General features: G+C 55.1%; 47 protein-coding genes. 17 read left to right on the top strand and 30 right to left on the bottom strand.

Translation table 11 applies throughout. From position 1 onward, the window contains the following. Window positions 1-65 precede the first annotated feature (65 nt). Complete coding sequence (locus tag ACFSDX_RS18585) at window positions 66-1,379, top strand: Ig-like domain-containing protein (RefSeq protein WP_382316282.1); 1,314 nt, start codon at window positions 66-68, stop codon at window positions 1,377-1,379. A gap of 130 nt (window positions 1,380-1,509) precedes the next feature. Here the strand turns inward: ACFSDX_RS18585 and ACFSDX_RS18580 are convergent, their stop codons facing one another. Further along, a complete protein-coding gene (locus tag ACFSDX_RS18580; protein WP_382316280.1) occupies window positions 1,510-1,848 on the bottom strand; it encodes a hypothetical protein in 339 nt (112 codons plus the stop codon). Continuing rightward, window positions 1,845-2,429: an RNA polymerase sigma factor gene (locus tag ACFSDX_RS18575; protein WP_382316278.1), complete on the bottom strand. Its 585-nt coding sequence runs from the start codon at window positions 2,427-2,429 to the stop codon at window positions 1,845-1,847. The genes ACFSDX_RS18580 and ACFSDX_RS18575 overlap by 4 nt, the downstream gene beginning before the upstream one ends. Window positions 2,430-2,526: 97 nt before the next feature. Between ACFSDX_RS18575 and ACFSDX_RS18570 the strand changes: the two genes are divergently transcribed. Beyond that, on the top strand, window positions 2,527-2,883 hold the full coding sequence (locus ACFSDX_RS18570; protein WP_382316276.1) for a DUF6249 domain-containing protein: 357 nt from the start codon (window positions 2,527-2,529) through the stop codon (window positions 2,881-2,883). A gap of 51 nt (window positions 2,884-2,934) precedes the next feature. Beyond that, window positions 2,935-3,891: an alpha/beta hydrolase family protein gene (locus ACFSDX_RS18565; RefSeq protein ID WP_382316275.1), complete on the top strand. Its 957-nt coding sequence runs from the start codon at window positions 2,935-2,937 to the stop codon at window positions 3,889-3,891. Window positions 3,892-3,996: 105 nt separating this feature from the next. Here ACFSDX_RS18565 and ACFSDX_RS18560 read toward each other — a convergent pair whose 3' ends face one another. The 7 genes from ACFSDX_RS18560 to ACFSDX_RS18530 form a co-directional block, all read right to left on the bottom strand. Then, entirely contained in the window at window positions 3,997-4,578 is a 582-nt protein-coding gene (locus tag ACFSDX_RS18560; RefSeq protein WP_382316273.1) for a recombinase family protein, read from the bottom strand. An 8-nt stretch (window positions 4,579-4,586) separates the two neighbouring features. Then, complete coding sequence (locus ACFSDX_RS18555; RefSeq protein WP_382316272.1) at window positions 4,587-5,189, bottom strand: DUF4468 domain-containing protein; 603 nt, start codon at window positions 5,187-5,189, stop codon at window positions 4,587-4,589. Between the two features lie 166 nt (window positions 5,190-5,355). Further along, window positions 5,356-5,694 (bottom strand): response regulator transcription factor, encoded by a 339-nt coding sequence (locus tag ACFSDX_RS18550; protein ID WP_382316270.1) that lies wholly within the window; start codon window positions 5,692-5,694, stop codon window positions 5,356-5,358. A 79-nt stretch (window positions 5,695-5,773) separates the two neighbouring features. Next, window positions 5,774-5,998, bottom strand: coding sequence for a response regulator transcription factor (locus ACFSDX_RS18545; protein ID WP_382316268.1), 225 nt, complete (start codon window positions 5,996-5,998; stop codon window positions 5,774-5,776). After that, window positions 5,995-10,263, bottom strand: a complete 4,269-nt coding sequence (locus ACFSDX_RS18540) for a PAS domain-containing protein (protein WP_382316266.1) — start codon at window positions 10,261-10,263, stop codon at window positions 5,995-5,997. Before ACFSDX_RS18540 ends, ACFSDX_RS18545 begins: the two co-directional genes overlap by 4 nt. Window positions 10,264-10,726: 463 nt before the next feature. Then, window positions 10,727-11,164 (bottom strand): hypothetical protein, encoded by a 438-nt coding sequence (locus ACFSDX_RS18535; RefSeq protein ID WP_382316264.1) that lies wholly within the window; start codon window positions 11,162-11,164, stop codon window positions 10,727-10,729. A 193-nt stretch (window positions 11,165-11,357) separates the two neighbouring features. Further along, window positions 11,358-12,041: a recombinase family protein gene (locus ACFSDX_RS18530; protein ID WP_382316262.1), complete on the bottom strand. Its 684-nt coding sequence runs from the start codon at window positions 12,039-12,041 to the stop codon at window positions 11,358-11,360. Window positions 12,042-12,158: 117 nt separating this feature from the next. Here ACFSDX_RS18530 and ACFSDX_RS18525 point away from each other — a divergent pair, with 117 nt between their 5' ends. Then, a complete protein-coding gene (locus ACFSDX_RS18525) occupies window positions 12,159-12,836 on the top strand; it encodes a recombinase family protein (RefSeq protein ID WP_382316260.1) in 678 nt (225 codons plus the stop codon). An 89-nt stretch (window positions 12,837-12,925) separates the two neighbouring features. On the opposite strand, the gene ACFSDX_RS18520 is transcribed toward ACFSDX_RS18525, so the two are convergent. Together ACFSDX_RS18520 and ACFSDX_RS18515 are read right to left on the bottom strand one after the other, a co-directional pair. Next, window positions 12,926-15,007, bottom strand: coding sequence for a DEAD/DEAH box helicase (locus ACFSDX_RS18520; protein ID WP_382316258.1), 2,082 nt, complete (start codon window positions 15,005-15,007; stop codon window positions 12,926-12,928). A gap of 538 nt (window positions 15,008-15,545) precedes the next feature. Next, window positions 15,546-16,799, bottom strand: coding sequence for a PD-(D/E)XK nuclease family protein (locus ACFSDX_RS18515; protein ID WP_382316256.1), 1,254 nt, complete (start codon window positions 16,797-16,799; stop codon window positions 15,546-15,548). A 106-nt stretch (window positions 16,800-16,905) separates the two neighbouring features. Here ACFSDX_RS18515 and ACFSDX_RS18510 point away from each other — a divergent pair, with 106 nt between their 5' ends. The 3 genes from ACFSDX_RS18510 (at window position 16,906) to ACFSDX_RS18500 (ending at window position 18,947) form a co-directional block, all read left to right on the top strand. Further along, window positions 16,906-17,205 carry a hypothetical protein gene (locus tag ACFSDX_RS18510; protein WP_382316254.1) on the top strand — a complete coding sequence of 100 codons (300 nt, stop codon included), beginning with the start codon at window positions 16,906-16,908 and terminating at the stop codon, window positions 17,203-17,205. Window positions 17,206-17,268: 63 nt separating this feature from the next. Continuing rightward, the gene (locus ACFSDX_RS18505) at window positions 17,269-18,066 is read left to right on the top strand and encodes a HipA family kinase (RefSeq protein WP_382316252.1); all 798 of its coding nucleotides are present in this window, start codon (window positions 17,269-17,271) and stop codon (window positions 18,064-18,066) included. Next, window positions 18,063-18,947, top strand: coding sequence for a DUF3037 domain-containing protein (locus ACFSDX_RS18500; protein ID WP_382316250.1), 885 nt, complete (start codon window positions 18,063-18,065; stop codon window positions 18,945-18,947). Before ACFSDX_RS18505 ends, ACFSDX_RS18500 begins: the two co-directional genes overlap by 4 nt. A 145-nt stretch (window positions 18,948-19,092) precedes the next feature. On the opposite strand, the gene ACFSDX_RS18495 is transcribed toward ACFSDX_RS18500, so the two are convergent. From ACFSDX_RS18495 to ACFSDX_RS18480, 4 genes are read right to left on the bottom strand one after another with little or no spacing between them, the layout of a single operon-like run. Next, the gene (locus ACFSDX_RS18495) at window positions 19,093-20,343 is read right to left on the bottom strand and encodes a DNA cytosine methyltransferase (RefSeq protein WP_382316248.1); all 1,251 of its coding nucleotides are present in this window, start codon (window positions 20,341-20,343) and stop codon (window positions 19,093-19,095) included. Between the two features lie 11 nt (window positions 20,344-20,354). Beyond that, on the bottom strand, window positions 20,355-21,467 hold the full coding sequence (locus tag ACFSDX_RS18490; protein ID WP_382316246.1) for a RecB family exonuclease: 1,113 nt from the start codon (window positions 21,465-21,467) through the stop codon (window positions 20,355-20,357). A gap of 5 nt (window positions 21,468-21,472) precedes the next feature. Continuing rightward, window positions 21,473-27,817, bottom strand: a complete 6,345-nt coding sequence (locus ACFSDX_RS18485) for a DEAD/DEAH box helicase (protein ID WP_382316243.1) — start codon at window positions 27,815-27,817, stop codon at window positions 21,473-21,475. A 17-nt stretch (window positions 27,818-27,834) separates the two neighbouring features. Continuing rightward, on the bottom strand, window positions 27,835-30,888 hold the full coding sequence (locus ACFSDX_RS18480) for a hypothetical protein (RefSeq protein ID WP_382316241.1): 3,054 nt from the start codon (window positions 30,886-30,888) through the stop codon (window positions 27,835-27,837). Window positions 30,889-32,124: 1,236 nt separating this feature from the next. On the opposite strand from ACFSDX_RS18480, the gene ACFSDX_RS18475 reads away from it, so the two are divergent. After that, window positions 32,125-32,577, top strand: coding sequence for a hypothetical protein (locus tag ACFSDX_RS18475; protein ID WP_382316240.1), 453 nt, complete (start codon window positions 32,125-32,127; stop codon window positions 32,575-32,577). Next, window positions 32,571-33,812, top strand: a complete 1,242-nt coding sequence (locus ACFSDX_RS18470; protein WP_382316238.1) for a hypothetical protein — start codon at window positions 32,571-32,573, stop codon at window positions 33,810-33,812. Before ACFSDX_RS18475 ends, ACFSDX_RS18470 begins: the two co-directional genes overlap by 7 nt. 423 nt (window positions 33,813-34,235) lie before the next feature. Here the strand turns inward: ACFSDX_RS18470 and ACFSDX_RS18465 are convergent, their stop codons facing one another. From ACFSDX_RS18465 to ACFSDX_RS18455, 3 genes are read right to left on the bottom strand one after another with little or no spacing between them, the layout of a single operon-like run. Then, a complete protein-coding gene (locus ACFSDX_RS18465; protein WP_382316236.1) occupies window positions 34,236-34,622 on the bottom strand; it encodes a hypothetical protein in 387 nt (128 codons plus the stop codon). Between the two features lie 60 nt (window positions 34,623-34,682). Beyond that, the gene (locus tag ACFSDX_RS18460; protein ID WP_382316234.1) at window positions 34,683-35,090 is read right to left on the bottom strand and encodes a hypothetical protein; all 408 of its coding nucleotides are present in this window, start codon (window positions 35,088-35,090) and stop codon (window positions 34,683-34,685) included. Window positions 35,091-35,100: 10 nt separating this feature from the next. After that, window positions 35,101-35,556 (bottom strand): hypothetical protein, encoded by a 456-nt coding sequence (locus ACFSDX_RS18455; protein WP_382316232.1) that lies wholly within the window; start codon window positions 35,554-35,556, stop codon window positions 35,101-35,103. 93 nt (window positions 35,557-35,649) lie between these two features. On the opposite strand from ACFSDX_RS18455, the gene ACFSDX_RS18450 reads away from it, so the two are divergent. Continuing rightward, the gene (locus ACFSDX_RS18450) at window positions 35,650-35,904 is read left to right on the top strand and encodes a helix-turn-helix transcriptional regulator (RefSeq protein ID WP_382316230.1); all 255 of its coding nucleotides are present in this window, start codon (window positions 35,650-35,652) and stop codon (window positions 35,902-35,904) included. Between the two features lie 953 nt (window positions 35,905-36,857). Here the strand turns inward: ACFSDX_RS18450 and ACFSDX_RS18445 are convergent. The 3 genes from ACFSDX_RS18445 to ACFSDX_RS18435 form a co-directional block, all read right to left on the bottom strand. Continuing rightward, complete coding sequence (locus tag ACFSDX_RS18445; protein ID WP_382316228.1) at window positions 36,858-37,139, bottom strand: hypothetical protein; 282 nt, start codon at window positions 37,137-37,139, stop codon at window positions 36,858-36,860. Window positions 37,140-37,291: 152 nt separating this feature from the next. After that, entirely contained in the window at window positions 37,292-37,858 is a 567-nt protein-coding gene (locus tag ACFSDX_RS18440) for a hypothetical protein (RefSeq protein ID WP_382316226.1), read from the bottom strand. A gap of 337 nt (window positions 37,859-38,195) precedes the next feature. Then, window positions 38,196-38,810 (bottom strand): hypothetical protein, encoded by a 615-nt coding sequence (locus ACFSDX_RS18435; protein WP_382316224.1) that lies wholly within the window; start codon window positions 38,808-38,810, stop codon window positions 38,196-38,198. Between the two features lie 372 nt (window positions 38,811-39,182). Here ACFSDX_RS18435 and ACFSDX_RS18430 point away from each other — a divergent pair, with 372 nt between their 5' ends. After that, entirely contained in the window at window positions 39,183-39,689 is a 507-nt protein-coding gene (locus tag ACFSDX_RS18430) for a hypothetical protein (RefSeq protein ID WP_382316222.1), read from the top strand. A gap of 221 nt (window positions 39,690-39,910) precedes the next feature. After that, complete coding sequence (locus tag ACFSDX_RS18425) at window positions 39,911-40,432, top strand: SMI1/KNR4 family protein (protein ID WP_382316221.1); 522 nt, start codon at window positions 39,911-39,913, stop codon at window positions 40,430-40,432. Between the two features lie 299 nt (window positions 40,433-40,731). On the opposite strand, the gene ACFSDX_RS18420 is transcribed toward ACFSDX_RS18425, so the two are convergent. Beyond that, complete coding sequence (locus tag ACFSDX_RS18420) at window positions 40,732-41,124, bottom strand: Imm7 family immunity protein (protein ID WP_382316219.1); 393 nt, start codon at window positions 41,122-41,124, stop codon at window positions 40,732-40,734. Window positions 41,125-41,335: 211 nt separating this feature from the next. Between ACFSDX_RS18420 and ACFSDX_RS18415 the strand changes: the two genes are divergently transcribed. Both ACFSDX_RS18415 and ACFSDX_RS18410 read left to right on the top strand, forming a co-directional pair. Further along, window positions 41,336-41,944, top strand: coding sequence for a hypothetical protein (locus ACFSDX_RS18415; RefSeq protein WP_382316217.1), 609 nt, complete (start codon window positions 41,336-41,338; stop codon window positions 41,942-41,944). Window positions 41,945-42,346: 402 nt separating this feature from the next. Further along, the gene (locus tag ACFSDX_RS18410; RefSeq protein ID WP_382316215.1) at window positions 42,347-44,572 is read left to right on the top strand and encodes a sensor histidine kinase; all 2,226 of its coding nucleotides are present in this window, start codon (window positions 42,347-42,349) and stop codon (window positions 44,570-44,572) included. Window positions 44,573-44,894: 322 nt separating this feature from the next. Here ACFSDX_RS18410 and ACFSDX_RS18405 read toward each other — a convergent pair whose 3' ends face one another. The 3 genes from ACFSDX_RS18405 to ACFSDX_RS18395 all read right to left on the bottom strand — a co-directional run bounded on the left by ACFSDX_RS18405 (window position 44,895) and on the right by ACFSDX_RS18395 (window position 47,911). After that, window positions 44,895-46,070, bottom strand: coding sequence for a PAS domain-containing sensor histidine kinase (locus tag ACFSDX_RS18405; RefSeq protein ID WP_382316214.1), 1,176 nt, complete (start codon window positions 46,068-46,070; stop codon window positions 44,895-44,897). A gap of 372 nt (window positions 46,071-46,442) precedes the next feature. Next, on the bottom strand, window positions 46,443-46,829 hold the full coding sequence (locus tag ACFSDX_RS18400) for a response regulator (RefSeq protein ID WP_382316212.1): 387 nt from the start codon (window positions 46,827-46,829) through the stop codon (window positions 46,443-46,445). An 8-nt stretch (window positions 46,830-46,837) separates the two neighbouring features. Continuing rightward, window positions 46,838-47,911, bottom strand: coding sequence for a sensor histidine kinase (locus tag ACFSDX_RS18395; RefSeq protein WP_382316210.1), 1,074 nt, complete (start codon window positions 47,909-47,911; stop codon window positions 46,838-46,840). A gap of 455 nt (window positions 47,912-48,366) precedes the next feature. Between ACFSDX_RS18395 and ACFSDX_RS18390 the strand changes: the two genes are divergently transcribed. Next, window positions 48,367-48,882, top strand: coding sequence for a GNAT family N-acetyltransferase (locus ACFSDX_RS18390; RefSeq protein ID WP_382316208.1), 516 nt, complete (start codon window positions 48,367-48,369; stop codon window positions 48,880-48,882). A 547-nt stretch (window positions 48,883-49,429) separates the two neighbouring features. After that, a complete protein-coding gene (locus ACFSDX_RS18385; RefSeq protein WP_382316207.1) occupies window positions 49,430-50,140 on the top strand; it encodes a GAF domain-containing protein in 711 nt (236 codons plus the stop codon). A gap of 129 nt (window positions 50,141-50,269) precedes the next feature. Here ACFSDX_RS18385 and ACFSDX_RS18380 read toward each other — a convergent pair whose 3' ends face one another. The 5 genes from ACFSDX_RS18380 to ACFSDX_RS18360 all read right to left on the bottom strand — a co-directional run bounded on the left by ACFSDX_RS18380 (window position 50,270) and on the right by ACFSDX_RS18360 (window position 56,266). Next, window positions 50,270-50,998: a GAF domain-containing protein gene (locus ACFSDX_RS18380; RefSeq protein ID WP_382316205.1), complete on the bottom strand. Its 729-nt coding sequence runs from the start codon at window positions 50,996-50,998 to the stop codon at window positions 50,270-50,272. A gap of 382 nt (window positions 50,999-51,380) precedes the next feature. Then, window positions 51,381-51,788 carry a response regulator gene (locus ACFSDX_RS18375; protein WP_382316203.1) on the bottom strand — a complete coding sequence of 136 codons (408 nt, stop codon included), beginning with the start codon at window positions 51,786-51,788 and terminating at the stop codon, window positions 51,381-51,383. Between the two features lie 13 nt (window positions 51,789-51,801). Continuing rightward, complete coding sequence (locus ACFSDX_RS18370) at window positions 51,802-54,702, bottom strand: PAS domain-containing sensor histidine kinase (RefSeq protein WP_382316201.1); 2,901 nt, start codon at window positions 54,700-54,702, stop codon at window positions 51,802-51,804. A 492-nt stretch (window positions 54,703-55,194) separates the two neighbouring features. Then, on the bottom strand, window positions 55,195-55,518 hold the full coding sequence (locus ACFSDX_RS18365; RefSeq protein WP_382316199.1) for an SHOCT domain-containing protein: 324 nt from the start codon (window positions 55,516-55,518) through the stop codon (window positions 55,195-55,197). 328 nt (window positions 55,519-55,846) lie between these two features. Then, complete coding sequence (locus ACFSDX_RS18360) at window positions 55,847-56,266, bottom strand: hypothetical protein (RefSeq protein WP_382316197.1); 420 nt, start codon at window positions 56,264-56,266, stop codon at window positions 55,847-55,849. Window positions 56,267-56,529: 263 nt separating this feature from the next. Here ACFSDX_RS18360 and ACFSDX_RS18355 point away from each other — a divergent pair, with 263 nt between their 5' ends. Beyond that, window positions 56,530-57,198 carry an AAA family ATPase gene (locus tag ACFSDX_RS18355; protein WP_382316196.1) on the top strand — a complete coding sequence of 223 codons (669 nt, stop codon included), beginning with the start codon at window positions 56,530-56,532 and terminating at the stop codon, window positions 57,196-57,198. Window positions 57,199-57,671 lie beyond the last annotated feature (473 nt).

Here is a 57,671-nt window from a genome sequence, read left to right as displayed (position 1 = left end):
CTACGCTAGCGGTAGCCTTAGTAGCTAACCGCGTTCCTCGTAGCTTTTCTGCCTTGTACTTTCTTATGTTACGCCTACTGTGTCTGTTCATCAGCTTTTTAAGTTTTACAGCAGCCGTTGCCCAACAACCCAAGCAACGAGTCTTCTCCTCCGACATTGACCGGTTTTGGCTCGCGTATGATAGTGTGCGCACCAGCTCCGACAGCCTGCGCCAGGTGGCGCTCTTCACGCGGCTCTATCTCGCCCCTGGTACTCCCGGCTTGCGTGCGTTGCAGCAAGTCGAGGGCTATACGGCCGCCGAATGGGTCGGCTCGATTCGCCGCCATCCTAAATTCTGGAACTCGATTCGCCCCTCCACCCAGCTCGCCAAGACGGGGGCGCAGCACTTAGCCCCTTACCTCGCCAAATTTCAGCAGCTCTACCCCGCGCTGCGACCCGCCAGTATCTACTTCACGATTGGGGCCCTGCGCTCGGGCGGAACGACTAAGGATAGTTTGGTGCTTATTGGCGCCGAGTTAGAAACGGGCAATCCTCAGACCGATATTTCAGAATTTACGGGCAAGGACCACGCCTTTTTGGCGAGCGTGTTTGCCCGCACGCCTGTTAACAATATGATCCCGCTCAATGTGCACGAGTACGTGCACACGCAAGAGCATGGGCCGGGCAACACCGTGCTGGGGCAAGCGCTCTATGAAGGTACCTGCGATTTAGTGGTGGAACTGGTAACCGGCCAAAAAGTACAGCTGCCCTACATGAGCTACGGGCCGGCCCACGAAGCCGAGTTGAAAGAGCGCTTCAAACTGGAGTTGTTCACGCCCAACATTTCCAATTGGTTTTACAATCAGCTCGACAAACCCGGCCACATCCCCGACCTAGGCTACTACATGGGCTATGCGATAGGCAAGCGGTACTACCAACAGGCACGCGATAAGCAGCAGGCCCTGAAAGAACTCATTGAGCTAGACTACACCAATGACCAAACGGTCGAAGCGTTCCTAACCAAAACCCACTACTACCCGCAGCCGCTGGATAAAGCGCAGGTTCTGGCGGCCTATGAGCAGCGCCGCCCCGTCGTCACACGCTTCTGGCCGGCGCCGGATGCGCAGGGCTTGCTTGATGCTTCGGTGCGCGAAATTCGGATAGAGTTTGCTAGTCCAATGGATCCCAGCGGCCATAGCACGGACTATGGTCCCGGCGGAAAAGCTACGTTCCCGGTCGTTAAACAGCCGGGCTTTGGCACTGATACACGTTTCTACACCTACCAAGTAGCGCTTCAGCCAGGGCACACGTACTCCTTTGTGCTCAATGGCGGTGGCTTCCAAGATGAAAATGGCTATCCCCTAAAGCAGTACGAGGTGAAGTTTCGCACGCGGGAGTAGGTAAGCCAAGGGGATACGCACTGGTTTAGGTCATCCAACGGCCACCTACTAATTTTTTACCTACTAGCAGCAACGACTCCAGCATCTGAAATGTATTTTTAGGCTTGTCACATTTCTTAAACGAGCCTCTTTAAGGCGTGACAAGCTTGCTTTGGTGCTGGCGATAGTGCTCGAACAGCCAGAGCACGCCACCCAAGCCCAGCACGGCGGCGGCGAGCGACGGCGCCAGGATGCCTGTAGTAACTAGGGGTCGCACGTACAGGACCAGCCCTAAGAGGCTCCCCAACACGAGCAGAATCGCCTTGCCCAGCCAGGCCCCTGCCTGGTAAGGCGCGACTGGGGGAGCGGCATAACGGGCCACCACCTGGCGCGTGAGCGCGGCGGAAAAAGCCGCGGAGGGCTGCTGCAGTCCCTGCGCCTGGAGCAACGCTTTGACCGGGTCGGGGGCGGAAGGCAGACGCTGGCTCATAGCAGGTGCTGATGTTCGGTGGGGAGGAGCTGCAGGAGGGCCTCTTCCAGCTGCTGGCGGCTGCGAAGTAACTGCATTTTGACGGCCGAAGTTTTCTTGCCCAGGATGGTGCACAGTTCGGCAATACTTTGCTCGCCCAGGTAATGTAGGGTGAGCACCAAGGCGTCGTCGGCCGGTAAGCGGGCCAACGCCAGGGCCAGGTATTTCTGCTGGTCGGCCTGCCGCACCGCGGCCCAGCCGTCGCCGCTCGTGGTTAGGGGCTCGGGGGTCGCCGGCGTGAGCGGTAGCTCCCGGTGCCGCCCCTGCGCGCGTTTCTTGGTCAGGGCCGTGTTGTAGACAATGCGGTAGAGCCAGGTCGAAAACTTGGCCGCGCGTTGAAACTGCCGAAGGGCCGCAAACGCCTTGAGAAACGCGTCTTGCACGACTTCTTCGGCATCCTCCGGGTTGCCCACCACGCGCACGGCCACGGTATAGGCCAGGGCTTGGTAGCGCTGCACGAGCTGCGCTAGGGCTTGGGGCTGGCCCTGACCAGCTTGCCGCAGCAGCCGGTCGTCCGCGGAAGGGGGCTGAAAGAAATCCATGTACGGGCTTAGACTACCAAAGGCCGCGTGTGGTCACACCGTGTGACCACACGCGGCCTTTGGTAGTCTAAGGGGCAAACTACTGCACTCGTCACTTATGGATCATTCGCTCGAAGCCATCGCCCCTATTACCATCCCCATTACCATCAGCCTCGCTTTGGCTGGGTTCGGGATTGCTTACTACTACTTCACGACCCGCTCGCGTGAACGGCTGGCCCTTATCGAGAAGGGCTTGGACCCCACGGCGTTTGCCCAGTCGAGCAGCTATCTACCCCTGCTACTACTGCTCGGCGTGCTCAGCATGGGCATCGCGGCCGGCATTACGGCCGGGGCCGTGCTGACCCAGCTCCTGGGCGAGCAAAACTACGTGTACCCGGCCACCATCTTCTTCGGCGCGGGCCTGAGCCTGGTCGTCGCCTATTACTTGCTGCGAGCCGCCGCCACCGCCCGCTAGGCTACCCCTCAGCGCCCAGCCTTCCCGACCGCCTTTTTTCACCTGTTACCTATGCACCAGCTGCTGTTACTCGCCTCGCTCTTTGATGCAGCTAGCCGCCGATGGCTGGTCTGGCTCGGGCTACTGGCCAGCTTCGCCCCGGCGCCTGGGCGGGCCCAGCCTTCCCACTATCGCACCACCCCTATAACCTTTGTGAGTGCGGGCACTACGCTGGCCGGCACGCTCGTGCTACCCACCCGTCCCGCGGTGGCGGCCGTGGTCCTGGTCCACGGGTCCGGGCAGGAACCGCGGCAACTTGGCCTAGCGGGACAGCTAGCCGCGCGGAGCATCGCCGTGCTCACCTACGACAAGCGTGGCGTGGGCGCTTCGGGCGGGGAGTACGTGGGGCCCGAGGTGGGCACTAACAACGTGGCGGCCGCCAATCTGCGTTTGCTTGCTACCGATGCCAGCGCCGCCCTGACGACCCTGGTGGCGTGGCTACCTACCCACCACGGCCCAGTGGGCCTGCTGGGCGGGAGTCAGGCAGGCTGGGTGATGCCGCTGGCCGCCCAGCAAAACCCAGCCGTGCGCTTTCTAGTGCTCTTCAGCGGGCCCGTGGTGACAGTACGCGAGCAACTGCGCTTCCAGTTTTACACGGCCGGCGACGCCCACTTTTGGCAAACGCACACCGAAGCCGATGCCCGAGAGCACCTGCGCCACGACCCCGACCGCTATAAGTTTACTGACACCGATGCGCGTGCCCTGCTGGCTACGCTGACCATCCCGGGGTTGTGGTTGTTCGGCGGCCAAGATATCCAAGCCCCCGTACGCGAATCTATGGCCAACCTCGATACGCTGCGCGCCCAGGGCAAAGCCTACCAGTACCAGTTATTTCCAGCGCTGGGCCATAACACGGCCTTTGCAGGTTCAGCGGAGCCGCTGGAGGCGGCCGTCCGTTGGCTGCACGCACTTGCGCGCGGTAATAATCGAGTAGCACGCAGCAGTCGGGTGAGCGTACCACGAGAATAGGTCGCGCCACCCGGCAAGAAAAGCTTCTTTATTGCGCTGCGAATGGGCATCATGCCTATTTTTAGTGGCAGATACAGCGGCAGCAAAGTTTGAAAAAGGCCCTTTTTAGGCCTCTAAAAGGTATTTAGCTACGGTACTAGGCGACATCTTCAGCGCCCGCGCGATGGTCTGATTTGAGGCGCCACTGGCTTTGAGCCGCCGTACCTGCGCCACGGTTTCGGCGCTTTTGGTGGGCGCGCCCAGCTGCACGCCAGCTGCCTTCTTTTTGGCCAGGGCCGCCTTCGTATTCTCCGAAATCTTAATCAGGTCCTGCGCCGCGATGGTGGCCAGCATCGAGACAATCACGTCCCCGAAGGGCCCGAGTGAATCGAGGTAGGGCTCGCTGTAGGACTTGTAATTCACCCCATGGTCTTTGAGCTCCTTCAGGTAGCGCAGCGTGGCCAGCGCACCTTCCCGGCTGAAGCGGTCCAGGCGCCAGAACACGATCAGATCGAACTTCTGCTGGTAGGCCTCCAGCAACAGACGCTTGAAGTCACTACGATCAGCTTTGCCCCCCGACTCCTGGTCGGTGTATACCTGATAGATCGTCCCGTGCTGTTCGGCAAAGGCACGCAACTGGTGGAGCTGGTTTTCGGTGTCCTGGCCTTTGTCCTTGGTCGACACCCGGGCATAAATCGCGACGCGCATACGGTTGTTCACCAAGCGATAGGGGGGGCAGTCACTGTTTTGCGCAGACTCTGCAACAGCCGCTGCACGCTCTCATCCAGCCCGGCTTTGAGTAGACCCACTTGCTCGGTCGTCAGATAAGTACTGATGGCGGGGAAGCCCTGGCTCAGCGCCTCATGCCGCCGGCTCTCGGCTTGCGTCGCCTGGGCCGCTTGTATCCAGCGATTCAGGTCATGCAAGACGTAAGCCGGATGGTCAGAGGTAGAGAAATCGCGGACTGCCCCCAAATTCGAGATTTCTACCCGGTAGCGTCCCTCGCGCGTTTCAACGCGAAAGCGCAGCCAGAGTTTATCACTCGCCCCGGGCTTGCCATTGGGGCGACGCGTATGCACCCGCGAATACCCGCTTCCGATCACCACATGCCGCCGGGCATCCTCCAGCTGCAGGACTTGGTGCACGTCTTCAAACGTAAGCGCGACCCATTCGCGTACCCGGCCGTACAATTCGTCCGCCGATACGCCCGGGACGGGCACCACCTCTTGGTAGCGTAAGGTATCGGGCAAGGCAGCTTGCGCCGAGCTCTTGAAGGGAATAAGCAGGACGACTAATAGCAGAAAGAGCAAAGACTTCATGGTGGCAAAGTAAGGCCTAATTCTTACGCACAAAGCCCCTGATAAGCCCTCCAATAAACGGTGTCGAAATACGCCCCCAAAAACCTGCATTTCTGGCTTACTAGGGCACGTTGGTAAACCCTCCAAAAAACGGTCTATTTTTGGAGGGGAGTAGCCGCCAGCGAACTCAGCTCAGCCAGCCCTGGCTCATAGCCTCTCTCACTAGGGCCGCCGTGTTCTTGGTGCCGGTCTTTTCCAGCAGGTGCTGCCGGTGCGTTTCTACCGTGCGCGGGCTGGTGAAGAGCTGGTCGGCAATCTGGGCGGTGGTGAGCCCGTCGGCCACCAGCCGCAGGATTTCATGCTCCCGGGCCGTGAGGCCGCTCGTGGGCTTAGCGGCCACTTCGGGCACCCCGGCCAACACCTGCTCCAGCATGGTCAACCCCAGCTCGGAACACAAAGACCGCTTGCCGGCGGCGATAGTCCGCACGGCCACTAGCATCTCGTTGGGCCCGGTATTTTTTACCACGTAACCACTGGCCCCCGCCGCCAGGACCTACCCAATAGCTAGCGCGTTATCGGCCATCGAGAGGATGAGCACCCTCACTTCAGGAAACTCTGCGCGCAAACGCTGGGTGGTAGCCAGGCCATTGAATTCCGGCAATGTGCAGGTCCAGCAGCACCACCTCGCAGGGGGTACTGGGCAATTGAGCGAGCAGCTGCGCGCCATTTTTGGCTTCCCCGACTACCTGCAGTTCGGGGGGGTGCTGGAAAAGCGTCCGCAGGCCGGCGCGCAGTAAGGTGTGGTCATCTACGAGAAATAAGCGTATCATAGGGTCAGGAAATCAGGGATTGGAATGCGAATGCGCACGTACGCTCCGCCGAACGAAGCCGTGCCGGTTTCGACTTGGCCCCGGAGCAGGGCCACCCGATCGCGGATGCTACGCAGGCCCAGGCCGGGGCTGTTGCCCGGAGCGAACCCAGGGCCGTTGTCCTCGGCCCGCAGCATCACCCAGCCTGGCATGGTTTCCAGCTCCAGGCTGGCGTTGGTAGCGCCGGTGGCGTGCTTCACAATGTTCAGGGCCAGTTCCTGGGCCATGCGGTAAAGGGCCATCTGCAGCGCTGACGCGAGCGGGGCCGCGGCCTCATCCAGCAGCACGTGGCTACGCAGGCGCAGCTGCGGCGTGCTCATCTTATTGGCAACGTCTCGCAGGGCGGCAGCCAGGCCAAACTTTTCGAGCGCCAGCGGCACCAGCTCGTGGGAAAGGGCGCGGGTCTGCTGAATAGCTTCGCTCAGCAGTTGGTAGGCCTCGTTGCGGGCGGCGGCCAGGGCCGGCAGCGTGTCCAGCACCGGGGTGTGCAGTTGGTCCAGGCGCAGCTTGGTGGCAAAAAGCATCTGGCCGATGCCATTGTGCAGGCTCTCAGCCATGCGCTTGCGCTCGGCTTCCTGAACGGCCTGCACGGCCTCGAACAAAGCCTGCTGCTGCGTCAGGTGCAGGCGCAAGTTGTCGGCTTCGAGGCGCTGCAGCTGGCTGATGTCCAGGTCCACGCCCAGCACCCGCACCGGCTGGCCCGCCTCGTCGTAGAGCACCACGACTTTGATGCGCACGGTTTTGACCTGCTCCCCCACCCGCAGGCGCAGGGTGTCCTCGAAGCAGTCAGTGCCCGTGGTCAGGCAGTGCACGAGCTGCTCGGCGTGGGGCCGGTCTTCTGCCACCACGTAATCCAGGTAGATGTTGGGGGTGATGGTTTGCCCGAGCGGCAGGTCAAACAGCTGGTACATGCCCTCGGACCACAAAAATTCTTGGGTCAGCAGGTCGTAGTCCCAGCTGCCCAGGCCGGCGACGGCTTCGGCTTGTTCCAACAGCCGCAGGTTGCGGGTGCGCTCCTGCTCGGCCTGTTTACGGGCGGTGATCACTTCCGTCGTCAGCACGACCAAGCCGGCTTGGCGCACGACAATATGGCGAAACCAGTGCTGCATGCCTTCGCCCTCGTACCAATTCTCAAAATCTGCCGGCTCCCCGGTGGTAGCGACCGCTAGCAACCGGGCTAGGATGCCGGCAGGTACCGTGTTGGGGAACATGGCCGTGAAGCGTTGCCCGGCCAGGTCGGCCCGGCCCACTATCTGCTTGTTGAACTCATTGTAAAGCAGAATTTCAAAATCCTCAGGCTGACCCGCCGCGTCGCGCAGGATGCGCAGGACGACAATAGCGGTGGGCGAGGCGTCGAATACGGTTTGCAACAAGTTGCGGCTTTCCTGCAGCTCCTGGGTGCGGGCGGCCACCTGCTGCTCCAGCTGCGTGTTGAATTCGGCCAGCTGCTGCTGGGCCTGCACCCGCTCGGTCACGTCCCAGTGCACGCCCCGCAGCTGGATGATACCCGTGGTGGGGTCGCGGGTGCCCTGGCCATATTCTTCCAGCCAGCGCACCTGCCCGTCGCGGGGGCGCACAATACGGTAAATGCTGTGGAAATCTTCGCCCGTGCGGCTGGCCTGCTCAAATATAGCTTGTTGGCGGGCGCGGTCGTCGGGGTGCACCAGGGCTAAGCCCGTGTCGCTGGTGGCATCGGCAGCCCCGGGCAGCAGCCCCAGCACTTGCTCCGACATGGCCGACAAGCGGAGGCAATTGTCGGCCGAAGTCCACTCGAAGCTCCCCAAGTGGCCGGCCTGCAGGGCCAGTTGCAAGCGCTCCTCACTCAGGCGCAGCGCTTCCTCAACCTTCTTGCGGGCCGTGATGTTGGTGGCCGTGCCAAACCACTCCACCAGCTCACCTTGTGCATTCAGCACCGGCACGGCGTGCGAAGACGTCCAGCCCACCGAGCCATCGGCCTGCACGATACGGTGTTCGAGCGCAAAGAAGTGCGGGCCCGCGATGGCCGCCTGAATGGCGGCTTCCACGGCGGGCTGGTCAGCGGGCGGGATGTAGGCCTCCAGCCAGGTGGCGGTGGGCCCGGCGGTGTCAGCCAGCACGCTGCGGCCGTCCAGGTACAGCATGTGCTGCCAGCCGGCATCCATGCGGTAGAGCACGTCGGAGCTGGCCGTGACAAAGAGCCGGAACTGCTCCTCCGACTTGCGCAGGGCTTCTTCGGCCTGCTTGCGCTCTATAACGTTGTGGAACAGAACAGCCACGCGGTGGGCCGCCGGCTCGTCGATGCGGAAGGCATACACATCGTAGAACATGCCCAGCGCGGCGGCTTCGTGCTCGAAACGCATCGGCTCGCCGGTGCGGGCCACCTGCCCGTAAGTATCGAACCAGAAAGCTTCGTGCGTGGGGGCCAGTTCGCGCATCGTGCGGCCCACTGCGTTGGTCAGGCCGGTTTGCCGCACAAAGGCCGCGTTGGCTTCCAGGACGCGGTAGTCAGTGGCGTGGCCCTGCGCGTCGAACAGCATTTCGATGGTGCAGAAGCCTTCGTCGATGGAGTCGAACAGGGTGCGGTACCGCGCTTCGCTGGCCCGCAGGGCGGCTTCGGCGCGGGCGCGTTCCATGGCCGCCCAGGTGCGCTCGGTCGCATCTTCGAGCAGGGCCACCTCGCCCGGCGTCCAGTGTCGCACGTCCGCCGACAGGGCCACTATCGCCCACTGCGGCCCAGCGCCCCCGCGGCGCAGCGTGGCAGCGACGAGGGCCCGCAGGCCGAGGGCCCCCAGGTTGTGCCGGTCCGTGTCGGAAAGGCCGGCGGTGTGGGCCAGGTCGTCGATGACCAACGTCTGGTCATGGGCGACGCGCAGGGCGTCGGGAAAATCGGACAAGCGCACCTCAGCGGGCAGGGGCGGTATCCGGTGGTTGCCCACCTGATGGGGGAAAATGCCGCGGTCCCCCGCCAGGTCATAGAGGCCGATGTAACAACGGTCGAGCTGCAACTGCTCCCCGAGCATGCCGAGCGCCTGGTCCGCCACGCTGGTGGCACTCGTTTCCGCCCGTAAGGTATCGGAAAACCGGAGCAGGAACGCTTGCTGCTGCTCCTGCTGCTTGCGGGCGGTGATGTCGGTGAAGAGCAAGGCCACCTGGCGGGCTTCGGGCGGGTCCAGCCGGAAGGCATGTACGTCAAACCAGTAGTCCAGCTGCGGCACGTGGTGCTCCAGCCGCACGGCTGCGCCCGTGCGGGCCACCGGCCCGAAGGTCTCGAACCAAAACGAGTCGATGTCGGGCCTGAGCTCGCGGATAGTTTTGCCTTGCGCGTCGGCTGGCATACCCGACTGTTGGGCAAAGACCGAGTTAAGCTCCAAGTAGCGGTAGTCTACAGGGTGCTGGCCAGAGGCGTCGAACAGCACTTCCACCACGCAAAACCCCTGGTCTATGGTGTGGAACAGGGCCTGATACTGGTTGGTGGCACGCAGAAGTAACTCATCGCGCAGTTGCAGGGCCTCTGTCTGCATCTGCTTTAGTTCCGTGATGTCGCGGGCGATGCCGAGCACGGTAGCCACCTGCCCGTCGCGCACCTCGGGCACCAGGCGCGAGTGGTAGTATACCGGGCCGTGCGGCCCGGCAAAGGGATTGGAGTGCTCCTGCGGTTGGCCCGTTTCGAACACCCGCTGCAAGGCCGCCATGTACGGGCCCGTGATGTCGTACGACGCGCCCATCTCCGCAAACGTGCGGCCCAGCAGGGCACTTACCGACTGGCCGGTTTTAGCAGCAAAAGCGGCGTTGGCATAGCGCAGGCGCAGGTCGGGCGTCCAGCGGGTGAGCACGTCAGGCGTGTTCTCGGCCAGGGTCTGGTACTGCTGCTCGCGCTGCTTCTGGGGGGTGATGTCCTGCCCGTACAGTACCCATCCCCCGGCTCGCCGGGTAGCCGATAAGCTAATCCACTGCGCCGTCTGCGCCAGAAACACCTCCCGCGCAGATGCCTCGCCCGGTTCCAGCAGCTGGCGCAGCGTGGCTCGGATGGCAGACGGCAAGCGGGCGGTAGCCAGCGGCTGGCCCAGCAGCGCGGCGGGCGCCACGCCGCACCAGTGGGCCGCCAACTGGTTGACCCGCCTGATCATATGCTGCTCATCCAGCACCAGTACGCCCCAGGGCTGCGTATCCAGCAACTCGTCGGCCGAAAAGCCGGGGTGCTGGGGTGGGGCCAGTCCTTCGGAAGTGGTGTCGGCAGGTAGTTTCATACGAGAGCGGCAGGAGGAGAAAAAACGTAATCTAGTTCCTGCGTTTCATATGCTTACGCTTATTTTCCCCAAGCAATCATCCCGCGCTTTAGTAACCTGAACCTTGGTAAAGTCCCAAACAGGCCGACGAAGTGGCGTGGCCATCCCCCTGCTAGGCTCATTTAGGCAGGGGGCCTCTGTGCTCGTACCGACCATCCAAGAGCCGCCCTATTTTGGCTACCGAGTAGCCGGCTTCTTCGCTAAGTGCGGCCATCTTATCCAGCGTGAGCACCCTCCTCAAACTGGTTTCTTGGTTAGTGGACTAGCAAGACGCATTTGATCACCGGATGGGCCGGGAGGCATTACGCCATCAGTTGGCGGATGACCGGCTCACCGCAAGCTAGTTTCAGCCTTCGTTCGGGAACCGACCATCGTCAAGTAAGTTTTACTGCTACTTACTACGCTAGACTAGGAGCGGTTTAGTCTAGCTAATAATAGGTGGAAGCAGCAACTGCTGGGCTTGCAACCAACTAACGGCTTCTAGTTCGTCGGGAAAGAAGCGGTAGGTGAGCGGTAGTTCTTGCGCTTGCGTCCGAATCGTGTCCATAGCTAAGCGGGCAAATACATCGTGGGCCTGCACCACGGCCCCATAGCGATACTCTCCTTCCACAATAGTACGTGGTAGCCAGTGCTGCACCACGTACACTTGCTCAGCCGGCAGGTAAGGCGTCATCTGGCGCTGGTCAACGAGCAGCTTGCCTAAGTGATAGCGCGCGAGGGCCCGCGTCACATGATGGAGTAAGGCCGTAAACTCGTCGAAGTGGCGCGGTCCGGAATGGTAACGCAGGCGCACATGGTCCGCATACTCCTGCACGACGCCCGCGGCATTGCCAAAGTAGAGGGAGGTGGGGAACAGGCTCATACTATAGCAAAAGTAGTGTCGCGCTTGCCAAAACAGAATCCAACCGCTCCAACCGAGAAAGGTAGCAGTTGGTGTTAGGGCCAACACGCCCAAAGACTAGCCAGCGAGTACCTGTCAGTCAACAGCAAGCTACTCGCAGTAGTAAGCGCCGGTGCTTCGTTGGATAGGAGTAAGTACGCTTAGTATAAAGAGGTCATTCGGAAGAGGGGTTATTGCCAACTACTGGGTGCCGTTCGTACAGGCGCTGGACTTGCTTTTGATTGAAGGTCCCCCCACGCGGGGCCGTAAAGCCCAGCGCATTCAACTCCCCCGCCAGCTGACGAAAGCTCACCCCCTGCGCACGGCGCGAGTTGATAAAGGCCGCCGTTTGTCGCAGGCCTGGATGCTGCTGCACCTGTGCTCGCCGCACGAGCAGGCTCTGTTCCCGGGCCGCCTCCGTGAGATTCGCAGGTGTACCCAATTGTGCTCCGCGCGCCTTCTTGGCGGCGAGCGCATCCTTAGTCCGTTTCGAGATGGTCTCGCGCTCGTGCTGGGCGAGCACGGCGAAAAGGCCCACGGTAAGGGTGTTTGCGTCGGGCATGTCGCAGCAGACAAAATCCACCCCTGCGTCGCGGAGCGTCAGGATGAAACTCGCGTTCCTACTTAGCCGGTCAAGCTTGGCAATAAGCAGCACCCCACCTGCCGCGCGGGCCGCGGCCATGGCGGCGAGCAGTTGGGGCCGCTGGTTCTTCTTGCCACTCTCCACCTCGATGTACTCACCCTGCGGTTGGACACCTTTCAGGAAGCTGACTACGGCCGCCTGCTGCGCTTCGAGGCCGAGGCCGGAGGTGCCTTGCTTCTGGGTCGAGACACGGTAGTAGGCAAAATAGGCGGGCATGACAGAACGACTTGTGATTTTAAGCGAAGATAGAGGGTATAGTCATTTGTTAAACGGACGTTTAATAAATGTTATAAGCCCCGCAATAGGGGGTACTTTTGTACCAATTCCCGTTTTATGCTGCCCGCGACCTCCTCTTACGTCCCCTACTACCGGGTAAGCACCGCTCGCCAGGGCCAGTCCGGCCTCGGGCTCGAAGCCCAGCGGGCGGCGGTGGCTGCTTTCGTTGCCGACCCGGCCCAGCTGCTGGGGGAGTTTGTAGAAATCGAGAGTGGCAAGAGGAATCAGCGGCCTCAGCTGTTAGCGGCCATTGACGCGGCCCGAGCGGCGGGGGCCACGTTGCTGATTGCGAAATTGGATAGGCTGAGCCGGAACGCGGGATTCATCTTCGCGCTACGCGACTCAGGCGTGGCATTTGTCTGTTGTGACATGCCGGACGCGAACACTCTTACCGTGGGCCTTTTCGCCGTTATCGCCCAACACGAGCGGGAGATGATTTCTAAACGGACTATCGACGCGCTCACCGCGAAGAAGGCCCGAGGGGCGGTGCTGGGCACACCGGCTAATATGACTCCGGCGGCCATCGCGAAGAGCTTGAACATTCGACAAGAGAATGCCCGTATCAATCAGCAGAACCAGCAGGCGGCACGGCTGGCGGGGCTGTTGCATGCGCAGGGGCACAAGTTGCAGCAGATTGCTCTGGAGCTAAATGAGGGGGGCTACCGTACTCGGCGAGGGAAGTTATTCTTTCCCATGTCAGTGCAGCGGCTACTGCAACGCCATGGAATTAAATGAGAGCAGAATAATTATCAGATAGTTGGTTCCTTCAATGGAGAAGCGCACAGGAAGTATACAGAATGGGATTTTGTATGTGGCGAACCATCTTATCGCCATTCAACGAAGTCTGAATTGTGCTTATAAAGCTCATAGAGCTTTTTAGCAATTGGGCTATTTTTATCCTTTAGTGTTATTACAAGTGTATCTATTGCTCTTGTCAAAGGAATAAGTGTCCACATGTATGTGTACCTATTACGGCGTTCTTCTAGAGAATCGAGAGCAAGTTCATTTGCTACTTCATCATCTTGATATTTATTATCCAAATACTTAATTAATTCATCTAATTCGATGCAAACAACCGTCCAACCTTCAAGACCACGACATGATTCATACTGAATTAATCTATGCTGGTCAATTTTAACTGGATAGTTCCTTCTTAGCTCTTTATTAGTTCCGTCCCAGAAGTCTATTTTACCGGAAAATTCATCAACTAAGTTACAGTGTCTTACTTTTATTAGCTTAGTGAAGAACTCTTTATCATCTTTATGTTTTTTAAATTTAATTTCCTCGGTTCCATCAGTAACTATCCTCGATGGCGGAACTAAAAAAAGCATTTCATATGCTTTATTTCCACTGGACAAGCAATCCTCATACAATTCATTATGCAAATCTATATCATATTTAGAAGTAATAATTACTCTTCCACCCGTAAATAATTCATTAGGCTCTAACTCCCAAGATAAACCTACTTTCTCTGCAAACTGATTTACAAAACCCACAAGATTACTCTTCTGTCTAAAGGACTTCTTTTCATTAGTTTGTTCAAAATCTTTATGAAGTCTCCACTTAGGCTTAATCCAATACGGGTTATTACTTCCTCTTACTTTTTGATCAGGTGCTTGAGCAATTACTATTCTTGAAGGTCCAAATATAGAATAAAGTATGTCTACTTCAAACGGGTTCCAATCTTGTGCTTCGTCAATTAAAATATAATCCCAGCTAATCAACTGGTGATTTTGCTGCATAAAATCCTCAACTTCAGTGTAGTTCTGCTTATTTGCTTTTATAAATTCGGAAAGCTCCTGACAGTATTTAGGATAGTGTGCAAAAAATGCAGCATCATCTAACATATTTTCTCCCGAATATATGCCAAATGCCTCAAATAAGTCTATAAAGAATTTAAATAAAGTCATTATTCCTACGCTCTCTCTTCCTATCCCGTCAGGAATATGTGCTAAGGTGAGAGTGCGTTTTATATCAGCAACAAGGGTAAAATTATAAGTTAGTATTAAACACCTATGTCCATAATTGATGCACAAGTCACAAGCAATATTTAATATTTTGACAGTTTTACCCGTGCCTGCCTTACCTTGAATAATAACAAATTTCCCACCTTTATCTGAATTATCTAGTATAGCTTCGGCATATTTTTGCTCTTTTAGTATTCGTTTTGATATTCTCTCAAAATGCTGCCGCGTTATTTTACCAACATTTTTCTTGACATTCTCAAATAAATCAAAGGCCTTTTTAAAATCATCAATACTTAGCTCATCGTTAAGAAAGCTATTGCAGTTCCAATAGGCGTTACCATTTTTAATTTTCTTGTATGGCTTGTTTTGCGAAAGTAGTAGCATTAATAACCATTGCATACTAAAATCACTTGGCAAAATATTATGTTCGCCAGGTTTTTTGATAATTATTAACTCTTTTGAATCTACATTACTAAGCCAAATAAAATTTGAAATAAAAACATTTTTTTTGACTTCATCTATGTTTTTAAAATACCTTACCAACGAATATTTCTGCTTTTCGTTCTGATAAGTAGCATCATGTAATTTTCCGTTATAGGAGACAAGAACATTATTCATTGTACCTATCTTCACCTCGGTAGCCCTGTGCTTTTTTAATTCTATCACAAAGCAAAAGCTCCAAAACGTAACACCTTCATCTACATATGAAAATTCGCCTTTAGGTCTAAATTTTAGTTTATTCCATAATCCTTTGACTTTAGCCGTAACTACGATGTCGATATCTTTGACTTCTTGACCAAAGAGTGTAACATTAGAGACAATAAGGATATCCCCCTCAGCCTTTTGAGGAATAGAATTTTCAAAAATACCTTTCAGCTTTAATCCAGCTTTATATTCGTCAGTATCCTGCTGACCTTTCAGAATAATATTTACTGGCATAAGTATTTGAAATAAACGTGGCGAATACTAGTTTGCTCAGTTAGCGCGGGTTTGATGCGCCAGCCTTTTTTTAAGCTTCAATTTCACAAAATAGTATATTATTCATCAACTACTTACGCATTGAATTATCGAAAAACTTCAAGCAAACATAAGCAAGATTCGCTACCGCTAGATACACCATCGCCGCTGCGGGCAGGTCCTCGCGCAAGGACACTCTATAAGTAGCGGCCCAAGTTGTGTAACAGTGGATGAACGGATAGTGCGTGATGTAAATTGGATACAAAATACCATCCAAGGAGCAGCACAGTCACCTAGCTGCTCCCCACTCCCAAGCGCACAGCTACCCCCTAACGAAGATGACACTGGGGACGGTGAAAATGATGCAGAGTGCATCGTAGAGCTCATTCTGCTACAACTGCGTGGGGCTGCCGATACAAGCGTAGCCAGCTACACCACCTGAAGGCACAGCACCACATGCAGCCGTGTCAGCCGAGTAGTAGCCCCGCAAAAAACCAGTACATCAAAAATGAACTTCAATCTAGCTACTTCCGCAGTAGCTGTCAAGAGCGGTGGTAAGGCTACCAATTTTTGAGACAAGTTCTTCTAATACTTTGCCTTCAGCGATTTTAGGGTATAAATCCTGGTCGGTTTCTGGACCAACCCAATCCCACCACACCCACCATGACCAGGGCCTTGCACCAGTGCCTAGTAGAGTGCCGAATGCTGTTGGAGCTTCTGGGCTCCAAGACTCTTCTGCTGTGGTATCATCTTGGTACCAGTTTGCTTTGTCAAAGCGAATGCCGTAAAACAATCTTTTTCCATCGAACTCCAAGCCAATAGCATATCGTCCCCAAGGTAATGATTGGGGTGAGCCATTGGGAGAGGGGCGGCGTAACAAGAAGGGTTTAGCAGGGGTCGTATTTAGAAACCCAATATCCTTCCAATGAGAGTCGCCTATCAGGCCAGTAGCTCGTGCAGTCAGACTTTTTGAAAGTTGGTCTAGTAACTGGGCGCGCAAGGCACTGAGGGCCCCTTGAATGTCAAACGCAGTTTGAACATAAGCCGGCGAAGAAGCTAGTGTAGCAGCGATTTCCTGGTCTTGCATAAGCTGGGCGGGTTTTGTGCTCTCAAACTGTAGCCATTGCTCTACTTGGTGGCGGAACTGACGCAGGAAAATGCGCAGGCTTTCGGGGTGGACGTTTTGGTACCAACTGTCCAATAGGGCTAGGATGAAGTTGCGGTAAGTCAGGTTGAGGTAATGGCCGTCGGCTGTCAACTCTTGCAGAAGCTTTGGGTCGAGGCTGTCGTGGCTTGGCTCGCGCTTCTCTCGGCTGAGATAGAGTAGCAGATATCGTTGCTGGTGCCGATGTAATAGTAATTCGCGATAAGAAGTCAGCTGCCGGGGCTGGTCCCGGGTTTGGTCTCGTGGCTTGTTTTCGAGACAGATGCCAAATGTTCGGTCGGCCGAACTCAGGAGCAAGTCTAACTGGCCGTAGTCGGTGTGGCGGCGTTCCGGCTCAACAAGCCACCGAGTCTTAGGCAGTTGAATACCGGCGGGTAATAGCTTTTGTAACTCCTCAATGAACAGCTCCTGGAATATTGGGCCCTGGCCGTGGTCTTCATCGGGGTCGAGAAAAAAGGCCAGCATGTGTGTAGATGGCACTTCGCTCCACGATATAAATCGGAAAGGCGTAAAATCGCGGGCGGTGTAGCGATTAACTAGACGGTTCTCATGCTCTACTCGCTGGTTAACAGCTGCTACCTTATGGAGGCAGGAGATAAGTTCCTTCATGTTACAAGGGGGTCAAAAGATGCAAATAACGACGGTTGTGATAAGGAGCCGCTATACTTTGACTAACAATGGTGAAATTTGCCGTTCCACTAATTTTACCCCGCGAATGAACGCACTTCTGTATTTGCCGCAGCAGCTACCACAGACAATAGAATCTGATGGGCTGAGCGTGCAGGCAGGTTTCGCGCAGGTACTAGAAAGGGTAGCAGTACTACTAGATTGTACACCGGAATTGGTGGATGTACTGGCCAGCGGGCCAGGATACGTAGCGTACTCGATATTTGACAGTGAAGGAGAGGTCAATCTTTCAGCTATGGTAGCGGTGACTGAGATATCAGGGGTGGCTTTTGAGGCAGAGGATGAAGATGCGGTGCTTCGTGGGACAGTGCTGATAGTTAGGGGATAAGATAAAGGTGCTATTTGAACGTTTTATTCTGAACTTGCCGGCCCATCTTCCTACCGACTGCGCTTGCTCCCCATCTATTCCGCCGTTTCTTTTAATGGCCTGATGCCGGGCGGCGGGACCCGACCGTGGGCCGTGTATGTGCGAGATAGCGCAAGCCGCAAGCTGCAGCCCTTCGTAGTAAAGCTATTCCGTGCCTCCCACCTCGACCAGCACCCGCACTTGGCTGCCGAAGTTTTCGGCTCCGTGCTGGCTGAGATGTTTGACCTGCCGCGCCCCGAGCCAGCTCTAATTGATTTTTCCCCAGCTTTCCGCGCCACCCTTGGCGAGCCGCAGCAGCGCCAGCTGGTCGACGTCGCGCCCGGCCTGCTGTTTGGCTGCCGCCTAGTAGAAGGCCCTTACGCCTACTCTCGGTCGTTGCCCCTCAAAAAGCTTGAAGCATACGAGATGGAAACCATCTACGGCTTCGATAACCTCATCCTTAATACCGACCGCCGCCCCGACAAGCCTAATCTGCTCATGCCCGACGATGATGAGGCTATTCTCATTGACCATGAGCTTTCCCTCTCTGGTATTCGTCAGGCTTTCAGTAATTTGTTAGACGGACGCTGGGAACATCTATACCGCCGGCACCTGTTCTATGCTCCCTTAAAAGCCCGTGGTCCCGCTTCCAATGCGACGGCCTTTGGCACCTTTACCGAGTACCTGCGCAGCCTCAACCCCCAACAGATTCTACCGTACCACCAGCAGCTTGCCGAGCTAGATTGCTCCCTACCGGACTTCGATTTATTCTTCGAGTACCTTTGTTACCAAAAGGCCAATGCTGAGCAATTTGCAGCCTTGCTTCGTCAAACCCTCTCGTGAACACGATTTATTTCAACCTGCTCAAATATGTACATTCTCCTTTCCTCGGGGAGGAGGTGAATGTAGGCATTTTGCTTTGCTTCCCGGAGCAGGGGCGGCTGGAATTTCGGCACCCAGCTAACTTTAAACGTTTGCGCAACCTCTACAAGTCGTTCTCCGAGCGCCAGCTTCTCACCTACCTCGATAGCTTTGACAAATGCGTAGCCCGCGCTAATACCGAGCTAGTCAACCAGCTTAGCCCTGAACAGTATGCGGCTTTCATTACCCGTGAGTTAGTGCCCGTCGATGCTACTGTGCTACGCTTTGGCCCCCTCACCAAAGCCGTAGTTGAGGTAGATGACGACCCTCAACTAGTGGCCGACCAATACTACGAGCTGTATTTTTCCGAAACCCAGCCCGCGCCCCGCAGCGGCCAGCATAAGCGCGAATCTTTTATAATCAGTCACTTCCGTCGAAACTTGGAAGCACACGACGCTGGAGTCTTCCAGCTACTGCGTCGTAACGTCGAGGTGCGCGCCGCGGCCACTGCCATCCGCTTCGACTACGTATGGCAAAACGGCACCGAAAATTACATCAAGCCCATCAGCTTTGATTTGGCCGACGCCGGAGAAATCAACCGTAAAGCGGTGTATACCCACGGCTGGCTTCATCTGCTAGCTCCTATAGCTGAGGCCGAGAAGTACCGCTTCGACCTATTGCTAGCCCTTCCCACCGACCGCAGACTTTTCCCGGCCTTTGACAAGGCTGTGGAGATTTTGAACGCTACTATTGCCCCCAAGCAGATTGTTACCGAGGGACGGCTAGAAGAATACTCCCGCGACGCAGCTAATTACCTGCGTCAGCACTACCAGGGTGGCCCGGTCGGCATGTACGCTGAGTAAGCTTTTCTCCGAACGTAAAAGAGCCACCACCTGCAACGGTAGTGACCCTTTTGTATTCATCCCTAGTTGCTTTGCTTATAACTTGTATGGAGCATAGAGGAGATCAGCCTTGTACTGCTTAGTATCTAACATCCTTGCGTTTTGCTTAGATGGCTAATGCTGCCTTATATACAACACGGGGCCTATTGATTTTCTGTGCGCTAGGCCTTACTTCATCTTTAACAACAGCCTGAATACCACAATAAACGCGTAGAATACGGGCTACCGTCTGGGCCACCCCGTATGCAAGTGGCACTGGTACTCCGTTGCAAATCATCTTGAATTTCTTCGTTAGCAGGCCTAGCTCGGTTGGGAGTTTATAAGTGTCTTCTACGCCCTGGATACGTAGCACTTCCCGCACTGACAACCTTTTGCCATTGTAGGGATGCAAATGGACTTCGTTGTTACCGTAGCAGGCTGTTGGACTGAATCGATACCGATGCAGCCTTTTGAATGAGCGGTTAGCTACATTACCCTCTTCTATCGTTGCTGGCTTTTGGGAGAGAAGGTTGAACCGCTCTGTAGCGTTCGCCAATAATTCTTCCTGAGCAGGTGGAACCAGGCATCTGTCCACACACAAAGCATACTGCTTTTCATCCGACGGCCGCGTAGGAGTGGCACCTGCTTTTTCCGTTTTAGGCCATTCGTATCCCCGTTGAGCTTTTACATAGATTTTCTCCGAATCCCAACTAGCCCACCCAGTTTTTGGTGGATTTTGTGCAAATTGTTCTGCAGCAGATGGAGTGAGCAAATCTTTGCGTAGCCCAATCAGAAACAACCGTTCCCGGCTTTGGGGAACGCCATAGTCGAGTGAGTTCAGCTTAGCATAATCTATTACGTAGTCATCGCTCAAAAACTGGCACAACGCCTTAAATTCTGCCCGGTGCTTTTTTTCTAGCAGACCCGTCACATTCTCCATTACAAAAAATGCTGGCCGCATACAAATAATATGCAAACAGTAATGGTGCGTAACGTCGCCCCGCCAGCCATCAAAGCCTGCCCGTAGCCCTGCGCTGCTAAAATCCTGACACGGTGGCCCCCCTATCAGCCCGAAAAACTTTGGCTTTCCATCTGGAAAAGCATTGCGCAAAATAGTGTCTTCCCCACCTAAGTCTAGCAACTTCCCCACTGCAGAAATTTGCACTGGTTCGCTTTCCGGATTCTTCGCCTGCCGCCACGAAGTCATGCCCGCCGCATACAGCTTGGCGAAAACCGGGTCCATCTCATTAGTCCAAGCTGCTGGAAACCCAGCGTTCTCAAACCCCATATCCATCAGCCCACCGCCTGTAAAAAACGATAATACTGGCATAATTTCAGCGGGTGTCTCTGCTTTCGCGGCGACCTGTTTCTTAGCCAAAATACTTGTCGTTAAATCGTTATCAAATCCTCGTCCACTGTATAAATCACTGTAGTTGGCCCTGCTGTAAAAGTACGGGTTCCCGGCGTCTGGCGCACTCCAAAAACTGCTACTCTTTTCCCCAGGCCATCAGCTGCTTCCGCCGCCAAACGGCCAACGGCACCCCCTACCGCCTGAATGCTCACTGGGCCTGTCTCAGTAGCCACCGACAGATTCAAGCGGTTGCTCCTGGGTCTGGAGCTATTCAACTGGCCCATTACATCAGACCCAAGCACCCCGCCAGCCAAAGATAAAAGTGATAAGTAAGGGCTACAGTTTGGCCTATAGGAGCACAGCCGACATATTTCCGGAGCCGGGCGAGCCAGGGCAGAGCCCGTCCCGGCCATCGCTGCTTCCTCTAAAGTATTAAGCAACTCATTCGCTTGCTTCAGCAAGCCCAAGCATTCTGTTGGCTCGAAGGACACAGTTACTTCACCACTGGCCAAACCGAGCAACAGACCCCGTGCAGGCCAGTGTCCCGTTTCTGCCTGGTACATCGCTGCATATAGCTGGAGCTGCTGAGCATACTCTGGCTTAGCTACGGGCAAACTCCCGCCATTACTCGCAGCAAACCTCCCGGTCTTATAGTCTACTATTTCAATCCCGCCCGCAAACCGGCGGATGAGGTCGGCCCGCCCGGTGATGCGTCCTTCCTTACCCAGTTCAATTTCTATACCCAGCTTGGTTTCCGCTTTGGGCAGCCCTGTACTCACAAATGAGGGGAGCAGGTGTTCCACACGTTGCGGGGGCATACTGCCAATAATAGAACGGCGCAAGGCAGCCTTCTTAACGGCATAATTGCGTACGCTTCGTGCTAAAGGTACCAATGCGGCCGTCACTGGATTCGCTGCTAAACGCTGTTCCTGCTTGCTAATTTGCTGCTGCCATTCCTGCTCAAAGCTCTCTACATCAGCAAATGGCCGGTGGGCGTGAGTTTCCAGAATACCGTGTAGCACAAGCCCAAGCACTGCCGCTCCACCGACAGGCAGCGCCGGCGCACCTGACATCTTCAGCAAGTAGCGGTAGCCACACTGCTGCACCTGGCTAAACTGGCTGGGCGACAGTTGCCATTGCTTGTCTGACATCCTGCTTACAGATTAATAGTGTTTTCCCCCTTTATCAGCCATTCGTAGCACTTGCCGGGCCGCCGGGCTAGGTTGAAGCTATCGAGGAACTGAACCCGGCCACTGGCACCAGCAAGGCTATGCGCTTCCGCCAATACCTCGCTCAGCCAGTTGTCTTCCGTCTGTGCCTGCAAGTCCCAGAAAGGATGCACCACGACGGCCACCTTGCGGTCACGGCTAGGCCCCCACACCAACACCGGTACCTGGCTGCTGCCAGTTCCGAGCAGTTCTATTTCCCCCAACTGCTGCCCATCGGTGCCGAAGCTGGCATTGAACGACTTGAGCCAGTCTTGCGCCTGAGCAGGCCAGTCTCGCAACTCAATCCAATTGAAATTGCCATCTGTTCCGGCTAGGTATTCCTTCTCGTCCATTTCCTGTTTGTCGTTCATTATCCGCAATAAGGACAATGCTAACCGCCAGTCTAATAGAGCATGGTAACTCATGTTACGGTAGCCCTTCAGGCAATCATAACAAGCACTATTGCAGCCCTCATTCACGCCGCCTGCATCACCTTTTATGTGTTTAGTAGCCTGAATTTTAGTTAGGTAGCTACCTGACTCAGTCGGGTTCAGCACCTCGTCCAGCAAGCTGTACTTGTCGTTCGCAACGCTCAGTTCTTCGTGCATCTGCCGCACGAAACCTGAGCCGTTTGGTAGAGCATCGCATAGAACAACTTGCCCTACGTAGCGAGGGCTATCCTCCTCGCCAAGTAATACTTGTGTAATTCCAGCGATTTCAATTTCTGCTGGCTCCACGTCCAGTCGGTCAGCCATCGCCCGCTGCAGTAGAAAGGCCGCCGAGTAATAAGCCGCTTTTAGCCCGTGCGCCTGCCGCCCTCTTTCTCGGTGGTCTAGTGCTAGGTTGAGTGCCAGTGGTACGCTGACTGGCTGCAAACGCAGAACCTCCGTCTTTTTGTTAGCTGCTAATGCCAGTCTCTCTTCCGGTCCAGGGTTCCGGTAATTGATTGCGTATCCCTCGTTGACTGGAGTGCCCCACAGGCTGTCCGGGCTCATCAGCCATTGTTCCTTAAACCAGAGAGTGCTTTTTTTAGGCTGTTCCCGGGTGTTGGAGCCATTGGGATACACATGCCCGCGAAACAGCGCTTCCCGTGGGCCTTTGTTCAACCGCCAGGTTGTATCAGCATCGGATAAGCAGAACCGGGCGTTGTTACGTTCATGCTCACTGATGTTAGCATCAGGGCCGGTTTCCTGCTCGGCTAGCAGGGGCGGGCGCTGGCCAAATGAATCGACCGTTTCCCGCTCGTCCCGGCCGCCAGTATAAGCGGTGCGGAAGGCACGGGGTGAGCCTATTTGAAAAACGTGGAACGGTCCGGTCTCCGGGTCTCCAGGTGTCAAGTCAGCGCCGCAGGTATCAACCGGGCACACAAGCGCTGGCATCTGGTCCAGTTCATAAGTCTTGCAGAACGAGCACTCTGGACACTGCAACATCCATTTGCGGGTAGTAAAGGCGCTGATTCCATCTCCAACTCGGTTGCTTAGGACGCGGTTACCATTTTGATTATCTTTCTCCTCGATTTCCGAGGTGAACCCAATCGCCATGTGCACCTCTTTATCCTTCATCTTTTGGGCTCCTGGCGCAAACTCATAAATTGCCAGGTCCAGGGCGCGGTCAATTTTCGGTTTGAGCCATTTACCCTTGCCCGTCCGCTTAAAGCCTAAAAACAGGTCGCGGACCGTTGTGGGCATCCCAAACATTGGCAGTATACCACCTTGCGCAAGCTTCTCCGAAGGCTTGTCGCCCGGCAGCGCAGTACTCGCTAGTACTGCCTGCGCCTGCTGTAGCAAGTCATCCTTGCCAGTGCCCATCACCCAATTCAGGAGCTTTACCCTTAGTGCAAGGTCCGGGTTCGGCATGAACAAGTCCAGCAACTGTTCAATTCTTGCCTGGTTGCTGGCAACCCATCTTTCTAAGGTAAGTTGCAGCCTAACCCAATCCGCAAAGTCGCCGAATTCACCGTGAATCCCGCCACCAGATACGTCAGTCGCGCAGAAGGCGTCTCGCAATATTGCTTTAGCTAATACCCGCCGCATAATGCGCGGCTGGTTCATTGCTAGGAAGGGCGTGGGCGCATCGTCGCCCGTTATTTTGTGTGGGTTAGCGAAGTAGAACTCATCGTGGCTACGCCCCCGGCAAAAAGTAAAGGCCACCGAGTACGCCTGCCCGCGGCGGCCGGCTCGCCCGACTCGCTGCTGGTAGTTAAATCGTTGCGGCGGCATATTCGCCAGCATCACTGCCTGTAGTGCACCAATGTCTACGCCTACCTCCAAGGTTGTTGTAACGCTCAGCAGGTCGATTGTGCGAATTTTAGCTGGCCCTTCATCTTGCAGAATCACATCCCGGAAGTGCCGCTGGCGTTCAAACTGGTCGTCTGTTTGCCCAGTTAATTCTTCACAGTGCAACCGGATAGACTCCCGCGGCTGCACTGCCGCGTGGTAGGCTAGATAGTTGCGGTTCCACAGGAACCTGCAGTCTTTATCAGGCGCTTTGCTGAGATGAGTCCGACAAGAGGTGCATACCCCAGCGGCCCAGTGTAGATGTGGGCGTTTGCAATTGGAGCAGACCCAAACCGGGCTGTGCTCGGTAATGGCTTCCAGCCAAAGCTCGCCTACCAAAACGTTGCCGAAGTCATCCAGCACCGCGTGGCCCGCGCCCTGCAGACATTCTTTTATGTTGTCCAGAACTTGAGTGAAGTTGGCGCCTGGCGCGTGTAGAGTCACTACCTCCTCTATATACTTGCGCACTGGCCGCACAAAGTCAGTTCCCGTGTCAAAAGTTGTTTCTCTAGGATAACCGCCTGGCTCGTAACGATACTTATCGCCTAGAATACGAACTACACTGCTCAGTAAATCTTCCGTGTGCTTCTGTAGCGGAACTGGCAGCTGTTCACACAAGCGTTCAACTAACTTGCTCGCACCACCATCCCCAGCTAGCACCCGCACCATCCCTAGGCCCGATGCCTCTAGGGAGTAAAACAGACGCCGAAATAGCAAATCGGCCACGTTACTGGCTAGCTCCTGCCTAATGTGAGTCTGGAGAATTGGATAGTCGCCTCGCCACGCTGGCGTCGGTAGGCCATCAAAACTCACGCCATTATACCAGGGGCCCTTGCCCTCATCAGCAGGCATTTCTTGCATCTGCCGGGCATTACCGCCCGGATTAATACCAAGGTTGAGGAATCGCCGCACTAGCTCTCCCTTGCCAGAATTTAGGTCATCAGTAAGGTCACGTACCGGAATCCGGGCTTTCCGGACTTTTTCTAGATTCTGCTGCGCCTCAGCTGCCCGGCGTTTGCGTTCAGGCTTATCACCCGAGTAATCAATATCATCTAGCCAGGTATCAATTTTATCGTACAAGTCTGGATTTAGCGCTTCCAACTGCTTTTTACCATCCTCGGATAAAGCTGGTATTTGCTCAAGGCCCGCCAGCATCCGTTTGCCAATCGCCACCTGGTGCAGCAAGTGGTCAGCCACCAGTTCGCGCAGCAAAAATTTGTAGTGGGTGCGCTCGATGTTGTTGGCTGCCTGAGCAGCATCTTCCCGGCTATCGGAAAACAGTACCAGCTTACGAGCCCCTTCCACGTCGGCCGGCAGTTGCATCATTAACTCCTTAGCGAAGGTTTGGCTGGTTTGGGCGAAACCCGTACGGAACCCGCGTACAGAACTTGTTTTTCGCCGGCCTACGGGCTGATTGCGCGGCCCTACTACCTCATGGCATACCCCACATGACGGGCATACCGCGGGCATTGCTTGCACAGTCGTCAGGGTTTCTTCATTGCTGCCGCCTGTAGGCGCAACCGTAAATAATAGTCCTTCTACCCAATCCGGGCCACCCTCTGCACCGTGCTCCTCAACTGGCCCCATGCGCACGTTGCCCGACCGGCTATCGATAGCAGCTTCTACCCAAAGCGCCTCATTTTCTGGCCGCTGCTCCCCAATGCCAGGCTGAGTCCAAGGAAATTGCGTGGCCCGAGCCCCCCAAGGGTGGCCGCTACCCCGTTCATGGCGCGTGTACTGCTGACCTGCTTTTGGCCAGAATACTGCGTAGTCACGGTAGCTGCGCCGCTCTACTAAGACTTCCGCAGACTTTTCAGGTATGCCCTCAATCTCTGGACTGACAGTAAGCATCTGAAAATCTAGCTGGCCATCGGTTGCTTCCCGCAAGCTGAGGCGGCTGCCACCGTAAAAGACGCTACCACAATTATCGCAGTACAGCGACTCGACAATGTGCTGCCCTGATTTCGTACGTAAGTCAGGCTGCGGGTACAGCTTTCCAAATGCTTTCCGCCAAGTTACTTCTAGTTTGTCAGGGTCAGACTCAACTTCATCAGAGGCTGGCAGTGCCGTCCAGAGGCCTTCGATATTGCGGAAGAAAAAGTGAAACCGGAAACGCGGCAGCGCCCGCCCCTCATTCCGCGCTTCCTCCTCCTGAGCTGTACACTCAGGCTGGTCGAGCAGCCCCCGCACAATGAACAAGCCCCGTATTGCTTGCCTTAATACTTCCGAGTCATGGCCCGTACCGAATAGAGAGACAGCAAGGTGCTGAAACCCTTCCGGCAGTGTATCCTTAGCTGGCAGTACTGGAACTGCCCTGATTTTCGGCTTCTTCTCATCAGCTTCTTTTACATTACAGGCTGCGTACAGCCGCTTGCGAAGCTGTAGCTCTTCGCTTAGCAGGGCGTCGGCCAGTTGGTTTAGCGCACTTCCTTCTACAGCTGCATGGCCGCTAAACTTATTAAGGTCACTCGCAATGGCAAGCAAATCAGCTTCCTGCAGCCCAGTCCCACTGCCTGGCACAAATACCTTTGCCAGGTTTTCAAACGCTGCAACCGGCAGCAGACGTGTTTCCTCGTCCACCGGGTCTACCTTAATTGATTGGCCTTCGATAATCGTGAAAACTTCTTTGCCCGCATCCTTAGGAAAACCAAAAAAGTCGTGCAGAAACTCGCGGCTGTCCTTTTCCTTCTCCTCACTGGTTTCCAGCGAAGCACTGCTAGCCAGAATTCTTAGCTGTGAGTGATAAGGGTCTAGGCCCAAGCGGTCCATTACCATGCGCAGCAGGTAGGACACCTCCGTGCCCGCAGTGCCGCGATATAGGTGAAGTTCGTCGACTATTAAGTGAAAAATGCGGTTCTTCTTGGCCTCCTCCCGCTCGTGGGCTGGCAAGTCTAAGCAGGCTAGCCAATCCCTCGTTTTATTGAATATCGGCGCATCCAACTCACGCATCAGCATGATGCTGAGCATCGAGTAATTAGTGATGAGGATGTCCGGCGGTGCTTCCTGCATATCGAAGCGGGAACGCATTTCGGCTTCATCGGCACGGGGGAAATAAGCTGTTAATTCTTTTGCTTTGGCCCTCTTTTTTGCATCTCCAGGTACGTTAAGGCCTTTTTCCTCAATGTACTTCTGTATTCTATCTGCATTGTCGCTGACTGCCCGCAGCTCTTTCCGCAACTCATCCAACTTCCATTCATTGATAACCTGCTTGCCATCCTTATCCTCATGTAGCAATTCACCCGACACCGGGCTAGCACCGGTGTAGCGCCCAAAATGAATCCGGTTACCCGCCGCTTCTTTATCAAGCCATTCCCTTGCCTCATCAGAGTCGAGTGCCCGCCGCAGACGGGTCATCTGATCCTCTACCAGCGCATTCATCGGATACAGAATGAGTGCGCGTACTGCCGCTTGGCGGGTTTCGTGCCCGCGCTGTTGCGCTATCTGGCGCAGCCCCGTCCCACGGCCTCTAGACGTAGTCTTGTCTACCGTGCTACCCGCTGTCAACCTGCCGGCAGCCCCTTTGCGCCACCATTCTTTTGCCGAGGGTGGCATTGGGTTAGGCGCGGGCCAGCTGTGCATTTCCTTCACCATCTGTGCAAACAGGGGAAGCAGGAATGATTCCGTTTTACCCGAGCCAGTGCCCGACGTAATAACGCAGTTCCTGCGCAGCAAAGCCGTTTTTAGCATCTCAACCTGGTGCTTGTAAAGCTCCCGGTTTGGCGCATCGATTAAGCCTGCTTTTACGAGACCACGGAACATTTTCTGCTCCTCCGTGTCCAATAGTCCATCCAGCTCTATCCCTAGTAGCTCTTCGATGCTTTCCTGCTTTATCTGGCTTTTGCTGCCCTGGTACTCCGGTAAAGGCTCCGCCCACGGCTGCCGGTACAGCACCCGGTCCTCGTGCAGCATCTTGCGGCGGCGGTCTTCAATGTCATCAAACCGGGTGCGAAAAGCTGTTTCCACATACCGGATGAAATTGTCACGAATAGTATCGAAAGCACCAATAGGGTCTTGCATGGGTGGGAGAATTAGGACTAGTGTTGGTGTAAGTGCTTAACTATGCGGTCTATCAATAAACCTGCGCCTGGCTGACAGTAGACATTGTATAACCGCGATGTACCATTGTAATTCCGCCTGTCAATCGCTGGCGCTCTGCCGCTCAATAATACAAGAGCCTTAGCCAGCATATCGGGCAGCGGAGCCAACACAGGAATAGCTACTTCATTACCTTCTTTAAGAATAACCTGCCTACTAGCCGCTTGCAGAGCTAGGTACCGCCCCCAATTTTTGTCTACTTGGTACGGTTGGCCATCATGCCACCAGGCGTACCGGCGCTCAAAATCACTCAGGTTGTATTCAAGTAAACAGCTTCGCTGCTTGTAGCTTTCATCATCTGCCGCTACGTCTGGCCAGTTCAGGGTCGAAGGGTCGAATATTTTTTTGCGCCACCCGTCGCGCACAAAAGATCCATTCGGCACCAGCCTATTTTTGTATTGCGTCAAGCTCCCCGCAAATAAGACCAGTTCAACAGGCACCTTGGCATCAAACCCTATATACCGGATGCCACAAGCATTGGCCAGAGCCTCAAACTTCTTCTTAGCCACCGCAGCAGGCGCAGTCAGAATAATAGTATCGGGCAAAAGAAGGTTGTGATTACTCTCTTCAGGGCCCAGTATTTGCGAGCTCATATCAGGAGCTTGCTGCTTGATATAGTTCTGAACACCACTCACAAATGTCGGTGTGCGCCCACCAGTGAGCAGCATCCGCCACACCGCTGCTTCTTTGGTAGGAAGAGGCAGCAAGCTAGGCTGTAAGGCCATTATCTGTTCAGCACCCCTCCGGTATCCGTAATCACCAAATCCCATTTGGGCGTACAGCCGCATCACGCCTCTTTTTTGTCTTATTGTGGGCAACCACTGGTTGCCCTCCAGCCGCCGGCTCAGCCATAGCGAGTCGTATGCCCGCGAAAACTCTTCTAGCGTCAGCCGCCCCTTAGTGGTGAGCAGGTGCAACAACTCATCCCTGCCTTTGCCAGGCGTGGAGTGGCAATATGCTTCGTCACCCACTACTGGCGTAAAAATCGCATTGTAAGCTGTTACCTGACGCTTTATTTTCTCAAGAACGGTAGTGGCCGAGTTAGCACCCCATTCCTGCGGCAAAGACCACGTTTTTGCTAAGTCACCAACACAAAGCCGCGCCAATTCAAGCTGATACCCATTGTAATAGACTATTTCGTGTTCCTTTCCCGCGTGGTCATCAGGGCGCGCCCTTAAGTCGTCATTGTAAGGTCCACGCTTGATTTCCTGTAACTCCTCACTGGCAGCAGATTCTGCAAGTGTATACCGTAGGCCATCGGTGCTCAACTTGTGCCCAGGCACGAATACTATAAACTCATCTCCGCACCTCGTAGTAGTTGGGAGAAGCCATTTGGTAGTATCATCTGCATCCTGCAGCAGTTCAACCGTTACCTCGTCCGAGTTATAGCACAGATGCAACGGCTCTTCTGCGTCTACATTTATCAGGCGAAAAGCCGGAAGCAAGTCCATCAGGTAACGCCGATATTCCAGTTGTATACCGCCTTCAGCTACGATCCGGCCCTCTGCCGTCGGTGCTAAAGCGGCCACTTCCGGGCAGACCCCAATTGGGTTCTTGAGTTTGAAAAGACAATAGTCCTTTGGCACGCCTTCATACCCACTTAGGTCTTGAAATACTCCAGTCGCCTGGAACGATTCGCCCCACCTCCTGATATAGTACGCCGTGGGTATCTCTCGGCAGAGTAGCATCATTTCAACTCCTTGTTCCAATTCGGAAGCTGGAGCCCAGTTAGGCAAATGATACCGGCTCGCCGGCACGAACAGCTGCACATCCGCTGGCCGATAAATGCAGCGCCACCTGTTATTGTCATCCGTCAGTATTCGAGTCGCACTCATGCCCAGTTTTGGCAATAGCGTCGACCACGTAGGAGTTGCTGCATGGCAAGAAACAGTCGGGTAATTTTCACCCACAAGTTGCAGGTCGTCTGGCAAGGGCACATCGGGCCGGATGCGTATCCGGTGCTGCCAGGTAACCCTTTCGGAAGCCCTGTCTATTTGCAGGAAAGGAAGTGCTTCACTCGCCACATCCCCTCTCTCTTTAACACTTTCTATCTTTTCATTATTCGTAGCCTCTTTTCTATACCTAGTGTAATTAGAGCTGCCATTCCATACTCGGAGCACTCCTAATATCATTTCTACAATACTCTTTCCTAATTCGCTAGTAGGATTAGCTAAACTCTCACGAGTTAGCCGGGGAAGCGTCAGTATTTCTGATTTACTACCTTCCAATAACTTCCGCATCCGGTCTGCCGGCATTTCCATGCCTGGCACCAAGTTGCTAGCTACAAAGAATTTTTTCAACTGCTGTAGTACTCGTGGAGGCAATAAGCATTGAGCCAATGGCCAGCCGACATAGGGCCAATTAGGCCAATTATTAGCTCTGCTACGAACTTCTCCTAATTGGCTACTACACTCGTCAATTGTCCAAACTTCCAGTTCTTGCCACATTGACTTCCAGCCTAAACCTGAATCTAAACCACTGAAATATTGGGCATTAATAGTTTCATGCGCTGGCAGTAAGCTGTTATCATGTAGCCATCGATTCAACGTCTTGTAATAGCTGTAAGTATCTCCTAATTCAGCGTCGCCTCCAAACGGCATTGTAAACAGGAGCAAATAGGCCAAGTGAGTTGGGTAACGCAACTGATAAACTTGCCCGCTCTGACGCAATAAGCGAGACCCTGCATTATCTCCCTTTTCTCGCAGCCCTTGCCACTGTGTATAGCAGTTGTACGCACGCTGCACTACCCCTACCCTCCCGCCACCTGCTCCATTTGGCCCTGACCGAACACAGGCCAAGAAGTTGCGCCAGATATACTCATCTGTCAGCGTTTCATCTTTATCCAATTCAAAAGCATCCTGCATCTCTGCAGCTAATCTGCGACCAGCCTCGACAACCTGCTCTTTCGCAAGAAATAAAAAAACTTCTTGTCGAAACCGTTTCGCTTTAAAAAGCTGGTCACCTAACAGGTTATTCCAGTCACTATACGTCATAAAAAGCCCATGTGAAGGCTTATATAGCTTTCAAAGGCCAATAAAACACATAAAATCGGTTGAACTAATCTTTCAGACTCATTATAGTAAAACTTGAGCCGCTAACTACTAGGTGCAAAGCTAATTTTAGAGTGTACGTGCTCCTTCTTCCTGGCTATGAATGAGCAACTAATGGCTGAGAAACTACTCAAACGCCCTATTAATAAGTAGTCCAATAAGGGTCAGCCAGAAAGGTCCGGAAAAAGTGCTTCTACGTGCTGGAAATGCCTCTAGTAAAAGCATCCAATAAGGGCCCCTTTGTTGTTGCAAAACTCCGCCCATTAACAAGGGCCGTGCGGAGAGGCTGGATGCAAGGCCAAAAGCAGTTCACCGATAAAGTTGCCGGCAGCTTCTGCCTCTTCAAACATGTGCCGCGGCACAATCGCTACCGCTGACTTCACGACCTGCTTGGCTTGCGCTTCCTTTAGGGGAAGACGCAAGAACTCGGTAGTTATGTGCGCCGTGTGCATCAAAGTACGGTCGAGCCCGCCCTGGGCCAATTGCTACCGCATTAGGGCCGGCGGCGCTTCGGCACCAATTAGCCCAGGCGGCCGCACACAAAACGATGTCGCTAACCGCCGCGGCCTACCACCACAAGAAGCTGCTCAAATATGGGGGGAAACAGCCGTGGAACATGGCGCTGGTCATCCAACCAGACCACTTACAGGCCATGAAGAGTCTGTTTGGCGTGCTTAAGATTTGCGCGTAGGACGTCGCTGAGTTCGCACAGCAATAGGGAAAGCAATTTGGGTATCGTGCCCCGAGTCCTCCAATAGCCCGCCTATTAAGTGAGATTTGAAAAATTTTAGAAAAAATCTTTTTTTCAAAAAAATAAATACTTAATATTTTTTATAAATACATCATTAAAAGGACTATAATCTACAGAATAAGAATGATTTATAGTTTTGTTATTTGCAGTTAAATAGAATATGTTTTATATAATACTTATTCCGTGCGATTCCATTCGAATGCAAAATATAATCTTGTTAATGCAAAGCAATGAATAAGTGATACTTTTTAGCTAACCAATTACTTTACAAGTAATTATTTTAAGGATAGTAAGAAGCAATTGTTTTATAATAAATATGTTGAAACGCTAATAATTCAAGTTTATGCAAATGTTGTTTTACCTTTGTGTATATAATACACTAACTATTAGTAACTCCACTAAACCATCACAAGTGTATTGCCTATTTTATGATATCGGCACTTAGCCAGTTCGACTCTTCGCCTGCTCTCCTGCAGGCCGGTTTATCTATCTCCGGCAATGGAATAAGCGGGATAGATCTGGTAGTCCCGCTCCTAGCGGCTATCAACATGTGCGCCTGCTTTATCGCGCGTAAGGAAATGCAAGGGCTCTCCAACAAAGCGGTGACTGCCGTGGCAGCAGCTGTGCAAAACGAACAGGTGCTACCCGGTAAGCAAGCTCCGGAGGTGTCAGCTCTGCGAGCTCAACTGGTATGGGCAGAGTGCAAGGCCGACCAGTTCCCTGCTTTTACTGGTGGAACTAGCACAGCCCGTTTGAAGCGCGGGGAAGTGCTGGTAACGCTGCCAGCACCTCGTCAAATCGAGGATCGGCGTAAATATGCCTGGCACACGAAGGAGGCCGCTATACAGCAAAAAGCGATGGGGGACGCTGCCGTATGCTAACGCAAGCAGATAAGGAGATGCAGCAGGCGCTCGTCGTGTGCGCTAAAAATATTACTGAGGCGCCCGAAGCCCGGTTGGAAAGTTCCGTTGGTAACGGCAAGGCATCACGCCGCACGGGTCAAAAAGGAGACACCCCTACCTTAAACTCGTACCTCGACCATCTACTGGCAACGCGCCAGGAACTTCGGGAGCGGGTGGCGGGCACCGTCGCCCGCGCCGAACCCATCCTGCACCAAAACGGGCAAGGTATCATCTGGCCCCACACCATCAACCTCATTCAGGGGCAAACGGGCACTCACAAGAGTCGGGTCGCGGAACTCATCTGCTCCATCCTCATCGCCCGACAGGAGCTGCGTGGAGAAACCCTCGGGCTTGCCCTTGATAGCCTCCCCGAGCATCCCTATTCGGTGTGCTACGTGGACACGGAGCGTAATCTGCAGGAGCAGTTTATTCAGGCCATTCAAACGATGAAGCAGCGCGCGGGGTACGCGTACCATGAGCACCCCGCCCACTTCGACTACAACTCGCTGCTGGATATTCCACGCACCGATCGGCTCGAAGCCCTGCGTCAGTACCTCGACCATATTCGAGGCCGGATGGCCGGGCACCTGCTGATTATCCTCGACCAGTTGGCCGATTGCGTGGCGGACTTCAACGACCCGAAGGAAAGTATGCTGCTGACCGACCTGCTGAACGTGATGGTCAATAAGCAGGACGTCACGTTTCTGTGCATCATTCACGAGAACCCCGGCGGCTCGAAAGCCCGTGGGCATTTAGGTACGGAGGGCGCGAATAAGGCTAGTACGGTCCTGCAGGTAGGCTTCCTAAAGTCGGCCAGTGGTACGCCCAGCGATGTACTGCAGATGAAGTACATCAAGCGGCGTTCGGGGGCGCCGAACCTGACTTTCCGGGTGCAGTATGATGCCGAGAAAGGTGAGCTGGTGTGGGCCGATAAGGACGCGGAAAAAGCGGCCTTGGATGGCCGCAAGCTAACGGCCATCCCCTCTGAGGTCATCGCTGAATTAGGCGCACTACTGGCTAAGCCGCTGCCAGTTACCCAACTCAAGATTCAGCTAAGCGAGAAGCTTGAGGCATGTGAGAAGACCATCGGCCACCGGCTCGACGAGCTTATTACTAAGCAAACGAAAGTGCCAGATGCTAACGGCGTGTTATGTACGCTAAAACAGGAAAAGAAAGGGAACCGCAAACTGTGCTTGCTGGTACCAATCCAGTAAGATGGACAGCCCCGCCAAGCAGGAAATCTCCCTAAATTGAGCCGGAAATAAAAAATTACTAGAAGAGAGTCGTTCGCGTGCTCGCGAAGCGAAAAAGCACGCGTGGGGGTTCGGGGGCCAAGAGCCCCTGATTGGGCGGCGAGCTTTCGCTTACCGGAAACTGGAAGTAGTCATATAAGTAGTTTTCTCCTTTCCAGTAGGCCAGCACTGCTAAAAGCCCCCGCCCCGTTAAGGAAGTGGGGGCTTTTTAATAGTAGTGGAAACCCGTAAGGTCGTATAGTGGGGTTTCCGGTTTCCAGTATGGGTAGTGCAGGTGCCGGCTCGCCACTCAATCAGGGGCTCTTGGCCCCCGAACCCCCACGCGTGCTTTTTCGCTTCGCGAGCACGCGAACGACTCTCTTCTAGTAATTTTTTATTTCCGGCCTATTTGTAGGCCCTGATGTCCTCGCAGTCTAGGAAGTAAATAATCTCCATGACGTCAGCGTTCGGGTCCGAGAGTGGCATGAAAAGTACCCGTCGGGCCACTCGTACGTCCGTCGGCACGTAGTGGTAGTAGTTGCTGGCGGTTAGCTCATCGCCGACAACGGGCAGGGCTCCCGTGCGCGCGTAGAAAGCGCAAATGATAAGTTGCAATTCCTGTTCTAGAGGCTCTAATTCCGCATAAGCCGCTTGCTCTTCGTACTCTGAAACCTCCGTGATGCGGGCTCCGCCCGTACGGCCGCAGTACCGCAGGAAAGGAGTGAAGAAGTGGTTGTCCCACATGATTTGAATGCGCAGGGTAGGACTAATGGCGAGGGCGGCGGCGGACATAAAAGGTAGTAAGAAGTGAATAATGGGGCTATTCGAAAGCTCAGGCCCAATGAAGGCGAATCAGTTGGCAGCGAGTATTGGCAGCGTGGTGTTGGCGTAGCGATAGGCTTCCACACCTAGGTAGTACTGCACCTCCGTCCGGAGCACGCCCCCTACCCGCTGGGTCACGAAGTGGCGTTGGTCCACTTTGAGCGTAAGCGCCCCGATAAAGAGCAGGTCGCCCGGCGTGGGTAGTAGTTGACTGCCGTGATACAGGTCGGCCAGCACGTCAAGTGCCCGGTGCGGGCCTTGCTGCACATCGCTCAAGGCGGTGCTCGCAGCCTCAGCCCAGAAATCCAATGGGTGTGTGGTGGGAGCGAGCATCTGGCGTTGTTGCCACTCCTTGATAAAATCAGCCACCCGGGCTGACCAGTGAACAACCAACGTCAAATGAGGCGCCAGCGAGACAGATTCCGGGTTGTAAGGCATAAGTTGTGGACTAAAGGCTGGGGTCAAACACGACGAGTAGGTGCGGCTTGTGATCTTCGCGCATCGACTCAGCACCGATGGCGACCGACACCTTGATACGCCCGTAGGGCGTGCGCCACAGCTGTTTGCCCAGGCTAGGGAATTGCTGGTCGTAGCCGCGCACGGTCGCTTCCAATGCCGTCAGCGGCAGTACCATCATGGCCAAGTCGCACTTGTCTTTTGAAAAGCCATAGATGAGTAGTCGCTCATTTTTGATATCCTCAAACTGGACTGTGACGGGTTCTTCGGGAGAACTGGGCTTCCCCGACGAGCCCGCATAGTGGTATAAGCCCTCTTTACAGACGCTATCGAGCACTTCCAGCAGGCACATGTCAAAATATTGTCCAACGGGCTCTGTCGCCTCAAGGGGAATAGCCTGCAAGCGCAGCATCAGCAGGCAGAATAGGGGCAGTAGGTATTTCTTCATAGGCACGACACAAAGGCAAAAATAAGCAGAATTCAATCAAAATGCATCATTATAGATGCTTTTTGATTTCGCATCTGAGTTGAGCTTGCCGCCGTGAAACATGCGGCCGGTATCTTGGCTTTTGGCCACCATCTCCGACGGCTTCGAAGAGCGCGTAAGCTCACGCAAGAAGCCCTAGCAGACTATGCTGAAATCTCCCGGCCCACGGTACAGCGTATTGAAAAAGGACAGGCAGCTCCCACACTGGAAGTACTGCTATCGTTGGCATTAGTGCTACAAGTGTCCTTGAAGGATTTGGTAGATGCGCCTGGTATCACGCCAAAGGAGTCAGAGCTGAGGGCGGAATAGCACGCTTTTCAAACAGCTTATGTGGGCGTTCCTCAAATAGAGCTATTTTGGGCTGAGTTATGCACCGTCTGGGGGCTCCTATTAGGAGGGCGGGGGGAGGCGTTATGAAAAGAAACGCGATTTCCAGACTGGGTACCCCTCGTATAGCAACGCCCTGAACATTCTAGGAATGGTAGGTGTCCGACGGCGTGAAGAGGCAGGAGAACCGACAGAAAGCGGCTCGGCAATAAGCGGGTATTCTCTATAAGAATAGCCAAAACAGCCTTTAAAGGGCCTACAGCATGATTTTGTGGTACACTGCGCACGGTAATGTGACGACTTAGCTACTGTTGCTCGCCTATGCCTTGCGGGTCATTACATACAGCTTCTGGAAAGCAGTTTTAATATCAGGAGCTAGTCACGTCTTCGCATCAGCTATATTCACCGTATTAGCCCCTATAGATTCTTCACGTAATAGCTGGCCCAAACAACCTCAATCTACTTGCTATTTTGACACCTTAGTGTCTGTAAATCAAGCATTACAACTCCATGGAAAGGCAGAGCATCCTAATTGTCTGGAGATTCTTCAAAACCAGTTACTATTCACCCCTATTGAGTCCTCTTTCTCCACTAAATCCACCACTGGTTGGCGTTCACAATACTACAGCACACCATGGGGATAGCCAGCCAGTGGGATAAATGATACACTGCCGCACGCTTATACTCTAGTTACCCCCCCCCAGTTAATGAGAGTGAGCAGCTGTGCAGGAGAAGCTGCGAGCCCTAGAGGACATGCAAAGCACATTGGTTAGGGGAACCACCGTCCTAAACTTGTGCCGGCAAATAGCATAGGTCCGAGGCGAAGAGTTGCCGACCATTGACTTGCCAAAGCCTAAAGCTGATTAACGCCTAGTATCAAGAAAGTGTCTGATAACGTGAATTATGCTAAGTAAGCTCGAGCGAGCGGCGCTTTGCTACAATCCATAAGGGGGCAAGGGGGGCAGATAGACGGGAAAATCATTGAAGGGCTCCGCAGGTTTACCATCAATAAGCACTACTGGGTAATCAAATTCGCCATCTATCAAGACCGACACAGAATCCGCTTCATAAAACACCACGAAGTAGCCCCCTTTTAATGCCGACGGTTGCTTCAATGTCAGAATTTGCCCTTGACGCAAATAGTAGACCTCGGCCCACGGCTCTACCTGCACAGCTAGCTTGGGGTGAATCTTGTTCTCTAAGTGAAAGATATTCATTACTTGTTAACCAATAGGTTTGCAAGCAATTTAGCTCACAGTAAACGCTCCTAAAATACTGTTTTTCGAGGCTTTTCGAACACCTCTGCTAGGAGGCTGAGTTAAGCGGCGTTTTACAAGTAGTAGTCGGTCGTTTGCAGAATGTAAAAGGGCTAGTCGATGTAAAGAACCTCTTGAATAGTAGACTTTTCCCGAAATACGGGATAGTGCTGAAATGCTTCTTGTACTTTTCGCATCGTAGCCCGATACCCTCGTTTCGTGAAGGTATAGAGCGGCCACTGCTCACAGAGTAAGACCCGCGTGCTGATTTGTTGGCTGCGAATGTCTAGTACTACCTCCCCACTTTTCTTGCTGTGTTGAATAGCCAGCGCTTCTACCTCCTCTAGGGGAACCGTCCACTGGGTTCCCTGCTGGTCCTGCCAGGAAAGGGATGCGTCGATTTGAAGAGTAGCCTTGCGAGAAAACAAATAATTGTAGTTCAGTAGGATAGCTAACAACAGCAACAATACGACAAGGAATAGAATCACAGCGGTCCATGAGGTGATGGAATGGTCTAGCCAGTTTTTAACCCCTACAGGACGACCGATAAGGAGCAGCCCAAGGCCAGTATGCACAGCTCGCTTGCATGTCAGCGCCAGGGTAGAAAGCGGATACATCGCTTGAATGAGTACCTCTTTCTCCTTTGTTTGGCTAGCGGCTGCTAAGTTTTTTGTGTTCATGTGGCTGCAAGATAGTAACCCTTCTCACACGCTTATCCCTGCTAAAATACCAAACCAAGCGCAGCAGCTGGGTTGCCAGAAAATTACCACTTTTCCCAGGTTTGTCCGAGAAGCAACATTTTTTAAGGGACAAAAGACATCACCTCGTCGCGGCGGTCTTTTCTCCCTTTTGTTCAATAATCATGCTATCTGTGACTCCGCAGATTTAGCCGAACTTGTAGTTCAGCCCAAGCGAGGTGCTTAGCAAGCGAGGTGCTTAGCAAGAGGCGGTCACTACAATTGCAATAGGGGCGATAGCCCACCCAGGCGAGGCGTACGAGCACCAATTGGGGTCACTTTAGTCCCCGTCAGTCACGGGAACATTCGTGAAAGTCCCCGTTAAGGTCAGGTCACAGCGGCGCGTTTTATACTGCCCACTTAGCGCCCGCGGATCATAAACGCCGGTTAACGCAAGTAGGAAGCGGCCACTAAGTACGTGGTGCTGGGCATCATAAGCGGTAATGTCAACGGCTCCGCTGACCGCCCCAGTCGACGGCAGCCACGAGCTATCGTACCCCCACGCATCTCTGCTGGCCGGGGCCGGCTTATCGGGCATTTGGGCTAAATAGCTGTAGCGGGCCCCCTGGCTTGGCACGTAAAAGGGATAGCGGCCGACGAGGGTAGCCGTCATTTGGGCGCGCGGGATGTCAAAGCCCACTTCGTCCTGACTGGTGGGGTTCACCAAAAAAATGACGCATCTCCCCTGGTTGAGTTTGGCCGACAGTTGTAGGTGAGCGCTTTGGTAAACCGTATCATGTCGGGCGGGCTGGGCTTGGTCGAGGTAGACCACGGCCCGACTGTAACTGCCTTCGGGCGTGGGCCTAATTTCGGCCTCGTCGTGGGCACAACTAGCCAAAGCGAGTGCGCTGGCAACGAGCAGCATGGTGGTCTTCAAAGGGAAAGCGTGCAGCATAAAGGGGAGAAGGGGAGAAGGCCGGTAAGCTAGTCAAGGGGCCAAATTTCACGCCAAATTCACCTTCAACCTACTCGCCTGGGCTAGCGGGTAGCTCTAACAGCTGCTAACACGCTACTAACCTTAGCTGAACGAAGGGCAAACTTTCGCAGGCGTTCCCTGCTAGCTAAACTACTGGCAACGCTAGCGCCTGAAACAGCTCCTTAAGAATCTTGTCACATTACTTAAACGAACATTTAACTAATGTCTCAGGCTGCTCTAGTCAGTTGTTGAACTAGACTTTATCTTCTGTGATAAGCTACCCTTTTCCGCGTCAACTGACAAAGGAAAATATTCGGGTAGTAATCTTATTCGTTCCCTACCTTGGTTAGCATGAAGCTTTTGCTCCTCTTAGCCCTCGTGCTCCCGACAGTGGCATTTGCGCAGCCCCAAGCATGGCCGCGCAATCCCAAGACTAACAAGATTGAATTCACGGGCATCTTGCCTTGGCCAGACAGTGCCAAAACGCTGCACCAGCGGCAGCAATTAGTATTCCGTTGGTATTTCACTAAGCTCACGGACTGGACTCGTGCGGAAGCTGCGAAGCAGGCGGCGGTGGCCACCCAGTATAATGAAAAGCTGACGTATGAAGGTCTGCCGCAACTCGTGCGTATTCGTCACCGAGCAGGCATGGAGCACTTTCAACTACTGTATCAGGTAGAGTTATTACCTACCTCAAGGGGGCTGAGCTACCACTTCGTTGAGTTTGAGTGTGGCTGGGCGTCAGAAGACGTAAGTGGTGGCTGGGCTTTAGAGGATACATCCCACTTAACGACTACCGCTTCGGCTACCATCGCCCTCTTTCGGCAACGCCTAGCAACCGCACAGGCTGGCTGGTAATCCTGCGCCGTTTCCGAAGCTTAGTGTTCACTTTCCCATTCGGTACGTCAAAGGGTGACGAGCTAGGCTCATTAATGGGCACCTTACTGAAGTAGCATGCACTGAGCTAGCACCAGCCTGGTAGTAATCTGCTTTGCGGGTTGAAGAAGTGAGTTCCGAAAGTCTACGCCTGCTGCGAACGGGAGCCCGTCTTTGTGAACCCGGCCACCGTATGTTTGGGCATGGCAGACTTCTCCTTCTTAAAGCCCTATGTACTTACGGAAGCGTACGTGGACGCGCACTATGAGGAAGTGCAGTTCTTGAAGCACTCTTTTTTGCCCGTGCCGGAGGCCCGACTTGCGCAAGCCGAAGAAAAGCTTGGCTTCTCGCTGCCCGAGGAGTTGAAAGCATTCTACTACCAAGTTGGCTACGGCTATCTGCATCAGGCGCAAGAAAGCAGCCACAATCGGCTCATGTACCCCCTTGACGTAGCGGCGGCGTACCTACGGCAAGGAAAATTTGAAAATGGCTACTTAGCGAACATCGGCTTGTATGAAGAGCCGTATAAACTCCTCTTTTATGAGGCTCAGCAGGGCTGTTTTGCTTGGCTGGATCTACGGGAAAAGAAGCCCACATCGACGGTCTATTATATTGGAGAGGCGGACAAGGTAGCCGATTCGATCGAGGCTTTTTTGCTGGCCTATGAGGCCCAGCCTACCCTGCTACAGGAATTCAGTGCTACTTCTCGGGCTAAGCTTCGCTAACCGAGCCTACCGAAGGACTGAAAGTCGTGTGACCTCGAGGCTAGTCATTGCCTGAAAGCTAAGAAGGAGCACCTTATAGACGCCCCCTTTTTAGGCTTCTTAAACCCCCACCACGCGCCGGAAAGGCACTCTGGCTGGACTTTCTGAGCCTACACCGCAGAAAGGGACTTTCTGAGCCCCTGGATGCCTTAAGTTGCCCCGTTACCAACAAGCAAACTCAATTGAGGAACACGACTGCTACTTAGTTAACGGAGCGAGCCTTTTCATAAATCGATGGCTGCTGTTAGTATGCCGGGCCCTTATTCTTCAATGATGGGATTGCATGGCGATAGGAAGGAGTCGGGGTGACATTCCACCGTACCGCGCCGCACCACATATACCATAAAGGCATTATCGTTGCCGTGCGCATCCTCGTCATCTCGCAGGTGTACTAAGCCATAGGCCGCAGGGAAACGTCTGGCTACCTCTTGGAGCAATTCGTTTGTTTCTGCCCAGTCCAGGCCGTTATGGTTGGCATTACCAGCTACGTGCAGATAGTACGACCCATTGCGGACTTGCACGAAGGGAAATGTAGTGTAGCCTCGGATGCCGTCGGCCAGCCGTCGTATTGCTTGGACGGTGCTGGTACCATGGTCTTCCCCTTCGCCGTCCGTGGAAAGGGCTAGTCGAACCCACCCATTAAACTCAATCATCTGCTTTAAGCGAATAAAATGAAAGTCAAAATAAGGCTATTGCGGCTTACCTAGTCCAAAATCCTTATTACTCGCAGACTAACATCCATTCGAAAAACCTGTCCGCCAAACGGCGTCAAAAACGCGATTTTTAACGCCGTTGGCATAGGTAAGAGAATCGTTCGAAAAACGGTAAGTTTGCGAATAGTCTCCTCTCTTAACCTATGTCCAGTTGATACGCTTCCAGCAAGTAATAGGCGCCGTGCTGCTCGGGGTACTGACCCTAGCGTGCACCGCTAAAAAAGCGTCGACGCTCCCCTACCCTGCCGTCGTCGTTGCGGCTCATTATGAGCAACTGTATCGCATGGCGCTCTGGTGCGTGTACACCAAGGACTTGGATAGCGCTGTATTCAGGAAAAAAGTCCAGGTCGATTCTATCCAAGCGTTGCAGCGCCAGCTGCTCACTATAAAACGCCACTTGGAGAAAGTTGACCAAAGAGGCACCTGCATTCGCTTCACGTTCGACGCGGATTTTAAGACGCCGGCCCAGCTTGCCTTAATGAATAAGCTCTGTGGGTACAGCTGTGGCTATAACCCCCACAATAGATTATCCCCCGTGGCGGCCGTGTGGGTCAATGAGAAGGATGGGCTAATTGATTCCGTCTTGGACTACAACAACATTATCCATTCTGCTGGGCCGTCCCCGCGCTTTCCCGGCAAACAGTTTATGCCCTGGAATAAAGACCAACCCTGTAAAGCGGCTTTTCTGCGGCAAAATAAAGCGTGGCTCACCGCGGACTTGCGGCAGTTATGCCATGATAAAAACATCGTGTCTCGCTAGTAAGAGGCTGGCTCTCTATGCTCGCGTCGGCACTATAAGACAGCGGCCAGACGACAGAGAACCACCTTTGGGAGCTGGGGGCTTTCGCCAAGCGACTAGCCTACTCGGTCTCTCAGGAGTATTGTGGCTATGACAGCGCGGAGCGACCTACTTGCTAGCGTCGCTTCGATGTAGTGCTCTTTTATAGCTTCAACCGACTCAGTCGCGAGAGCGTAATCGAACCGTTCAACCATCTGCCACGATTCACCTGAGCGTATCGAGCTTGTTCACCTAAACGACTGTTTTCCTGAACTCACACATCCGTTCATCATTGGCATTTCCGAGGCTGTGGTTGTCAGCGCATTGGGGACCAAAAGCGCCCCATTAAGTTGTAGCTTGCCCACCTAAAGCTTCCTCTTGCCTTTGATTACTTCTTCTTCCGTGCTGCGTTGGCCGCGTGGTCCCATCACCCCACGGTACTTGCTATTGCTGGCCGCCCTCTGGCTGCTGGCCCTGCCCGCCTGGGCCACCCCGCTGCCCCCGGACACCGCCGCGTTGCGCATCAAGCGCTTGCCCGCCGACGGCCTGCTACTCAACAAAGGCTGGCGCTACCACGCCGGCGACAACCCGGCCTGGGCCCGGTCCGGCTTCGACGACCGCGCCTGGGACACGCTCAACCCCACCCGGCCCCGGCCCGAGTTGCCGCAGCGCTTGAGCACCGGCATTGGCTGGTTACGACTGCGGCTGCGTCCTGGCGACAGCCTGCGCCGGCATGCCCTTCTGCTGCAAGCCGGCCGAAACCTCGCCGGGGCCTACGAGCTGTATCTCAACGGGCAGCTGGTGCAGCGCCAGGGCGTGCTGGACCCGGCCCTTGCCCAGGTGCGCCCGATGACCACCCAGCCGGAGCCGGTAGAAGTGCCCGGCACCGGCCCCGCCACCCTGGTGCTGGCTGTGCGGTTTGCGCCCTGGCAGCCGGTGATGATGAAGGCTTTTGTGCAAGGCCCCCTGTTGGCGGTGCGACTGTGCGGTGGCGCGCAGCTCCGGCAGGCCGAACGAGAACGGGTCGAGGCCCGACCCGCCTTTCTGGTGACGGGGTGCGTGGCGGCGCTGCTTACGTTGCTGCACATCGCCTTCTTTCGCTACAACCCCGCTCGGCGCGCCAACCTCTATTTTGCTCTTTACGCCGGAGCCTTGGGACTGGCAGCGCTGGGGTTTTACTACTTCCGGGGGCTGAACATAGCCAGCACCGGCTTGTTCTTGGGCTTGGTGGCCGCCGCCTACGAGCTGTTGGTCATGAGCAGCCTGTGGGCGGTGCGAGCGCTCCATGAGCTGTTTGGGTTCCGGCCTGGCCGGCTCTTTGCCGGCTTGTGTGTGGCCTGTGGGGCAGGGGCGGCGTATTATGTTTTTTTTGGCAACGATGCTTCCGGGTTCTTGTACTTTTTGGGGGCCATTCTGCTGGCCACGGCCGAGCAGTTGCGCCTTACGGGCCGGGCCTTGCGCCAGCGCCGGGGCGGTGCCCGCATCATCGGCGCGGGCTTTGCCCTCACGCTGCTGGTGGCCTTGGGCTCGATACTCGGGCCGCTGTTCCTCGCTGAAACGTCGGTATTAGTCGACGCCCTCATCTTCCCTTTCCTCTTCTTGCCGCCGGCGCTGGCCATCTCCCTGTTTCTGGCCCGCGAGTTTGCCCTCGATGCCGAATTGCTGCAAGTGAAGCTGGGCGAAGTCGAGCAGCTCTCGGTCCAGACCCTGGCCCAGGAACAGGAGAAACAAGCGCTGCTGGCCGCCCAAAACGAAACCCTGGAAACGCAGGTGGCCGAGCGCACCGGCGAGCTGCAACGCTCCCTCACCGACCTGCGCGCCACGCAGGCGCAGCTCATCCAAAAGGAGAAGATGGCCAGCCTAGGCGAGCTCACGGCCGGCATCGCCCACGAGATTCAAAACCCGCTTAACTTCGTCAATAACTTCTCGGAAGTCAGCACCGAGCTGGTGGAAGAGCTCCAAAAGGCGCTGGCAACTAGCGATACAGCCGAGGCCACCGAATTGGCGCGCGACGTCGCCCAAAACCTAGGCAAAATCACCGAGCACGGCAAACGGGCGGCGGCCATTGTCAAAGGCATGCTCGAACACTCGCGCACGAGCACCGGCGAGCGGGCCCCGACTGACATTAATCAGCTGACGGACGAGTACCTGCGCCTGGCCTACCAGGGCCTGCGGGCCAAAGACAAGAGCTTCAACGCGGCGCTGGACACGGGCTTTGCGCCGGGCCTGCCGCTGGTCGAAGCGGTGGGGGCGGACGTGGGTCGGGTGCTGCTCAACCTGTTCGGCAATGCCTTCTACGCCGTGCGCCAGCGCCAGCAACTCGGCGAGGCGGGCTACGCGCCCGCCGTTGCGGTGAGCACCAAGCAGGTGGGCGGGCGGGTTGAAATCCGGGTAACGGACAACGGCACGGGCATGCCGGCCGCGGTGCAGGCCAAAATCTTCCAGCCTTTTTTCACCACCAAGCCTACCGGCGAGGGTACGGGCCTGGGCCTCTCGCTGAGCCATGACATCATCGTCCAGGGACACGGCGGCTCGCTGAGTGTGGAGAGCCAAGAAGGACAGGGCACGACGTTCTGCGTGGCCTTGCCCCTGAACGGGGCAGGCCATTAGCTGGCAAATCAAATGCTCCTTTCCTTGAACGCCTAGTAGCTGGCCGGCACCAGGTGCCAGTAGGCCGCTGTAGCGCCGGACGAGTTTAAGAAACCCGTCTACGGAACGAAGTTCACGAAACACGCCGAGGGAATGAGTTTCGTGAACTCTTAAATGGGACCTTAGTCCCCGCCAAAGGGCTACGCCCGCCGCGCCCCGGCGAGAAGTACAAACCCGTACTTATTTCGAGCGTTGTCCGAGAACGCGGATTATGTAAAACGCGCGCTGTCTTATTTAAATCACCCTTCTGCGGAACACCGTTCACTAGCTCACCGACGAATGGCTACACCAAGTCGATAAAAACAGTCGTGCCCTCGTTTTCATGACTTTCGAGCCAGATTTTACCGCCGTGCAGGTGCACGATTTGTTGGGTGATGTACAAGCCCAGGCCGTTCGTGGATTCTCCGTAGAGGCCCGCGCGCGCCGCGGCGCTGAACTTATTGAACACGTGGGCCTGTAACTCGGTGGGGATGCCGATGCCCGTGTCCTGTACCGACAGGCGCACCCCGTCCTTATGGGCTTGCAAACGCACGCTTACCTGGCCATCAGCTGGGGTGAATTTGAGCGCGTTGGTGAGCACGTTGTCCACGACCCGCCGAAACCGGTCGGGGTTGAAAGAAGCGAGCAGCACCTTCGCTGGCGATTCCAACGTCAACGCGATGCCTTTCTGCTGAGCGGCAAGGCGGTGTAGCGTGAGCTGTTTGTCCAAAAAATCATGGCAATCGAGCCGGTACTTTTTCAGCTTGTTTGCTTCCAACTCGCCGAGGTAGAGCACTTCTTTGAGCAGGGTGTTCGCCTCCTCACAGGATTGCTTAATCAACTGATGCAGCCGGGCGGATTCGCTGGCAGTGGAGGGAGAACCCGACGCGCTATGTTCCAGCAATTGTACTATCAATTGAATATTGGCGATGGGATTCTTTACATCATGGACTACCAACTGCAGGACGGTTTCTTGCGCCTCGTAGAGGTGCTGGTTGGTCTGCTCCAGTTCCTTGCGCTCCGTGATGTCTTGCAGGGATGTGTACCCCAACTCGCCAGCTTCGTCGTCAAATAAGACCGACGTCACCTGGCACCAAAACGAGGACCCATCTTGGCGCACCATGAGCGTTTCTAGAATAAAATAGGGCGTTTTGCGTTCCCAGAGCTCTTTTTGCAGCTCTTGCCACTCCGGCACGTGGTCGGGATGCGCAAATTCAATGATTTTGTGGCCCACCAACTCGTCGAGGCGCGTCAAGCCAAGCATGGCCACGGCCGCCGGATTGACCTGATGAATGGTCAGCTCCGCATCGATGATTTTATTGCCCAAGGGCGAGTGGTTGAAAACGGTGTGAAACCGGGATTCGCTCGGCTGGCTTTCTGCTCCATCCGCTTGCTTATCAGCCGCCACCATTAAACGACTGCTCCGCTTCGGCGTGTTGGCCTTCGACGGGTTATGTTTCTGATTATCAGTGTCTGACATGATGGAGTAGAAATATCGCAGAACGCAGTACGTGCTCCCTCGGGACATAGGTTGTGAAAACCTCCTTTCGGTGCACGACAGCAGCCGGTTCCCCCATTTAGTGGGTAACTGGTCCTTGACGCGCGGGACGAGTTTAGGAAACTCGTCTACGAATTAGGGTTTACGGAATAGCCCGAAGGGATGAGTTTCATATACGCCGGAAACAAGGCTTGACAAGGTAAAGGGCCCCGCAGGCCGCATCCTGAATGGCAGCCAAAATCCGCTCTTATTCCAAAAGTGGGTCTATGACAGTTTTTATAGTAAGGGACTATTCCTACATACACTACCCCAGCAGTTCACCAGTGGCGCGTTGGCAGTTCGCTCAGGCATCCTTCAAGGTACGTGGTCTCGGATTTGCTGAATCTTCTCCTTATTCAGTGGTTTGGATAGAAATCCCGTGACCAACGGGTGCGCTTGGGCGCGAGCGTTATCCGCCGGCGTCAGGGACGAGGTGAGCAAGTACACGATGCACTGACCTTGCAACTGCTCCTCGTGACGCTGGAGCATCTCCAAAAAGTCCCACCCGCTTATCAGGGGCATGTTTAGGTCCAGCAAAATGACTTGCGGCACCCGGCCGGCCGGTACCTGTTGCAGCAAAAAGGCCAGGGCTTCGGGTGGGGACTGGAACGAATTAACCGTATCGGATAAGCCTTCGTGCAGCAGGAGTCGTTCCGTCAAAAACAGGGACGTCGCGTTGTCGTCAATTAAGACCGTGTACATGGGCAAGCTTAGGGTAGGGTAATAGAAAATTGGGTGCCTTGGCCTACCGCGCTCCTTACTTGAATATGCCCGCCCATGCGTTCGACGTGGGCCTTGACCAAATACAGGCCCACGCCCCGGCCGGGGATTTTCAAGTGAAACCGTTTGTAGAGCTGAAAAAGGTTGTCGCCGGCTTGCGCCAGATCGAGGCCTACGCCGTTGTCAGCGAACGAAATCACCTTGGCTGACCCGGCTTCGTCCCTGGCCGTCAGTTCCACTCGCAACGGACGGTCCGGGTCGCGGTACTTGATGGCGTTGGACAACAGGTTGAAAAAAATGCTGTAGAAGTAAGCGCGGTTGCCGCGCACTCGAAACCCGTTGGGAATCGTGGTGTGCAGGGTGCCCCCACAGTTGTGCAGCACGTCTTGCAGCGTTTGTAAGACGTGCTGCACGACTTCGGCCAACGGCACGTCCTCGGGCACGAGCAGACTATCCTGGTCGCGGACCGCTAGCACGGTGTTCAGGTCTTGCAACACTTGGTCGAGCTGTTCCAGGCTTCCTTGCAAGTGGGACCGGACGCGCTCGAAGGCGGGGGTGTCCGCTTTCTCGATGCCGAGCAGGCCTACCAGCCCGAGGGCGTTAGCCAGGGGCTCACGCAGGTTGTGCGAGACGATGTAGGTAAACTGCTGTAAATCTCTGTTTTGGTCAAATATCTCTTGCTGGTGTTGCGTTTTTTCGGTAATGTCCCGCGCCACCATATGGACCCCGACCACTTTTCCCTGGTCCACCAAGGGTACCTTCACCACGTCCCAGTACCGGGGCGCGGAGTTTCCCTGCGCGGCGTACACCTCGAAGCGCACAATTTTGCCGGTGAAGGCTTCCAACAGTTTTTCCCGGTACAGGCCCCGGACTTCCGGGGCCAGAAACTCATCGTACACGTGATTCACCACTTCTTCTTCGCGCTTCTCCACCAGCGTGAGAAAAGCGGGGTTGGCGTCTAGGATAACCGACGCTTCGTTTTGGCACAGAATCAATTCGGGGGTGTTCTCAAACAGAGAGCGGAACCGAATTTCGGTCGCGGCGATGGACAAAGCGGTGCTCATAGACTTGCCTTAGTAACGTAGCACGTCGTCAATCTCTCGCCGCTGCAACGCTATAAGGTACGGGGAACGAATGGGTTGCGGCTAAAAAAGAGTGCGGAATCCGGATAATAAGCTAACACGGCTGACCTTACCTAGACGAAGGAGAACCACTCGCATGGGCCGTTCGCCTTTTACTGTTACCTCGTGGAGAACGGTCGAAAGCATATGTAAGACAGGGTGTCCCTGCTAAAACATTGCTTAACTAGGCGCTTACATCCTGTAAGACGCCCCGCCATTGCAGCCTGAATCCGGTACGACTGAAATCCCAGCGAGTAAGACAGGTCCCGAAGATGTACTTCTATCTTTTACTTGCCGAATAACACTTGGTATAAGGTTTATCGCCTACTTACTTTTAAGCCCTTCCTATTCCCAGGTAGGTACACTCCCCGCACAAGGCGATGGTGAAGCTAGCTCCTTTGCACCTAGAACAGGTGACGCCCTTTTACACCTGGCTCCAAGACCCCGAAGTCATTGAATACTCGCTCTCCACTTTCCAGCAGCTGAAGACCCCGCAGCAGATTGACCAGTGGTTTGCGGCCACCTTAGCGCAGGCCAATAGCCTGAACCTGGGCATCTACTTAACCGAGACCAACGCGTTGATTGGCTATGCAGGGCTCTCGGGTATTTCCACTACCAATCACGCGGGCGAATATTTTATCTTCGTCGGCGAGAAAGCGCAGTGGGGCAAGGGCGTGGGGACGGCGGTGACGAAGCAAATCCTGCAGCTGGCCTTTACTACCCATCACCTCAATCGGGTGATGCTCACCGTGTCGGAAAGGAATACGGGCGGCTTGCGCGCCTATGCCAAAGCGGGCTTTGTCGTGGAAGGGCGCTTGCGAGAGGCGGCGTGTCGGCGGGGCGTCTTTCACGATAAAATCGTCATGTCCGTCTTGAAAGCAGACTGGCAGCTGCCAGGCGTAGCGGGGTGCTAGCCCCGCGAGGCCTTTCGTCCGGTAACGTCTTCTGGAGTTAAGTATGGTACTCGCCACCAACTAGCAAGCAGTCCCAGCGGCGGCTTTGGGAGCAACTATTCCCGAAGACCAGTGCGCCTCACAGTAGCCCCTATAAGTTGCTTAGCTGGTAGACCGTAAACTGTTCTTAGAACGGGGATTATGATAAGTAACGCACTTGCTATCGCTTAATTAACAACTATTTGTGCTTATACTATTAAGCAGTCAAACGTTTGGCAAACGTTGTAAGCTCGGCATTGTCGTTTAAAGTCTCCTTTACTTGGTCCGTACTATTTACTACTAGTCCTTTAAGCCAAACCACCCAGGACCAGCTAGTAAAAGCGCGATGCAGGTTGACCTACTCAGGGCGTGGTGCCTCACGAATAAGCCTGTTTGCTTGCACAAGTGCACTTGACCCGCGTTGAGGTTAAAACCGGCTAAACAAGCCCGCGACGGCCTTACCTTTCGGGGCATCGTGCATCGTAGCGGGTAGCGATAGGTGCCTGCCTGATTTGTTTGCTTTTCTCCTATGACCCCTGTCTCCTCTCAGTTGCCTGACGCGGAAGCCGCTCGTCTGCGCAGCCTGCGCGCGCATGACGTGCTGCCGACGCTTTCTGAGCCGGTGTTTGATGAGTACGTGGCCCTGACGGCCCGCATTTTTAGCTTGCCTATCTCGCTTATTTCCGTGGTGACGAAAGATACCGTGTATTACCCGGCCAACCAGGGTATGCCCGGCAACGACCAGCAGCAGCGCGTCGAAGCGCTTTGCTCGACGGCCATTGCGCAGGCGCACACCGCCATTTATTGCGATTTAGACCGCGAGCCTAGCGCTAGTATTCCGCCCGAAGCCTGGCAGGCGGCCCAGGACAACGAGCTGCGCTTCTATGCCGGCGCCTTGGTGTTCTTACCCGACCAACGCCCGCTTGGAACGCTGTGTATCATTGACCGCCGACCGCGCACTTTCACGGCTGAGGAGCAGCATATTCTGGAGCTGCTCGCCGCCCTGGTTAGCCAAACCATTGTTGTGCGCCATCGCTGCCGGGCCCAGCCCGAAACCGATGGCGTACCATGGGAGCGGTTAAGCAACGAGCTGCAGGAAGAAGTACAAGCCCTCAATGCGCTGGTGCGCTACCTAGCCGCCCGTTTCGGCACCATGGTTCCGGTCCCGGCTACCTTCCTAACGCAGGTGGAAAGCCGCATCCGCGACTTGCAGGAACTACTGGACGACTATTGTTCGTAAGTAACTAGTGATTCGCTGCCTAGTACAATCTTCTACATAACTTCCTTTAAATCCTTCACTCGCGTTAGCTGAATAAGGCTAACGAGAGGCCCTCGAAAACTACTGCTGCGACTAGCGTAGGGGCACGCCCTAAGCGGCGGCTATCTGCCGCAGAGCGGCCCGTACCTCGGCCCGCAGGGCCTGGATGACTAACTGGGCTTCTTCGTCAATCGAACGCTGGTACTGCTGGGCAGCCGGCGTGGTGGCCGACTCTTCCCATTGGCCCAGCGACCGTAGCGTGTCAATACGCGTGAGCGAGGTGCCAATGCTGCGATGAATAGTATCCCACATGGCCTGGGCTACTTCGGGCCGCTTCAGCACGGCCAGGCGCAGGTCGAACAGTTCCAATACGACGTCAGCCAGGGTGGCCAGCCGCTGCTGCTCTAGCGCCGAGAGGGCGCGGGGCTGGTGGTCAATCAGGCAGAGCGAGCCGATGTTGTAGCCCGTGGAGGTGTGCAGAGGGTGGCCCGCATAGAAGCCCAGGTTAAGCTGCTGAGCAGCCACTTGGTTGGTGAGCTGGCAGGGGTCGGCGTGCAGGTCCTCAAACAAGGTAGTTGTATCGTGCAGCACGGCTACAGAGCAGATACTGTCCGGCCGGTCCACGACGCGCAGGTCCGGCAGACCAAAATTGCCCGTAAATTCGACCGTGTCCTTCGCCACGAGCGAAATCAGAGCAATAGGTACCTCAAAGAGTTGGGCCACGAGGCGTACTAGCTCATCAAAAACGGCGTCGGGAGTGGTTCCCAGGAGCTGGTAGGCCTGCAAGGCAGCGAGCCGCTGCGTATCGTTGGCCGGAATAAGATGGGTATAATCAGTCATTGGTAACAAACAGCACAGAAGCTAGAAAGACTTAGAAAATTTGGGTATTCCACAAGCCGACTAGCTTGTTTGTGCTACAAGTCACTAAGGACTGTGGCGCCTGCCATAGAGTAGGGCAACTAGTCCGCGGTGCCTTATGCTCCTTAACAAGCTTAGCTAAAGTCTTCATTTGCTTTAGCTTTACCAAGCCTTTGCTTAGGCCTATGCAGCTGGCCACAAAAGGCCTCCGCTACCGGAGTAGCAGAAACCAAGGTTACTTAAGCGGGTAATTATGCTTACCGGCACCTCTTCGGCTTAGTCCGCTTTGTACATCATGTGACGCGCTAATTTCAAACAAGGACTAGGCTGCCTGCTACTTAATAGCCGTAGCCTAGCCACCCGACTAAGCAAAGTGCTGGGCTAAAATGGCCGTAACCTTCTCCTTGGTGAGCGGCTTATTTAGAAAACCGGCAATGGGCATTTGCTCCGCCCGCGTTTGGTCCACGGGATGCAGCGAGGTGGTCAGCATGACGATGACGATGGTCTGCTGCTGCACCAGTGGCAGCTGGGCGTAGGCTTCGAGAAAGCCCAGGCCATTGAGCACGGGCATGTTCATGTCCAGCAAGATAAGATGGGGACAAGCCGCGCTATCGGGTCCCAGACACGTTTGGCCCAGCGTGCGTAAGCCCTGCTCCCCGTTTTCAGCCGTGAGCACCTGCTGGGCTACCCCCATACGGGTCAGCAGCGCCTTATTGAGGAAATTGGTCGTGGGGTCATCATCGATGAGCAGCACGCTGGAGAGAGGAGGCATCGCGAAGGACCGCTTAGGCGGGAAAAGTGAGGGTAAAGGTGGTGCCCGCGTCTACCTGGCTCTGCACGGCGATGGTGCCCCCGCCGTTTTCGACCAGGCGCTTGGTAATATAGAGGCCCACCCCGGTGCCTTCGACGTGGGTGTGCAGGCGCTGAAACAAGCCAAAGAGCTGCCGTTGTTGCACCTCGCTCAGGCCCAGCCCATTGTCCTGCACCTCCAGCACCACGCGCGGCCCCGCCGGAAAGGCCCGAACCCAGACCTGGGCCGGCCGGTCGAAGGCCCGGTACTTGACCGCGTTGCTGAGTAGATTGTAGACAGCGGAGCGCAGGTTGGCCGGCGAGAAGGAGGCCATTAGTTCCGGCGCGACCGCGACCGTGAGCTGGGCGTTCGCGTCCGCAATTACCGGGGCCAGGTCCAGGCGCACCGATTCAACTACGGCGGCCAAGTTGACCGGCTCGGCGGGGCCGGTGTGGGCCAACTGGAGTTTGGACAAGTCCGTGAGTTGGCCGATGGTGAGTTGGAAGCGCGTCGTGGTTTGCGCGAGTAAGTCCAGCAAGTGGGCAATCATCTCGTCTTGCTGCACTTCGGCCGGCAGCGTCTCCCGCAGGGCCAGGGTAATGCTCTCGATGTTGGTAATCGGGGCCTTGAGGTCGTGCGAGGCCGTGTAGACGAACGTGTCCAGGTCCACGTTGGTGCGCGTAAGCTGGGTGTTGCTCTTATTCAACTCCTCGTTGGTGGCTGTCAGCTCCTCGTTGATAGCGGCTAACTTCTCGTTCAGAGAGTCTACTTGCTGGCGGGCCTGTACTTGGGAGGTGACATCTACGGCCACGCACATAATGCCGGTAATACTTCCCTCGGCCTCACGCACGGGTACGTAAGTGAAACTATAATAACCGGTTTCCCCTGCGCGATGGTGGGGCAACTGCGCCGCCTGCTCCTGCGCCACATATGCCTGCCCCGTGTGCCAGACCTGGTCGAGCAGGTCCCGATAGCCTTGTTCGGCCAGGGCCGGAAGCAGGTCAAAGTAACGCTGGCCCAGGACCTGGTCGGGGGCGCTGCCCAGCATGACGCCCATGCTGGGGTTTACCACATCGAAGACGTACTCGGCCCCGCGCACGACGAAAATGGCGACGGGGGCCTGCTCAAACACTTCTCGCAACTGCCGCTGCTGCCTGGCGCGCTCCTGGCGGGCCAACACCTGCTCAGTGACATCGAAGGCGATAAGAGAGATACCGGCCACCTCCCCGTTTTCCCGGTAGGCCTGGTAGGTGAAGTCGAAGTACGTGGTGCGGGGCGCCAGTCCGGGAGCAGGCACTGGGGTAAAGGGCAGCTCCTGACCGAAGTACGTCTCGCCCGTCTGGTACACGCGGTCCAGCAGGGCGATGAACCCCTGCCCACCTAGCTCCGGGGCCGCTACTACCGCATCCAGGCCCACGAGCGGGCGCCCGGCAAACAGGGCCTGGTAGGCAGGGTTGACGTACTCGAAGCGGTGGGCGGGCGCGCGCAGCAAGGCCACCAGCGCCGGGGTTTGCTCAAATACCTGGTAGAAGGCCAGGCGCTCGGCCGCCTGGTGCTGGGCGGTGGCCAGCAGCTGCGCTTGCAGTGCGGTGGCCTGCCGGCGGGTGCGCACCTGCTCGGTCACGTCCACGGCAAACACCAGGATGCCCTGGGTCTGGCCGTTCCCATCGGCCATGGGCTGGTAGGTAAAGTCGAGGTAGTGCTGCACGGGCGGCTCGCCCGGCAGCGCCAGCAGAAGGGCGATTTCTTTGCCCTCGAAGGTCTGACTGTTGCCGTACACGTTGTCGAGCAGCTCAATAAAGCCTTGCTCAGCTACTTCGGGCAGGGTTTCGGCCACCGTGCGGCCGACCTGCACGCGGCCCTCCGTCAACTGCTGGTAGCGCGCGTTGGCAAACGTAAAGCGATGGTCGGGCCCGCGCAGGGTGGTAATGGCAGCGGGTACCTGCGCCAGAATCTGGTTGAGTAGGTGTTGCTGCTCGGCCAGCTCCTGCGTGCGCGCCTGCACGCGGGCTTCCAACTCCTGGTTGAGGTGCTCAACCTGCCGGCGGGCCGCCACTTGGGCCGTCACATCGTAGGCGAAATTCAGGACGCCGTCGATGCGGCCTTGGGCATCGCGCAGGGCCTGAAAGAACACGTCGAAGTAGCGCACTTCCGGCTGGCCCGTGTTGGCGTAATCCGCGGCGGCGGGCATTTCGTGGCCGTAGAACGGCTCGCCGGTCTGGTAGACCTGGTCGAGCAGCTCAAAAAACTGTTGGCCTTCCAGCTCCGGCAGGGCCTGACGGACGGGCAGGCCCTGGAGCACACGGGCGGGAAACTGCTGCTGATAGCGCGGGTTCACCAGGTCATACACGTGGTCTGGTCCGCGGTTGGTGGCCACTTGTGCTGGCAGTTGCAGCAAGATGTTATGCAGGTGCTGGCGCTGGGCCTCGGCTTCGGCGCGGGCCTGCTGTTCGCGGGCCTGACTCTCGCGTAGGGCTACTTCCACGGCACTTCGGTCCTGGTCTGAGGTGTCGGTAAAGCTGACCACAAGCCAGTCGCCGCTGCGCCGGGCGGCGAACTGGAAGTAGTTATCCAAGTCGTTGGCCTGGTAGTTCACCGCATAAGCCTGCGTTTCGCCGGTTTCAAACACCCGCCGGTAGTACTCGAAAATGCCCGTCGCAACGGTGTGGGGGAAGCGCGTGAGGGCGGTACCGCCCGGCCGCTCCGGCAGGCCGGTCATGCGCTGCCCAGCCGGATTGAGGTATTCGAGGGCGAAATCCACGACGTCCGTACCCGTTGGCCCATAGAGCGGGCGCACGAGGTGAATAGCGGTCAGCGAAACCGCCAGTACGTCGAGGAGCAGGCCCTCCGGCCGGAAAGGAGCAGCAGGGGGTGATACAGGGGCACCAGAGGCCATAAAGCAGACGGAAGCAAACGAGCAGGAAAGGAGCTGCGCCGCCGATTGACGCATCAGAACGGCGGGCGAATACCTGTCTACGCAAAGCCTCCCCAAAGTTATGGGTACCCTGATTCTGCCAGGTATTTCGGCAATGCGTTCAGCTAGCGGTCTGACCAGCTAGGGCTCACGGTCCCACTTGGCTTCCTGGAAGGCAGAATCAAAGAGCTTAACTGTTAAGCCGGCCCAGGTGGATCAGAAAGGTGCGCCATATTGAGGCCCCCTTCGATGAGTGCTAAGAGCTAGCCTATGGGGCGTCTCAGCAGCTCAAAAAGTAGGGTCTGAATCAATAGTGGGAGACCGGTACTTTCTGAGCCAGCAGAGGCGTTCGAAAAACCCTCTCGCAAAACGGCCCTGAAAACCACGTTTCCAGGGCCGTTGGCGTAGGTGGGAAAGTCGTTCAAAAAACAGTAGGTTTGCGAATGCGATAAGCTGGACCTGGCTACCACCGCCTCAGTCCTCTCCCAAGAGCCGGGCTTTCTGCTGGCTAAACTGCGCTTCGGAGAGCACCCCCGCCTCTCGTAACTCAGCTAGCTTGCGCAATTCATCCGCCACCAACCCCGGCGGCGGCTGTTGCGCCTGCAGCAGCTGGGTGGCGAGCGCGGCTCGGTCGTGCGCTTCCTGCGCTAAGGATTTGGAGAGCCCCACCACCAGCGCGCCCACCAGGGGGGAGAGCAGCAAGCTAATGAAAAAGGCGGCGGTGCTCCCAATTTTCTTCTGCTGGCCCAGGGAGGCCACCAGCAGGGAGAAGATAAACCAGAGAATGATGATGCCCATTGCAGCTGCGAACTAGAAACCCCAAGATAGGTCCTGCCGCCACAGCCCCCAGGGTTGCGCAGCCGCAGCATCCGATTACTGCGGCTGCTACGGGTGGCGTTGACCTATTTATTCTATTACGTGAGGTCGTTAGCGTAGGGCGTAATTTTTTCGAGGAGTGCGCAAGCACGGCAACTCATAGCTGCTGCCCTCACTCCTATCGCGCCCTCCAAAAAAGGTCCGTTAAATGCATGGAGTACTACTGTCGTATTAACGTCCCAGACAGACCACTTTTACGGGTTCTTTTGCATAGCCTTTTTTGTAGGCTAGCCCTCGAATGGCTTTTCAGTTACCGCCAATGCCCACCAGTAGGCATCAGGTGAATCTGGCTTTCGAGCGACGTGCTCTGCTGGTGGAAGCGGCCCAGCGCACCAGCTAACAAGAGCTGATCATGAGAATTGTCCTCCAAAGTGGCCAGTAATCGAGCATAGTAGAGGCGGATAGTAGTCATTTCATCGAAGGCTATGCGTAGTCGGTGTGGCTTATGTTTCCCAGGCAAACGGGGCTGCAATTCCATTATGGCCAAACCTTGCATGCGTTGGGTAAGCTTGGCCAAAGGTTTCAGACTTAACGCCTCGGGAGTTGTCCAGCGCTGCTGGTCAATGTCGCGGTACAATAGTTCTTGATAAACAGTGTTGAGCGCATTGTAGAGTAGCACGGCCATACCGCTATCGAGTTCGACACGGCAGCTAAGATGAGGAAGCTTCATATGGTAGGAGGAAGCAACTAAAAGGCCCTCCATAAATAATTGTATATCAGCGCCAAATTTACTCAGCTAGCCCCCGCACGTTACCGTGTATGTGTCGGAAAATTTAGTCAATTTTTCACATCTCAGACGTGTTTTTGCACAGACTGAGAGTTGAATCAGAGAACTAATAGGTCTCAAATATAAAGAGCAATACCCACCTACTACTAGGTGAATTATTGCACTTAGTAATAGGTGGGTATTTAGTTGTAATTTTACACCTAGATTTGCACCTCAACTTAAAAGCTAAAGGCATGATTTTCACTGTAGGCGGTATTAAGGGCGGTACTGGCAAAACAACTATCTCTACAAACCTAGCTGTCTGGCTCTCAAAGCAGGGAGCTGATATTCTGCTAGTCGATGCGGATGAACAGGAGTCAGCTTCTGACTTCACTGCTTGGCGCGACGAAACCCACAAAGGAGAATTGGGCTACACCTTGGTACAACTGACTGGGGGGGCAGTACGCCGCCAAATTGAACAGCTCCGCCCCAAGTATGACCACATTGTTATTGATACAGGTGGGCGAGATACGGCAAGCCAACGAGCAGCACTATTTGTGTCGGATGTGTATCTGCTACCCTTCGCCCCTAGAAGCTATGAAATCTGGACCCTATCCAAGGTGTTGGCTTTACTGAATGAAGTGCAGCCGGGGCGTCTTACCCCCCTAAAGATTTACTCTTTTCTGAATAAGGCAGATACCCGCGGTCAAGACAACGGGGAAGCCACGGAGGTGCTGCGTGAAAACGCAGAACTGAATTACGTAGATTTTTCAGTGGTCAATCGCAAGGCATTTGCGACAGCTGCTAGCAAAGGGTTATCCGTCTTTGAAGCCATGCCGCACGATGAGAAAGCAGTGGCAGAGCTGGAAGCATTGTTTCACCACATTACGAAGTAAACAATATGGCTGTCTCTCCCCCACCCCGTAAACCTGCGGCCAGTGCGCCGGAGCCGTCTACTCGCAGCAAGCTAGACGAAAAGAAAATAGATGCTATCATAAATCGAGGCAGCTCCTCAATAGCTTCAAGTGCTCCTGATGCAGTTCAACTCAAGAATTTCAACATCAAAATTCCGGCAGACACCTTAGTGAGTATAGACGAAGTACGAGCTAAGCGCCCCCGAAAACCGACCAGCCCCAAGCTTGGCATATCTACTCAAGATTGGCTGCTAGAAGCGATTGCCGAGAAACTAGAGCGAGAGCAAAAAAGATATAAAGTAGGTGCAGTTTAGCACCTATAAATAGGTTTATTTTAACACCTAATTACGTAAGCAAACAGCACTCTATTTTGCACGTAGTTTTACACTTATTTATAAGTGTAAAACTACGTGCAAAATAGAGTGCTGTTTGCTTACGTAATTAGGTGTTAAAAT

The sequence above is a fragment of the Hymenobacter bucti genome (genome assembly GCF_042681145.1).
Lineage (GTDB): Bacteria > Bacteroidota > Bacteroidia > Cytophagales > Hymenobacteraceae > Hymenobacter > Hymenobacter bucti.
This window is presented reverse-complemented; position numbering and strand designations above follow the sequence as displayed.

Excerpts from the sequence above, each read along its gene's own strand:
- ACFSDX_RS18430 (WP_382316222.1), top strand. The coding sequence starts at position 39,183 with ATGAAGCTTTTGCTCCTCTTAGCCCTCGTGCTCCCGACAGTGGCATTT.
- ACFSDX_RS18405 (WP_382316214.1), bottom strand. The coding sequence starts at position 46,070 with ATGTCAGACACTGATAATCAGAAACATAACCCGTCGAAGGCCAACACG.
- ACFSDX_RS18485 (WP_382316243.1), bottom strand. The coding sequence starts at position 27,817 with ATGCAAGACCCTATTGGTGCTTTCGATACTATTCGTGACAATTTCATC.
- ACFSDX_RS18375 (WP_382316203.1), bottom strand. The coding sequence starts at position 51,788 with ATGCCTCCTCTCTCCAGCGTGCTGCTCATCGATGATGACCCCACGACC.
- ACFSDX_RS18440 (WP_382316226.1), bottom strand. The coding sequence starts at position 37,858 with ATGAACACAAAAAACTTAGCAGCCGCTAGCCAAACAAAGGAGAAAGAG.
- ACFSDX_RS18365 (WP_382316199.1), bottom strand. The coding sequence starts at position 55,518 with ATGGGCATCATCATTCTCTGGTTTATCTTCTCCCTGCTGGTGGCCTCC.
- ACFSDX_RS18535 (WP_382316264.1), bottom strand. The coding sequence starts at position 11,164 with ATGAGCCTGTTCCCCACCTCCCTCTACTTTGGCAATGCCGCGGGCGTC.
- ACFSDX_RS18425 (WP_382316221.1), top strand. The coding sequence starts at position 39,911 with ATGGCAGACTTCTCCTTCTTAAAGCCCTATGTACTTACGGAAGCGTAC.
- ACFSDX_RS18460 (WP_382316234.1), bottom strand. The coding sequence starts at position 35,090 with ATGCCTTACAACCCGGAATCTGTCTCGCTGGCGCCTCATTTGACGTTG.
- ACFSDX_RS18465 (WP_382316236.1), bottom strand. The coding sequence starts at position 34,622 with ATGTCCGCCGCCGCCCTCGCCATTAGTCCTACCCTGCGCATTCAAATC.
- ACFSDX_RS18560 (WP_382316273.1), bottom strand. The coding sequence starts at position 4,578 with ATGCGCGTCGCGATTTATGCCCGGGTGTCGACCAAGGACAAAGGCCAG.
- ACFSDX_RS18360 (WP_382316197.1), bottom strand. The coding sequence starts at position 56,266 with ATGAAGCTTCCTCATCTTAGCTGCCGTGTCGAACTCGATAGCGGTATG.
- ACFSDX_RS18420 (WP_382316219.1), bottom strand. The coding sequence starts at position 41,124 with ATGATTGAGTTTAATGGGTGGGTTCGACTAGCCCTTTCCACGGACGGC.
- ACFSDX_RS18540 (WP_382316266.1), bottom strand. The coding sequence starts at position 10,263 with ATGAAACTACCTGCCGACACCACTTCCGAAGGACTGGCCCCACCCCAG.
- ACFSDX_RS18530 (WP_382316262.1), bottom strand. The coding sequence starts at position 12,041 with ATGCCCGCCTATTTTGCCTACTACCGTGTCTCGACCCAGAAGCAAGGC.
- ACFSDX_RS18515 (WP_382316256.1), bottom strand. The coding sequence starts at position 16,799 with ATGAAGGAACTTATCTCCTGCCTCCATAAGGTAGCAGCTGTTAACCAG.
- ACFSDX_RS18520 (WP_382316258.1), bottom strand. The coding sequence starts at position 15,007 with ATGCCAGTAAATATTATTCTGAAAGGTCAGCAGGATACTGACGAATAT.
- ACFSDX_RS18510 (WP_382316254.1), top strand. The coding sequence starts at position 16,906 with ATGAACGCACTTCTGTATTTGCCGCAGCAGCTACCACAGACAATAGAA.
- ACFSDX_RS18545 (WP_382316268.1), bottom strand. The coding sequence starts at position 5,998 with ATGATACGCTTATTTCTCGTAGATGACCACACCTTACTGCGCGCCGGC.
- ACFSDX_RS18490 (WP_382316246.1), bottom strand. The coding sequence starts at position 21,467 with ATGTCAGACAAGCAATGGCAACTGTCGCCCAGCCAGTTTAGCCAGGTG.
- ACFSDX_RS18445 (WP_382316228.1), bottom strand. The coding sequence starts at position 37,139 with ATGAATATCTTTCACTTAGAGAACAAGATTCACCCCAAGCTAGCTGTG.
- ACFSDX_RS18475 (WP_382316240.1), top strand. The coding sequence starts at position 32,125 with ATGATATCGGCACTTAGCCAGTTCGACTCTTCGCCTGCTCTCCTGCAG.
- ACFSDX_RS18370 (WP_382316201.1), bottom strand. The coding sequence starts at position 54,702 with ATGGCCTCTGGTGCCCCTGTATCACCCCCTGCTGCTCCTTTCCGGCCG.
- ACFSDX_RS18570 (WP_382316276.1), top strand. The coding sequence starts at position 2,527 with ATGGATCATTCGCTCGAAGCCATCGCCCCTATTACCATCCCCATTACC.
- ACFSDX_RS18575 (WP_382316278.1), bottom strand. The coding sequence starts at position 2,429 with ATGGATTTCTTTCAGCCCCCTTCCGCGGACGACCGGCTGCTGCGGCAA.
- ACFSDX_RS18525 (WP_382316260.1), top strand. The coding sequence starts at position 12,159 with ATGCTGCCCGCGACCTCCTCTTACGTCCCCTACTACCGGGTAAGCACC.
- ACFSDX_RS18380 (WP_382316205.1), bottom strand. The coding sequence starts at position 50,998 with ATGACTGATTATACCCATCTTATTCCGGCCAACGATACGCAGCGGCTC.
- ACFSDX_RS18555 (WP_382316272.1), bottom strand. The coding sequence starts at position 5,189 with ATGAAGTCTTTGCTCTTTCTGCTATTAGTCGTCCTGCTTATTCCCTTC.
- ACFSDX_RS18395 (WP_382316210.1), bottom strand. The coding sequence starts at position 47,911 with ATGAGCACCGCTTTGTCCATCGCCGCGACCGAAATTCGGTTCCGCTCT.
- ACFSDX_RS18435 (WP_382316224.1), bottom strand. The coding sequence starts at position 38,810 with ATGCTGCACGCTTTCCCTTTGAAGACCACCATGCTGCTCGTTGCCAGC.
- ACFSDX_RS18455 (WP_382316232.1), bottom strand. The coding sequence starts at position 35,556 with ATGAAGAAATACCTACTGCCCCTATTCTGCCTGCTGATGCTGCGCTTG.
- ACFSDX_RS18585 (WP_382316282.1), top strand. The coding sequence starts at position 66 with ATGTTACGCCTACTGTGTCTGTTCATCAGCTTTTTAAGTTTTACAGCA.
- ACFSDX_RS18400 (WP_382316212.1), bottom strand. The coding sequence starts at position 46,829 with ATGTACACGGTCTTAATTGACGACAACGCGACGTCCCTGTTTTTGACG.
- ACFSDX_RS18385 (WP_382316207.1), top strand. The coding sequence starts at position 49,430 with ATGACCCCTGTCTCCTCTCAGTTGCCTGACGCGGAAGCCGCTCGTCTG.
- ACFSDX_RS18580 (WP_382316280.1), bottom strand. The coding sequence starts at position 1,848 with ATGAGCCAGCGTCTGCCTTCCGCCCCCGACCCGGTCAAAGCGTTGCTC.
- ACFSDX_RS18470 (WP_382316238.1), top strand. The coding sequence starts at position 32,571 with ATGCTAACGCAAGCAGATAAGGAGATGCAGCAGGCGCTCGTCGTGTGC.
- ACFSDX_RS18565 (WP_382316275.1), top strand. The coding sequence starts at position 2,935 with ATGCACCAGCTGCTGTTACTCGCCTCGCTCTTTGATGCAGCTAGCCGC.
- ACFSDX_RS18480 (WP_382316241.1), bottom strand. The coding sequence starts at position 30,888 with ATGACGTATAGTGACTGGAATAACCTGTTAGGTGACCAGCTTTTTAAA.